The sequence below is a fragment of the Bradyrhizobium sp. 160 genome (genome assembly GCF_023073735.1).
Classification (GTDB): domain Bacteria; phylum Pseudomonadota; class Alphaproteobacteria; order Rhizobiales; family Xanthobacteraceae; genus Bradyrhizobium.
Map to the genome: position 1 here is coordinate 454804 of NZ_JADPKD010000067.1, position 57671 is coordinate 512474.

Below are 57671 nucleotides of genomic sequence, written 5' to 3' on the forward strand. Positions count from 1 at the left end.
CGCCAGGAAGGTGCAGCCGCGCAAGCCGCCCGCTGTCGGCGAGCACAGTGACGAGATTTTGCGCAAGGCGGGATACGACGAGGCGGCGATCAAGCAGCTGCGGGGTTCGGGGGCGGTGGGTTAGGAGCCGCACTCGCACGGCATCGTCATCGCGAGCGCTGCGAAGCAATCCAGAATCCCCCCGCGGATGCATTGCTGGATTGTTTCGCTATGCTCGCAATGACGGCGCGAGACCGTCTCGGTATAATGATCGGCAGCGCATCCCGTCTGCCTGCGAGGTCCCATGCCCAGCTACCGCCTGCACTACTTCCCCGAATCCGGCAACAGCTACAAGCTGGCGCTGATGCTGACGCTTTGCGGCGAGAAATTCGAGCCGGTCTGGACCGATTTCGGCGGCGGCGTCACGCGCACCGCGGAATGGCGCAGGGCGGTGAACCCGATGGGTGAGATCCCCGTGCTCGAAATCAACGGCGTGAAGATGACGCAGACCGCGCCGCTCCTGCTCAAGCTTGCCGATCAGTACGGGCGCTTTGGCGCTGATACGGACGAGGAAAAATTCGAGCTGTTGCGCTGGCTGTTCTGGGACAACCACAAGCTCACCGGCTACATGGCGACCTATCGCTTCATGCGCGCCTTCACCGCCAAAAACGATCCGCAGGTGCTCAAGCATTTTCGCCGACGGCTCGAGGACTTCCTCGGCATCCTCGATGAACACCTCCAGCACAATGAATTCGCGATCGGCGCAAAGCCGACGGTCGCCGATATCTCGATGATGGCCTATCTGCATTATCCGAGTGACGAGCACGGCTTCGACTTCGCGGCGAGCCATCCGGCCATCCACGCCTGGCTCGGCCGCATGGCCGCACTGCCCGGCTGGAAGCCGGCCTATGAACTGCTGCCAGGAAAACGGATGACGAATTACGCCAAGTGAGGGCGCCGACTACCGCACGGCCAGCCAGCCGAGCGTAAACAGGATCCCGCCGATGATGACCACCATCGCGACCGCCCAGGTGCTAACGCGGATGCTGCCGGTGACCTGCTTGGCTTCCTCGTTGTGCGCAATCTCGCGATTGCGCTCCTTGTTGGCTTCGCTCGGATCCGTCATGGGTCATCCAAATCGGTTTAGCGCGTCTTGATGAAGCACATGCCGATGCGGCGCGAGGCCGCAGCAGCCTGACAGGTAAGGCCTTTAGCACAGCTCCATGACGTAAAACTCTTGTCCGTCGTTCCCGATCCCGCATTTTGCAGGGAACAATGCGCGCCCCAGCCGTCCTGATATTCGGTCCCGGCCAGTTCGTGGCCACCGCGGGTCTGTGGCCGGCTGGCAAATCCGCGTGAGAAATCGGGACGTTTGCCCGCGGCGAATGCGGTCAGGATGTCGCGGCGGCGGAGCTGGTCGCCGAAGAAATGCGGCGAGGCCGGCACGTTGGCGGAGTTGGAGGACTTGTCCGCAAGCCAATCCACGCCCGGGAAATGGAAGCCTCCGATGCCGCGGGTCTGGTGGCAGCCGGCACAAGTGACGTCGTTGAGACGGCGCTGAAAGCCCGCGGCCGAGCGGACGTTCTGCAGCTCGATGCCGCGCGCGGCAGCCTGGTTCAAGGCACCGACCACATCGTCATCGCCGAAAACGGGAACGTCGCTGCCCTCCCCTTTTCCTTCTCCTTGCATCATGCCGAACTCTGGCTGCAACACCGAGGCATCGAGCCCGGCAGGTGTCGGCACCACCGCAGATGTCGCCAGGAATTTTTCCGGGATCAGCACCGTGCCGCGATCGAACTCGCGCAGGTTTTCGGGCGCGAGCAGCCAATCCCTGAACTCGCGCCGAAGCGCATCGTCGGCAAGGATTCGGTCGCGGTCGATTTGGTTCTCCAGCGTCGCTTCCTCGAACGTTTTCCTCGCAGCGTCGTACTTGAACACCTTGAGCAGATAGTCGGAGCGAAAATCGTGCAGCGCCGATTTCGGCGCGATGGAGACCTGGATGTTAGTCTCGATGCGGTCGAGCATGGCAGGCGAGGAGCGACTGCCGATCAACTCCTGCCAGTCGCCATTGTCGAGCCAGCGGCGCGCGATCTCGGCGCAGGTGACGCGATTGTTCCCGTCCGTCTGGCGCGCGTCGCGCGCCTTCATCACCAGATTGAGCGTCATCGGCAGGCGCGTTGCGGTGTTGCCGCCCTCCGGCCTGCTCTCGTAACGCGCGAGACGGTAGATCAGCCGGATCTCGCCGCAGGACTCTTCCGAGACATAGGCGCGGTCCATACGGTTGACGATGCCGGCCAGCACGAAACGCGTGTCGGGCGATTTCAGATTGGCTCGGTCGAACAATTGCACGTCAAAGCCCTCGCCGACGCCGATGGTCTCGCCCGGGTATGTCGCCTTGTACCGAGCGATGTAGCGGTCCAATTCCGCATCGATCGCCGGCGGAATCGCTTTGAGCTGCGGCAACGACGAGAACAGCAGGTCCGTCGTGAGCGGAACGTCGGCGTTCCGTTCCGGCTTTAGCAGGCTCACGATCGTGAGAGCATCGCTCTGATCGAGCCGGCGCAACAGATCAGGATCGGTGATCGCCGTGCCGCGCGTCAATTGCGCGCTCTCCGCCGCGGAAAGCGAGACGACACCGCCAAAGAATGCGGCGGCGGCAACGACAATTCGCAAGGCGCGGCTCATGCCCCAAGTAACACCGCGCCGACCAGCCTATTCAAGCAAAAAGGCGTCTCACGCGGTGGTGAAGCGCCTTTTCGAAGGCCGGATATGAGGGCTCAACGCGCGACGATCAGGCCCTTGCTGGTGACGACCACCCAGCGGCCGTCCTGGCGGCGGATCGCATCGACGCGGCCGACGCCGGGGATGGGATCGCCGGGATATACCTCGTAGAGGCCGTCGCGGCCTTCGATCAGCGCGCCGCCATTGGCTGCGTTGCGCAGCCTCCAGCCTTCGATCGTCGGCAGGCGGCCGACCTCGGTCTTGGGCGCGGCGGGTGCCGGCGCAGCTGCGGCGGTCGCAACCTGGGCCGGCGCGATCGAGCCGGTGGTCTCCTTGGCGGGCGCGGCAGCTGCGGCCTGCGCAAGGGCCGCTGGCGGCGCGGCGCGGAGTTTGTCGACGGTCTCCGACAGTTTTGCGATCTTGGCCAACGGCTCGGCCTGCGCCTTCTCGAGCTTGTCGAGGCGGTCGTTGGTCCGGTTGAACTGACTGACGTCGGTCTTGGAGGAGCGCTCGACATTGGCCTTCAGCGCGACGAGGTCGGCATCGATCCGAGCGACGGAAGCGTCCAGCGCGCTGGTATCGGCGACCTGTACCGGCGCCGGGGCCGGGCCGGCAAAGTGCATCATCCCGGCGGTCGCGAGCGCGCCGCTGATCGCGCCGACGCAAGCAGCGATCGCCACCACCGCAGCCATCGCCGACAGGCGGCGCTTGCCGCCGGTTTCGCGCGGCTCCTCCGCCTTCACATGCGGGGCAAAGTCCTCGCGATCCCAGGAGCGTTCCGAAGGTGCCATTACAATCAGCTTGCCGGGCTCGGGCTTGGGTTCAGTCCTGGACTCAGCTTTGGACTGAGCCTTGGGTTCAGTCTTGGATTCGAACTTCGGCACCTCGATCCTTGATGCCTCGATTTTTGGCGGCTCGATCTTGACCGGGTCGGCTTTGGGCGGCGCCTCGTGGTCAGGGGCGATCGAGGGGGCGTCGATCCCGGCGGCCTCGACGGTCTGCGACGCGGTCGCTGCGGCTTCGACGGCGCCATGATCCAGGGCGGCCTGCTCGGGCATTGGTTCGCTCACGGCTCAAATACTCCAGTCTAGGTTGACCTTTTGGTAACTTTCATTGCTTGCGAAATCCTTACCTCGGGACCCGCTTACCGAAGTTTTAGGAACTCGTCCGAGGCCGAATTTGGCCGGGAAAGTGGAACCGGCGTGGCGGCGTGCAACAAATTGTCAGCGGAGGCGGCATTGGGGCGCATTGCGCCCGTAGGATTCATTCGCGAGGCAGGGCGCCTCTCCGACGTGGTCCTGGCCTTGGCCAAGACCAGCGAGATCACATCACCACGGGCGCATCCGGCAGCTCGTTCGAATGCGGTCTTTGCGGCGGGAAATGCCGCGCCAGCTCGCGCGACACGGCCTCAATGCCCGCGATCACGCCGCGTTCGAACTGGCCCGCCCTGAACTCGGTCTCCATCGCGCGGCAGATGCTCTCCCAGCGCTCGGCTCCAACCCTCGCGTCGATGCCGCGGTCGGCGACGATCTCGACGTCGCGGTCGGCGAGCAGGAGGTAGATGAGAACGCCGTTGTTGTGCTCGGTGTCCCAGATGCGCAGATGCGAGAACATGTCGAGCGCGCGCGCGCGCGCCGGCTGGTTGCGGAACAGCGGCGCACCATCGAGCGCGCCTTCAACGACGAAGCGGACCTGGCCGGAATGGGTGGCTTCGCCCCGCTTGATCGCCTGCTCGATGCGGTCGAGCACGGCCTGCGGAAAAATCCGCTTCGCCCGCCAATGATGCTGCACGAGGTGCCTGGTGATGCGCTTGATGCTCATGACCTACCAACTCCCCGAGGCGCCGCCGCCGCCAAAACTGCCCCCGCCGCCGCTGAAGCTATCATCGCTGCTCGACGATCCGCTGCTCCAACCGCCTCCCGATGAGCCGCTCGACCATGAGCCGCCGCGCGAGCGGCCCGTGCCTGGCGTTGCCGCCGAAAACAGATCGGCGATAAACCCGATGATAAAGCCGAGTACGCCGACCGCCGCGGCGAGCGCGGCAGAGCCGAGGATGAGCCAAGTCACCGCGGCAATGATGCCGCCGGTCACCAATGATCCGAGCAGCCGCCCCAGCATCGCGCGGAAGACCCCGCCGATGCCTATGGAAGCGAATAGCGCCACGGCAAATGCCGGCACGAGATCGTCCAGATTGTGGGCGAAGTTGACGCTGCGCGAGGGTGACGGCAACGGCTCGCCATCGATGACCCGCATCATGCGATCGACACCATCCGAGATGCCACCGCTGAAATTGCCGGTCCTGAATTTCGGCGTGATGACTTCATCGATGATCCGCCTCGAAGTGACGTCGGTGAGCACGCCTTCGAGGCCATAGCCGACCTCGATGCGCAAATGCCGGTCGTTCTTGGCGACGATGAGGATGGCGCCGTCGTCAACCTTCTTGCGTCCGATCTTCCAGGCCTCGGCAACGCGGATCGAGAACTGCTCGATCGTCTCCGGCTGTGTGGTCGGCACGATCAGGACGGCGAGCTGGCTGCCCTTCCGATTCTCGAAGTCGCGCAGCTTTTGCGACAGCGTAGCGATCTCGGCGCTCGAGAGCGTGCCGGTCTGGTCAACCACGCGGCCGGTCAGTTGGGGGATGGCGATGTCTGCGTGGGCGGGGAGCGCGAAGGCGAAAAGAAGTGCGACGGCGAGAACAAACGACGAGAAGACCGAAAGGGCCCACCACACCCTCGCTGTCATCGCCCGGCTTGCCGTCTTCGCTGACGCTTCGCCGGCCCAATACCGAGGTGCCCGGCGAAGCCCTTGGCGGAGCCGGGACCGGGCGATCCAGTATTCCAGAGACGCAGGCGAGATACGGAGAGGCCGCGGCGTACTGGATTCCCCGCTTTCGCGGGGAATGAGAGCGGTGATTGAGACTTGGCGCATTCGCGAAACGACGCGCCTACTTCGACGGCGCCGGCGCCGGGTTGAAGTCCACCTTCGGCGCGGTCGAGATCTCTTTCTCGTTCTCGACCGAGAAATTCGGCTTCTCCTTGTAGCCGAATGCCATCGCGGTGAGGTTGGTCGGGAACGATCGGACCGTGACGTTGTACTCCTGCACGGCCTTGATGTAGCGGTTTCGCGCCACAGTGATGCGGTTCTCGGTGCCTTCGAGCTGCGACATCAGATCCTTGAACAGGGCATCCGATTTGAGCTGCGGATAATTCTCGGTGACGACGAGGAGCCGCGACAGCGCGCTGGAGAGCTCGCTTTGGGCGGCCTGGAATTTCTGGAAGGCTGCGGGATCGTTCAGCACCTCCGGCGTTGCCTGGACGCTGCCAACCTTGGCGCGCGCATTGGTGACGCCGAGCAGCACGTCCTTTTCCTGCTGGGCAAACCCCTTCACCGAATTGACCAGATTGGGGACGAGATCGGCGCGGCGCTGATACTGGTTCACGACTTCGGACCAATTGGCCTTGATCTGCTGGTCCTCGCTCTGGATCGCGTTGTAGCCGCAATTGGCCAAGCTCAGCGAGGCCAGCGCTGCCAGCACGGTCAGGATCTTGCGCATCAAATTTCTCCCGGTGGAATCTGGCGCAAGCTACCAGATTGGGCGCGTGAGAAAAGCAGCCGACTGACGCAAGCCTCTTGCCTATCCCTGGACGACATAGTCAACTCGGATAAAACAAGAACGGAAACGGCAAGGGAAAGCGATGAGCTCGTTCGAGACCATCCTCGTGGAGCGGCCGGAGCCGCCGATTGCCCGGATCGTGATGAACCGGCCCGACGCGCGCAACGCGCAAAACCTGCAAATGACCTATGACCTCAACGCCGCCTTCGATGCGGCCGTGCAGGACGACGCGGTCAAGGTGATCATCCTGGCCGGCAACGGTCCGCACTTTTCGTCCGGGCATGATCTGCGTCCCGGGGCTAAAAATGCCGCGGGCGTCGATTTTCCGCCGATCGGAAATTGGGGTGGCTTTGCCGAGCCCAATGCTCACGGCCGCTTCGCGCGCGAGCAGGAGATCTATCTCCAGATCACGCGGCGCTGGCGCAACCTCGCCAAGCCGACCATCGCCGAAGTGCACGGCAAGTGCATCGCCGGCGGGCTGATGCTGGCCTGGGCCTGCGACCTCATTATCGCCAGCGACGATGCGCAGTTCTGCGACCCTGTCGTCACCATGGGCGTCTGCGGCGTCGAATGGTTCGTCCATCCCTGGGAGCTCGGCCCACGCAAGGCCAAGGAGTTCCTGTTCACCGCCGATAGCTGGAGCGCCCAGGAGGCGCATCAGCTCGGTATGATCAATCAGGTCGTCCCACGCGCGGAGCTGTCAGCAAGCGTGCTGGCGTTGGCGCGCCGGATCGCGACGAAACCGTCCTTCGCGCTGAAGCTAACCAAGGAGGCCGTCAACCGCTCGGTGGACGTGATGGGCCAGCCTGCCGCGATCGACCAGGCCTTTGCACTGCATCAGCTCTGCCATGCCCACAATCTCCAGGAGTACGGCATGATCGTCGATCCCTCCGGCCTGCATCCCTCGGTGCGCAAGCCGCCGGCGGCGGAGTAGGCACATGGACCTCAATCTCAGTGACGAGCAGCGCCTGCTGCGCGAGAGCGCGGAACGCTTCGTAGCCGAAAGCTACGATGCCGCTCACCGCCGCACGATGGCAAGCGATCCGCTCGGCTTCAGCCCGGCCATCTGGAGGCAGTTCGCCGAGCTCGGCTGGCTGGCGTTGCCGCTTCCCGAAGAGTTCGGTGGGCTCGGCGGCGGGGCGGTCGATGTCGGCATCCTGATGGAAGCCTTAGGCCGCGGGCTGGTGTCGGAGCCCTATGTCGCAACCGTGGTGCTGGGGGCCGCGCTGATCGCTAGATGCGGCACCACGGCGCAAAAGCAGGCGAGCCTGCCCAAGGTCGGGGACGGATCACTGAAGCTCACCTTGGCACATTCCGAGCGCGCGGCGCGGTTCGATCTCGCCAAGGTCGCAACCAGCGCCAACAAGACGTCGCAGGGCTGGCATCTGGCCGGCAAAAAGATCGCGGTGCTCGACGGGCATGCTGCCGACGAGATCATCGTCTCCGCACTCATGCATGACCATCACGGACCTTCGGAACGGATCGGCCTGTTCGTGGTGCCGGCGACGGCACCGGGCCTCACAATCGCCGACTACGCTCGCCTCGGCGGCGGACGCGCCTGCAACATCGAGCTGTCGGACGTGCAGCTTCCCGAAGGCGCCCTGCTTGGCGACGGCAGCGATGCTCTGCCCGCGATCGAATGGGCCGTCGACCGCGCCATGGCTGCGCTAGGTGCGGAAGCCGTCGGCATCATGCAGACGCTGCTCGACACCACGCTCGAATACACCAAGATCCGAAAGCAGTTCGGCCGTCCGCTCTCGGCCAACCAGGTGATCCGCCACCGCCTGGCCGACATGGCGATGCAGGTCGACGAGGCGCGCTCGATGGCGCTGCGCGCCGCACTGAAAGCCGACGCCGAACCCGTTGAGCGCGCGCGGGCTGCGTCGGGTGCGAAGGCCAAGATCGGCAAGTGTGCGCGCTTCGTCGGCGAGCAATCGATCCAGCTCCATGGTGGCATGGGCGTCACCGAGGAGCTCGAGGTCGGCGCCTATTTCAAGCGGCTGGTCGCCTTCGACACGCTGTTCGGCGGCAGCGCGCACCACTATGCCCGCCACGCCCAGCTTGGCCGTACCAAACTGCCGGCCTGATACGAGGAGCGCTTCATGGACCTGTCGTTCAATGCCGAGGAGCGCGCCTTCCAGGACGAGGTGCGCGGCTTCATTGCGAAAAACCTCACCGAGGAGATGAAGCGCGCAACCGCGCTGACGCCCTCGGTGTTCTCCGATCCTGACATCGGCAAGGCCTGGCAGCGCGCGCTGCACCGGCAGGGCTGGGGCGCGCCGGGCTGGCCGGTCGAATATGGCGGGCCGGACTGGACCCCGGCGCAGCGCTGGATCTTCGAGACCGAATGCGCACGCGCCGGCGTGCCGAACGTCAATGTGATGGGCGTGAAGATGGTCGGCCCCGTCATCATCGGCTTCGGCAGCCCCGAGCAGAAGAATTTTTATCTGCCGCGTATTCTCTCAGGTGACGATTATTGGTGTCAGGGCTATTCCGAGCCAGGCTCGGGCTCCGATCTGTCGTCGCTGAAGACGCGCGCGGTGCGCGACGGCGACGACTACATCATCAACGGCACGAAAATCTGGACCACGCATGCCCACCACGCCAACCGCATGTTCGCACTGGTGCGCACCAGCGACGGGCCGCGGCAGCAGGACGGCATCAGCTTCATCCTGATGGACATGAACACGCCTGGTATCACCACGCGCCCGATCCTCACCATCGGCGGCGACCACGAGGTCAACCAGGTGTTCTTCGACGACGTGCGCGTGCCCGTCGCCAACCGCGTCGGCGAGGAAGGCAAGGGCTGGACCTATGGCAAATATCTGCTCGAGTTCGAGCGCGGCTCCGGCATCGCCTCGGCGAAGCTGCGCGAGGGATTGAGGGCGATCGCGGATCTTGCCGGGTCCGACCTCACGGGCCGCGCGATCGACAGTCCTGACATCGCAACGCGCATCTCCGAGGTCGAGGTCGACATCGACGCGCTTGAAATGACCGAGCTGCGCGTGCTCTCGGCGCTGCAGACCGGACAAAATCCCGGCGCGGTGTCGTCGATCCTGAAGCTGCGCAACAGCGAAATCCGGCAAGCCGTGACGCGATTAGGGGCCGACGTGATCGGTCACGACGCCCTCGCGGTGGAGCCGATGCGGCCGCTCTACAGGCTCAACCACGAGCCGCCGGTCCCGGAGGAGATGCTGACGGTGATCCCGGAATATCTCAACGGGCGAGCATATACGATCTTCGGCGGCACCTCGGAGATCCAGCGCGACATCATCGCGAAGATGATGCTGGGGATTTGAATCTGGCTTCGTAGCCCAGATGGAGCCCCTTGCTCCGTGTGTCGTCCCCGCGGAGGCGGGGATCCATAACCACAGCGAGAGGTGGTTACGGGGACTCGGAGTTACCAGCTTCCCACCAAACCACTCTCTGTGGTTATGGATCCCGGGTTCGCGCTTTGCGCGCCCCGGGATGACGAGCTGAGCTTGACGCAGCAGCTAACGCAACAACGCGCCAGGCCTACCCCGCCTTCGCGTCCCGGATCGCCTGCCAGATCTTCTGCGGCGTCAGCGGCGTATTGAGCTGGGTGATGCCGAGCTCGGCCAGCGCGTCCATCACGCCATTGGTGACGCAGGGCGGGCCACCGATGGCGCCGGACTCGCCGCAGCCCTTGGCCCCGAGCGGATTGGTGCGGCAGGGCGCGGAATCGTCGAGCGTCACCACAATCGGCGGAACGTCGTCGGCGCGCGGGATGCAGTAATCCTGGTAGCTCGCGGTGAGGAGCTGACCGTCGGCATCGTAGGACACGCCCTCATACAACGCCTGACCGATGCCTTGCACAACGCCGCCATGGATCTGCCCGGTGACCAGCATCGGGTTCACGGCAACGCCGACGTCGTCGACGGTGGTGTAGCGCACGACGCGGGAAACGCCGGTCTCGGGATCGATCTCGACCTCGCAGATATGGGTGCCGTTCGGCCAGCTCGGCCCATCCACCTCGCCTTCGGAATTGACGCTGAGCTTGGCGCCGGTCTCCTTCTCGGCGAGATCGAACAGGCTGATGCGGCGGTCGGTGCCGACCACGGTGAGCATGCCGCCCTGATATTCGATGTCCTCGATCGAGGTCTCCAGCACGTTCGCGGCCTTCTCGCGCGCCTTCTGGATGAGGTCGTTGGAGGAGACGGCCACGGCGGTGCCGCCGACGAACAGCGAACGGGAGCCGACGCTGCCAAAGCCCATGGCGAGATCAGTGTCGCCTTGGACGACGTCGATCTTGTCCATGGGAATGCCGAGGGTGTCGGAGATCATCTGGGTGTAGGTGGTCTGCAAGCCCTGCCCCATCGCCATGGTGCCGGAATGCAGGACGACGCGGCCTTGCGAGGTCGCGTGCAGGCTGACCTTCTCGGTATGGGCGCGGCCGCCGGTCCATTCGATGTAGGAGGTGAGACCGCGGCCATAGAGCAGGCCCTTCTTCCTGGCCGCCTTCTTGCGCGCGGCAAAGCCGTCCCAGTCGGCGAGCTTCACGGCGCGGTCGAGCATGTGCGCGAAGGCGCCGGAGTCATAAACCTGGCCCGCGGCATTCGTATAAGGCAGCTGCGCCGGCTTGATGTAGTTGGCCTTGCGGATCGCGCGCGGATCCATGCCGATCTTTCGCGCAGCCGCGTCGAACAGGCGCTCGACGATGAAGACGGCTTCGGGACGGCCCGCACCGCGATAGGCACCGACCGGGGCGGTGTGGGTCATCACCGACTTCACCTCGAAATGCACCAGCGGCAGATCGTAGACGCCGGTCTGCACGAACGGCCCGAGCACCAGCGGGATGATATTGGCCGCACCCGAGGAATAAGCGCCGGTGCAGCCGATCGACTTGACGCGATAGGCCAGCACCTTGCCCTTTTCATCCAGCGCGAAGGAAGCGGTCGAGGTGAGATCGCGGCCATGGGTGCCGCCGACGAACTCGTCGGTGCGGTCGCCGCGCCAGCGGATCTTCTTGTTCAGCTTGGTCGCGGCATAGGCGACGATGCCGTCCTCGGGATAGAGGTTGGTCTTCTGGCCGAAGCCGCCGCCGATGTCGCCGACCAGCACCCGCACGCTGTCCTTGGGACGCTTGAGCACGGCCTCCGCCAGCACGTCACGAGTCGAGGCCGGTGTCTGCGACTGCACGTGCAGCAGGAGCCGTCCCGTCTTCTTGTCGATTTCGGCGATGGTCGAGCGCGGCTCCATTGCGGATGGAACGAGGCGTTGGCTGACGAGATCGAGCTCGACCGTGTGCGCCGCTTTGGCAAAGGCCTCGTCCACCTTGGCTGCATCGCCATAGCTCATCGCGCCGACGATGTTATCGGGCGCGTCCGGCCACACCACGGGCGCACCGGGCTTTACGGCCTCCACCGGGTCGACCACCGCAGGCAGCACGTCGTATTCGACCACGATCGCTTCGGCCGCGCTCTGCGCCTCCACGCGCGAGGCGGCCACGACGGCGGCGACCGCTTCGCCGGCGTAGCGCACGACTTCATGGGCCAGCAGCCGGCGCGGCGGCACCGTCATCGGCTTGCCGTCGGGACGCTTGAAGATGTTCAGCGTCGGAATGCTGCCGATGTCGTCCTTGACGAGGTCGGCGCCGGTATAGATCGCGGTGACGCCAGGCATCGACGCCGCGGCGCTGGTGTCGATCGAGACGATCTTCGCGTGCGCATGCGGCGAGCGCAGCACGTGCAACCACAGCGCGCCGTCCGCCGGTTTGTCGTCAATGAATTGCCCCTTCCCGGTGAGCAGCCGCTGATCTTCCAAACGCTTGACGGGCTGGCCCGCTCCGAAACGCAAATTGCCGGGAAGAATGTTCATTCCGTTATGTCCTTGAAATCCGGAAAACGACCGCGGCGGTTTTAGCCGATTTTGCAGTCGATACAACCGAGCCGCAGCACATCAGCATTGCGTGCCACGCCTCCATTGGCCGCGCAGATTGCGACGTCAGGAACGCTCGATGTCGATGATGCCCACATTCACGTCGCGGGTGTCCGAGCCCCGCTTGACAGTGAGGCGAATGGTCTTCCCGGCGCCGGCCTGCTCCAGCGCATCGGTCAAGTCGGAGAGGCGCCGCACCGGCTTGCCTTCCACCGCGGTGATGATGTCTCCGACCGCGCCAGTCGAAAAGTTGACCCCGCGAATCCCCGCCCGCTCCGCAGGGCTGCCGGGGGCGGTCCGCACCACGATCACCCCTTGGGCGCCAAGCCGCGTGGAAACATCCTCACTGGCGGCCACGATGCCGATACCGGGCGTCGGCACGCGACCGTTGCGGATGAGTTCGGGGACAATCCGGTTCACGACATCGACCGGCACCGCAAAGCCGATGCCGGCGTTCGAGCCGGACGGCGATATGATCGCCGTTGTGACGCCAATCAGGCGGCCTGCGGAATCCAGCAGCGGCCCGCCTGAATTGCCTGGGTTGATCGCGGCATCAGTCTGGATGACGTTGGCAATCTCCCGGCCGCCATGGGTCGGAAGCCTGCGCTTGAGAGCACTGATGATGCCGCTGGTCATGGATTGATCCAGCCCGAAGGGATTGCCAATCGCAAAGGCGGATTGCCCGACCTTCAGATCGTTCGAACTGCCGAGAGCCACCGGCGGAGGGAGTTCGCGCACACTCCGGATTCGCAGGACCGCAAGATCGTAGTTGGGAGCGGTACCGACCAGGTCGACCTGGGCCACCTCTCCGGACGCAAAGCGCACGGCGATCTCGCCGCCATTGGCCACGACGTGATTGTTCGTCACCAGGTGCCCCTCGGCGTCCCAAACGAATCCCGTGCCGGAAGCGCCGCCCTGGCCCTCCTCACCCATGAGAGGACTGGCCGCCGATTTCACCGCTACCTGGACAACCGAAGGCGATACGCGCTCGAAGATGTCGATCGTGGCCTTTTCGGCCTCCGACAGCGGCCCGCGCTGCTCGACGGCTCGCGCGGCGGGCGTGGTCCACGGCGCATGCTGGATTTTCGCGGCAGTGACCACGAGTAGCAGAGCGGCCAGAGCTGCCGCGGCAATTCCGTAGCGACGATTCATGGGTGATCACCGCGGTATACTGAAGACAATGCTCAGATGCTCATCCTAAGGTGGCGGATCTCGCTCACGCAGCAACGTCGCAAGCGCCTGGAAGTTTCCTGATCGAAGCAGATAGGGAATAGTTCGGCTTGCGGCAGCACCTGGGGGCATATTGCCGCGTGACAATCGGCTATGCCAGCTCCCGCAACGCCGCTTCCACCATCCTGCGCTGCTCGGCCGTCAGCGCGGCCTGCGGCGGGACAGGGTCGCTGACGTCGTAGCCCTGGATCGAAAGCCCCGCCTTGATGCAGGCGGCGAGATTAAAGCGGGCAAAGGCCTCGTTGATGCGCCACAGCCGGCGCTGAAGCTTCATGGCCTCCTCCCAGCGACCAGCCTTGCAGAGCTCGTACAGCGCAACGCTCTGGCGCGGGATGATGCAGGCCGGACCTGCCATCCAACCGAGACCGCCGATCAGCATCACCGCGACCGGGATATGGGCGGAGGCCGAGAACACCCGCAAGGCATCGCCGCAGCGGTTCATGATCGAGAGCAGCCGGCCGGTGTTGGTCGAGGCGTCCTTTAGCCGATGCGCGGATGCTCGGCGAGGCGCGCGATGACATCGAGGGTGAGGTCGGAGCGTTGGAATTGCGGATTGGTGTAGATGACGACGGGAATGTCCACGGCATCGGCGATGGCGCGGAAGTAGGATTCGACCTGGGCATCGGCGAGCGAGAAATAGGCCTCCAAAATCGCCAGGATGCCGTCGGCACCGAGCTTCTGGTACGCTTTCGCCTGCGCCAGCGCGTCCGCGATCGAGGTTGAAGCGACGCCCGCGACCACCGGCACGCGGCCCTTGGCCGCCTCGATCGTGGTCTGCACGATCGCCATGCGCTGCGCGGCATTGAGATAGGCGAACTCGCCGGTCGAGCCGAGCGGCGTCAGACCGTGCACGCCGGCGGCGATTAGATCGTCGCAGAGCTTGCCGAGGACTTCGGTGCGCACCGTGCCGTCGGCATCGACGGGCGAGACGAGATAGGGAAAGACACCGTGGAATTCGGACATATCGGGCGTGGACCCCGGTCGATTGGTTTGCGCCTGAGGCGTATTACCAACGCCTGCGCCGGCGATCAAACCCTGAGAAGGCGCACCCGCGTGCCCCAGGGATCGACGGCCTCCAGGCCGCCCGCAAGCGCCCTGACCCGTGCGCCAACCTTGCGCAGGCGCTCCTCCTGGGCTGCGAGGATGTCCTGCTTCTCGGTCACCAGCGAGAACCAGGCAAGACCCGTCATTTGATCGTCGCGCTGGCCGGCACCCTGGCTCTGCCAGACATTCATGCCGAGGTGATGATGATAGCGGCCCGAGGAGAGGAACGCGGCACCGCTGCGGCGGCGGGTCGGGTCGAGGCCGATGCTGGCGTGATAGAAGCTCTCGGCCTGCGCGAGATCGCTGACGCGCAGATGCATGTGGCCGATGCGCAATCCTTCCGGCGCGCCGGCATAGTCGGCCACGCGCGTATTGGTCAGCGACAGCAAGTCGGGGATGTTGAGCTCGTCGGTTGCCATCTTCACGCCGCCCTCGCTCCACTGCCATTGCGAGGGATCGCGGTCGGCATAGACCTCGATGCCGTTGCCTTCGGGGTCGTCGAGATAGACGGATTCGCTGACAAGGTGATCGGCAAATCCCGACAGCGGCACGCGGTGAGCGGCGGCATGCACCAGCCAGCGCGCGAGATCCTTGCGCGTCGGCATCAGGAAGGCGGTGTGATAGAGGCCGGCGGCGTTGCGCGGCTCGATTGCGGCATCGGGACGGGCTTCCAGCACCAGCAGCGCGACGCCGGCCGTGCCGAGCTTCGCGCCAGTCGCCGAGCGCTCCATCACGGTGAGCCCGATCACGTCGCGGTAGTAATCGGCGAGCTTGTCGAGGTTCTTCACCCGGAGCGTCACCATGCCGACCCGCATCGGCGTGCGGCTGGCATAAGTCGGCCCGCCGCCCTGCGCATTGTCCTCGGCGCGCGCCGCGGCAGCGGCCGCCATTGCGAGAGAGGCCGCGCCGGCGAGCTGAAGCAGAGTGCGGCGGGTGAGATCCATGCTCATTCAGTCAGGGCTCGCGGAAATGGTTGAGGCCGTACAGCGCAATGTCGGGCCGATTGCTACACGTTTCCGTGAGCGGGTCCCAATCACATGTTCGTCGGCCGGCGCTGACGCTGCCCTGGCCACGCGGCCAGTTTCCGGACCGCCTGCGATATCCCAGATTGAGGACAGCTTACAGGAGCCTGCCATGACCGACCCAACTCCTCTGTCTTCACTGTCGTCCGCGCTCGCGGACATGGTGGCGCGCACCGCACCGTCCGTCGTCTCCGTCTACTCGCACCGCTCCCGCGCGAGCGGCTTCGTGTGGAAGCCGGGCCTGATCGTCACGGCCGACGAGGCCCTCGCCGACGAGGGCGCGGTCGAGATCGGCCTTCCCGACGGCAACCGAGTGGCCGCCGCTATCGCCGGCCGCGACCATACGACCGATATCGCGCTGCTGCGCACTGAGGCCGCGATTGCCCCGGTCAAGCTGACCACATCAGTCCCTGCGCTAGGCACGCTGTCGATCGTTGTCGCAACCAACCGCGATGCGCCGAGTGCGGCGCTCGGGATGGTATCGGCGTCCGGCAAGAGCTGGCGCTCCTTACGCGGCGGCGACATCGATGCGCGGATCGAGCTCGACGTCCGCCTGCGCGGTAGCCAGCAGGGCGGACTTGCGCTCGATGCGTCGGGTGAAGCCTTCGGCATGGCCGTGCTCGGACCGCGGCGGGTGCTGGTGATCCCGACGGCGACGATCGCGCGCGTCGCGCCGCAGCTCGAGGCGCGCGGCCGCATCGCGCGCGGTTATCTCGGCGTAGGGCTGCAGCCGGTGCGGCTCGACGACGGTATCGGTGCGATGGTGATGAATGTCGACAGGACCGGACCTTCGGCCGCGGCCGGCATCCGGCAAGGCGACGTGATCGTGGCGGTCAACGACCAGAAACTGTCCGGCGTGCGCGCGCTGTCGCGGACGCTGGGACCTTCCAGCGTCGGCGCGGTGGTCGAGGTCGCGGTTCGCCGCGGCGGCGAGCCGGTCAGCTTCAAGGTCACGGTCGGCGAGAGGCCGGAGGCGTGAGCGAGGACAACGCGCCGGAGATCGTGCTGGCCCTAGAGATCGACGACCCAGCCCTCGCCGATCGCCTGGCCAAGCTGCTCGGCAACGTCGCCGGACTTCGCCTCGTCGCGCCTGGCGAAGACGCCGCGGCGACGATTGTTGCCCGCGATCCGCGCATCATGCCCGGCGACATCGCGCTGACCCAGCGCGAGCTCGACGTGCTGGCGCTGATGGCCGAGGGCGCCTCCAACAAGATGATCGCGCGCCAGCTCGGCATCTCCGTGCACACCGTGAAATTCCATGTCGGCTCGCTGCTCGACAAGCTGGATGCCACCGGCCGCACCGACGCGGTCGCGCATGCGGCGCGCCGCGGCGTGATCGATCTGTGACACCACCGCTTCACGTCGCTGATGCCGCCTTGAAGCTGAGCTGGACGGTGAGGCCCGGCGCATTGTCATGCAGCGCGATCTCGGCGCCATGGAGGCGCGCGACTGCGGCGACGAGACTGAGGCCGAGGCCATTGCCCGGCGTATAGCGGCTCTGCTCGAGCCGGTAGAAGCGCTTGAACACGTAATCGCGTTCCTCCGCGGGAATGCCCGGGCCGTCGTCGGCGATCGCGATCACCGCGCCGCCATCGGCGCTACGGCAGGTGACGGTCACCTGCCCGCCTTTGCGGCCGTGCTTGATCGCGTTGTCGACGAGATTGGCGATGGCATCGAACAAGAGGTCGCGGTCGCCGGTCACCGGCACCTCGCGATCGCTGGCGAGACTGAGCTTTGTGGCGACCTGCTCGGCGGCGGCGTCGTAGAGCTCGACGACCTCGCCGGCGATCTCGGCGAGGTCGAGCCCGCGGAAGGCGCCGGTGCGGGCCCGGGTCTCGATCTCCGATATCCGGGTGATGGAAGCGAACATGCCGAGCACGGCGTCGAGATCGGCGATGGTGTCGCCGATCAGCGCCGCATCCGCCTCGCTGTTGCGCGGGGTGTGATAGGCCTTTTCCAGCCGTCCGCGCATGCGCGTCAGCGGGGTGCGCAGATCGTGGGCGACGTTGTCGCTGACCTGTTTGACCTCCCCCATCAGCGTCTCGATGCGGTCGAGCATTTGGTTGAGGTTTTCCGCGACGCGGTCCCATTCGTCGTTGCTGCCGCGCAAGGGAATGCGCTGGTCGAGGCCGGCGAGCATGATGGCGCGGCTGGTGGCGTTGATTTGCTCGATCCGCCCGACCGTGCGCCGCGTCACCAGCACGGCCGCGAGCCCGGCGAGCACCAGCAGCAGCACGGCGACCGCAGCGATCGCGAGCTCGATCATCTGCGCGAAGGCATCGTGATCGCCGGTCTCGCCGAGCCGGCTCTTCACATAGGCGAGCGTGCCGAAATAGACGTAAGCCATGATCGCTGCGACGATCAGCCCGAACGCCGCGATCGCGATCAGCGCCAGGCGGAAGGTCGAGGAGCGGAGCGTCTTAGCCAGGAGCACGGAGGCAATATCCGATGCCGCGGATGGTGTGGATCAGCGGATAGGCCTGGGCATCGTCGACCTTGCGGCGAACGCGCCCGACATAGACGTCGATGATGTTGGTGGAGGGGTCGAAATGCAGGTCCCAGACGTGCTGGAGCAGCATGGCGCGGGAGACGACGCGGCCCTCGTTACGAACGAGATATTCGAGCAGCTGAAATTCGCGCGGTAGCAGCGGGATCTTACGGCCGCGGCGACTGGCGCTGCGTGCGATCATGTCGATGGCGAGATCCCCGACCCGCAGCAGCGTTTCCTTGGCGATGGTTTCGCTGCGGCGGCCAAGCGCCTCCAAGCGTGCGAGTAGCTCGACGAACGAGAACGGCTTGACGAGATAATCGTCGCCGCCGGCGCGCAGGCCGCGCACGCGATCATCCACCTCGCCAAGCGCGGAAATGATCAGGAACGGCGCAGCGATGCCGTCGTCGCGCAATTGGCGCATCACCGTGATGCCGTCGATATCGGGCAGCATGCGGTCGATAGTGATCACGGCATAGTCGCGGGCGCCGCCCTGGTGAAGCGCTTCGCGTCCCGTGCCGGCGAGATCGACCTCGTAGCCGGAGGTCGTCAGTTCCTCGACGAGCTGGCCTGCGGTCTCCGGATCGTCCTCGACGACCAGGATGCGGCGGTGACCTCCGGTCATGACGAACTCCGCGCGACGATCGCCACCAGACTATCCCGTTCCGGGGCTGAGCGGAACTGCCCGGTGGCGACCGCGACAATGGTGCGGTCCGGCGATGCTAGTACCAATAGTCTCCGCACACATTGACCCATCGCCAGCCATAGGGCGTCCAGCTCCTGCGCCAGCAGCCGTCATAGTAACTGGCATAGATGAAAGGCGCGCCAAAGAAGGCGAAGCGGTGGAAGCGATGATGATGGCGGAAGAAGAAAGCATGCCGGCCAATGAAGGGCCTGCCGTGCCAGCCCGTGCCGGCAAACCGCGGGCCGAAGGCGGTGCGGGTCGCGAATGGCGCACCGGCAAAGCGCGGCCCGATGGCGGCGCGGGCGGCCATTGGTGAACCGGCGAAGCGCGCGCCACCGAAATGAGCGCCGCCCATGCCGCCCACTCGCATGCCCCCGCCACCCATGCCGCCACCACCGACATGCATGCCGCCGCCCCCGAAGTGGCCACCGCCGCCAAACCCGCCATGTCCGCCACCGCCGGCGCGGGCAAGAACGGGCGATGCGACCGCCAGCGTTGCGGCAACTGCCGCTGCGGCGAGGCCTGTGAGAAGCCTGTGTTTCATCGGAAAATCCTCCTTACAGTGCGGTGGTCACACAGCCGCACTCGGAGGTTCAGAAGAGGAGAACGCGCCGTCTCCTTCAACTTACAAATGCGCCAGATTCTGACGCGCGTGTTAGGGAGGCGGCCCACCGCTCTCTCCTCGTCAATTGCAAGCAGCTCTTGCGACGAAGCAAATCCAGACTGTCCAGTGGAGGCAGTCTGGATTGCCTCGCTACTATCCTCGCAATGACGAGGCGATAGAACTCGCTATCCGTGGAGCAGATCACCTCTCCCCGCAAAAGGGCGAGGAGAAGTTGAGACTCACACCCGCTTGCCGCCGTTCTTCTCGGCTGCACGCCGCAACGCCTCCGCAAGCGCGCCGCCGCCGGAGGATTCCTGCTTGCGCGGCGCCGACGAGGTCATGCGCGCGCTGTTGCGCGAATTGTTGTCGCGCTGCATGCCGGGCGCGTCCTTCTTGGCGCCGACCTCGTCATCCAGCCGCAGCGTCAGCGAGATGCGCTTGCGCGCGACCTCGAAGTCCAGCACCTTCACTTTGACGATGTCGCCGGGCTTCACCACCTCGCGCGGATCCTTGATGTAGGTCTTGGACATCGCCGAGATGTGCACGAGGCCATCCTGGTGCACGCCGATGTCGACGAAGGCTCCGAAGGCGGCGACGTTGGTCACGGTGCCCTCGAGGATCATGCCCTTCTTGAGATCCTTGATCTCCTCGACGCCTTCCTTGAACACCGCGGCCTTGAACGCCGGGCGCGGGTCGCGGCCGGGCTTTTCGAGCTCGCGCAGAATGTCGGTGACGGTCGGCAGACCGAAAGTCTCGTCGACGAAATCCTTCGGCTTCAGCGTGCGCACGATCTCGCTGCTGCCGATCAGCGCCTTGATGTCGCTCTTGGTCGCCGCGAGAATCCGGCGCACCACCGGATAAGCTTCCGGATGCACGCCAGAGGCGTCGAGCGGATCCTCGCCGCCGACGATGCGCAGAAAGCCCGCACACTGCTCGAATGCCTTCGGCCCGAGCCGCGGCACGTCCTTGAGCGCCTTGCGCGATTTGAACGGGCCGTTGGCGTCACGGTGCGCCACGATGCTCTGCGCAAGGCCTGTGCCGACGCCCGACACGCGGGCCAGCAGCGGTGCGGAGGCAGTGTTGACGTCGACGCCGACGGCGTTCACGCAATCTTCGACCACGGCATCGAGCGATTTGGCGAGCTTGGCCTGGCCGAGGTCGTGTTGATACTGCCCGACACCGATCGCCTTGGGCTCGATCTTGACCAGCTCGGCGAGCGGGTCCTGGAGCCGCCGCGCGATCGAGACCGCGCCCCGCAGCGTGACGTCGAGGCCCGGCAGCTCTTCCGAGGCGAAGGCGGAGGCCGAATAGACCGACGCGCCCGCTTCGGACACCACGATTTTGGTCATCTTCAGTTCGGGCAGGCCTTTGACGAGGTCGGCCGCGAGCTTGTCGGTCTCGCGCGAGGCGGTGCCGTTGCCGATCGCGATCAGCTCGACGCGATGCTTCAGCGCGAGCCTGCCGAGGGTCGCCAGCGACTCGTTCCATTGCCGCTGCGGCTCGTGCGGATAGATTGCGGTGGTGTCGACCACCTTGCCGGTCGCATCGACCACCGCGACCTTGACGCCGGTGCGGTAGCCGGGATCGAGCCCCATGGTGACGCGGGTGCCGGCGGGCGCGGCGAGCAGGAGGTCGCGCAGGTTCGAGGCGAACACGCGAACGGCCTCGGTCTCGGCCGAATTCCACAACCGCATGCGCAGGTCGATGTTGAGATGCACCTGGATCTTGGTGCGCCAAGCCCAGCGGACGGTGTCGATCAGCCAGCGGTCGCCGGGGCGCTTGAGGTCGGCGATGCCGAACCGCTTCATGATCTTCAGCTCATAGGCGCTCGGCACGCCCGGCGGCGGCGCCTCGGCCTCGGCCTGGATCTGGAGGTCGAGGATCTCTTCCTTTTCGCCGCGGAACATCGCCAGGATGCGGTGCGACGGCAGCTTCGTCAGCGGCTCGGAGAAATCGAAATAATCGGCGAACTTCTCCCCCTCAGTCTTCTTGCCGTTGCGCACCTTGGAGGCCATGCGCGCATTGGTCCACATCTCCTCGCGCAGAGCGCCGATCAGATCGGCGTCCTCGTCGAAACGTTCGACCAGGATGGCGCGGGCGCCGTCGAGCGCGGCAGCGGCATCGGCAACGCCCTTCTCGGCGTTGACAAAGGCCTCGGCCACGACCTTGGGATCATTGCCAGGCTCTGCCATCAGCTGATCGGCGAGCGGCTCGAGGCCGGCTTCCTTGGCGATCTCGGCCTTGGTGCGGCGCTTCGGCTTGAACGGCAAATAGATGTCTTCGAGACGCGCCTTGCTGTCGGCGGCAAGAATGCTGGCTTCGAGAGCCGCGTCGAGCTTACCCTGCTCGCGGACCGATTCGAGGATGGCCTTGCGGCGGTCTTCAAGTTCACGCAGGTAAACCAGGCGCTCCTCCAGGGTGCGCAATTGCGCGTCGTCGAGCGCACCGGTCGCTTCCTTGCGGTAGCGGGCGATGAAGGGAACCGTGGCGCCGCCGTCGAGCAGCGTCACCGCTGCCTCGACCTGCTCGGCACGAACCCCAAGCTCCTGCGCAATTTTCTGGTTGATATTTGCCACGCGAGAATTCCTCTATCCTAGCACGCGACACGGCGGCGAAGCACCGGCCACGGGACGCCGCTTATGAACCAACCGGGGTTGATTCATCAAGGTGCAGCGGACGGCCGTCGACAGAGGATTTTTTGTTGAACCGATGCGATCTCGCCACATTCGTGGAGATGGCGAAGACGGCGCACAAATTCCGCTGTCGTCCTGCCGGAGACCAGGACCCACGGCGAATCTGTCGATCACGGCCGGAAGCAATACCGAACGACGAATCTTCGCCAAATTGCTCCCTGGGGGTAATGGGTCCTGGCTTTCGCCAGGACGACGACGGGGATTGACAGGCGCCCGGCTTGGACGACTGTTTTGTCTGCCGGACCACCGAACCCCCAAAGAGAAGTGCAATGCAGACGACATCGGTCGACGCCATCAGGATCGCCACCAAGGGCCCCGGCGACGTGTCCGGCCTCATCAGTATGATCAGCTCAGGCGCGATCGATCCAAGCGAGATCCTCGCAATCCTCGGCAAGACCGAGGGCAATGGCGGCGTCAACGATTTCACGCGGGAATATGCTGTGGCCGCGTTGTGCGCGGCGCTTGCGCCGCGGCTCGGCCTGCCTCCAGAGCAGGTCGAGCAGCGCATCGCGTTCGTGATGTCGGGCGGCACCGAAGGCGTGCTCAGCCCACATATCACGGTGTTTACGCGGCGCGACGTCGAGGGGCGGCCGGCGGGCATGTCCGGCAAGCGCCTGAGCATCGGCATGGCACACACCCGTGATTTCCTCCCCGAGGAGCTCGGCCACTCGGCACAGATTACCGAGACGGCGAAAGCCGTCAAGGCGGCGATGGCGGATGCCGGCATCACTGACTCTGCCGACGTTCATTTCGTGCAGATCAAGTGTCCACTGCTCACCAGCGATCGCGTCGAAGCGGCCAACGCTCGCGGCAACAAGACGGCGACGGCCAGCGCCTATGGCTCGACGGCCTATTCGCGCGGCGCCTCCGCGCTCGGTGTCGCGGTCGCGCTCGGCGAGATCGCGCCTGACGTCCGCGACGAGGACGTGCTGCGGCGCGATGATCTGTTCTCGTCCGTTGCCTCCACTTCGGCCGGAATCGAGTTGATGCACAACGTCGTCATCGTGCTCGGCAACTCCTTGTCTTCAGCAAGCGCGTTCGAGATCGGGCATGCCGTAATGACCGACGCGATCGATGCCCCGGCGGTGGTGTCGGCGCTGAACAGCGTCGGGCTCGGCGTGGCGCCGCAGGCAAAGACGGGTCGCGAGCTGGTCAACATCTTCGCCAAAGCCGAGGCTTCGCCGAACGGCAGCGTGCGCGGCTTTCGCCACACCATGCTGGAAGACACCGACATCAGCGCCACCCGCCACGCCCGCGCTGCGGTTGGCGGCCTGATTGCGGGACTCGCCGGCACCGGCGCCATCTACGTCTCCGGCGGGGCCGAGCATCAGGGACCGCCGGGCGGCGGGCCGGTTGCAGTGATCGCGCGACTGTCGGATTGAGACGATCGGCAGCTCTGCGCCTCCACCTCTCCGCCCCATGCAACCCTGCCCCCCGCGCCGGCTCAGTTGATTCACGAAGGTCCTTGCGAAAGGAAAGATGGCGCCGCATCAAGAGGATTTTGCCGACATGACTTTGCCGATGAGCTGGAATGAATGGGCGCAGCACGACGGCGTGGCGCTGGCCGCGCGCGTCCGCAACGGCGAGCTGACGGCGAAGGAACTGGCGCGGCAGGCCGCGGCGGGCGTCGCCAAGGTCAATCCGGCGCTGTCGGGCGTGGTCGAGCTGTTCGAGGACCTGATCGCCGATCCCGCCAAGGACGGCGCCAACCTCTCCGGCCCGTTCGCAGGCCTGCCTTTCCTGATGAAGGATTTGGGACCGACCATGAAGGGCCGCCTCCAGGAGATGGGTTCGCTCCTGATGCGCGGCAATCGCGCAGCCGCCGACACCTTCCTGACCGGCAAATTCCGCCAGGCTGGCCTCAACCTGATCGGACGTACCACGACGCCGGAATTCGGCGTCTGCAGCTCGGCCGACAATCCCGCCGTCTATGTCACGCGCAATCCCTGGAATACCGACTACACCACTTGCGGATCGTCGGCCGGCAGCGCCGCGATGGTCGCGGCCGGCGTGGTGCCGATCGCGCATGCAACCGACGGCGGCGGCTCGATCCGCATTCCCGCCGGCGTCAACGGCAATATCGGGCTCAAAGTGTCGCGTGGCGTGTTCTCGCTCGCACCGCACATGTCCGATCTCACCGGCCTCGTCTCGATCCAGGGCTGCCAGTCGCGCAGCGTGCGCGACACTGCCGCCTTTGTCGATCATGCAAGGGGACCTGCCCCCGGCGAGTTCATGCCGTTCTGGACCACGGCGCAGCCCTATTCCGAGATGATCAAGCGCGATCCCGGCAAGCTCCGCATCGCGCTATCGCACACCTGGGGCGATTACACTGCAACGTCGCACATCGCCACCGAGCTGGAGAAGACCGGCCGCTTCCTCGAAGGGCTCGGCCATCACGTCGATTATGCGCTGCCCGAACTCGATTTCCGCGCTGCGTTCGCGGCGCAGACCACCTGCTACATCTCGAACTTTGCGGTGGTGATCTCCAACATGCTCGCCGCGCGCGGGCTGGAGAAGCCGCCGGAAGATCTGATCGAGCCCATGAACATCCGCATCTGGGAAGCCGGCCGACACACAAGCTTCGCCGAGCGCGCGAAGATGCAAGGCGTCTTCAACACGACCTCCCGCGGCTTCGGCGCTTTCTTCGAGCAGTGGGACGTGATCCTGACGCCGGTCACCGCGCTGCCGACGCCGAAGGTCGGCACCAAGGAATATCTCACGATCTCCGACAATCCCGACGTGCTCGACTGGTTCGGCAATCTCTGGCGCAATTTCGCCTTCACGCCGCTCGCCAATCTCTGCGGCATCCCGGCGATCTCGCTGCCAATGGCGACCCACGAGCACGGCCTGCCGCTCGGCATCCAGGCCATCGCCAAGCAGGCCAATGACGGGCTCTTGCTGCAACTCGCCGCCCAGATCGAGCGCGCGCTCGACGGCAAGTGGAACGGCGGCAAGAAGCCGAAGGTGCATGTGGGCTGAAGGATCGGCGATCGCATTGAGATGCGATCGCCGATGTTGGAGCACTCTTAGCCAACACCTCGCGCGATCGCTTTGTCGGCGCGCGCGCGCGAGACGCCATGCTCCGCGAGCAGACGTGCCGCGGGACTTCGTGTTTCGGCGAACAAGGCAACAAGCGCATTGGCGCGAGTGACCGCCGCATGGCCCACCTCCTGAGCGTGGAATGCGGCACGCCGGTCGACGCGCTTGAACGCGGCGGTGGGCTCGGCGCTTCCGGCCTCGATCACGGTGTGTTTGAGCTCGTTGTCGAGATATTGCACGAGGCTCTGCCTCAGCTTGCCAAGATCGGCGTAGCAGGCGAGCATCACGGCGGACGCGTTCGCATCTTCGATCAGGGCGAGCAGCAAATGCTCAAGCGTCGCGTATTGATGGCGACGCCGGTCAGCGAGATCGAACGCCAGCCGCTTCGTGGCCGCGTAATTTGCCGAAACCGGACGTTGCGACTGGTCAAGCAGCGCTTCGATGCGCTCAAGCCGCGTCATGGGATCGAGCGTCGCCAACAGCTCGTATTTCTCGCTGACAGGCAGCTTCATCCGCGTGGCGACGGTATCGGCGATCTGTCCGGGATCACGGGTTGAATCAAAGAACAGCCAGATGTCCGGCACGAGAATTCCGTGAACCGCCGTGTAATCCTGGAAGCGCTGATAGATCCTTCGGATCAGATCCCGCGCGTCGCGAGTCGCTCCCTCGCTGATGGCAGTGACTTCGGCCTGATACGCGACCGATTCAACGGCAAAGCCGCGTAGCGCGACACGCCTAAGTCCTCGGGTCAACACCCTGAGCGTGCCGTCGCGGAGTGCTTCAAGCTCAAGCAACTGAGCTAGGATGCCGATCTCGTAGACATCCGCAAGGCCCGGCTCGTCGACCGCCGCCTCACGCTGGATCGCCACCACAACCTCCCGCCCACCTTCGAACGCCTGATTCAAGGCCTGGATCGTTCTCTCGCGTCCCACGAACAGCGGGTAGGTCTCGTTCGGAAACGGAACGAGATCGCGCAACGGAATGGCCGGATAGAACGCCGTTGTCGCCGTGAGCTTCGCAGCCGGCGCAACCGTGTCACGGCGCTCGGCCTGAAGCACCGCCGACAACGTGTTCCAGTCGGCGACGCCCAGCATCCTCGACACCAGTTCGAGGCTCTCGCTGTGACTGATGGTGACGGTCTTGGTGGTCAGGGATTCGCGCAGGGTCTGCGCCATAGCCTTGGCATCGCGAAAATCGCGCATGGGTTCGTCCTCTGCGTGAGCGATCCAGGTGTGTCAGGTGGTTGCGTTGCTGACCCGGTCGCTCGGGCAAAGGGGGCCGATCAGGGCTCGATACATTCACCGTTCCACGGAGGGCGCAACCGGCAGGTTGTATCAACCTGCGCGAAAGGTGGCGCAAAGACAAATTGATGTCAATCGCGATCTCAATTCTTCACCGCCGGAATCTCCTCCTGCGGCTGCTGCTGGCCCTGCTTGTACATCGCCAGCGCCTTGTCGAGCGCTTCGCGCAGGGCAAGCGCCGCGGCCACGCTGCAACGCAGGTGCGCGGTCTGGACCACGTCGACCCTGACTGCGGCGCCGACCGGCATCAGGAGATTCGCGGCAAGCTCGATCTGGATCGCGCCGTTATGATGGCCGAAGCAGGAGGCGCCGTCGAAATAGATGATCGGGGCCCGCTCCGAGCTGGAGGTCGAAATGGTGACGGGCCCCTGGGCGGTCGAGGGTGTTTCGGGGTCGGTCATGAGCGCTCCTTGCGGATAGGTCGAACGAACGAAGCACCCACCATCGTCGCTTCGGCCGCCTCTGTCGAGACCAAACCGGCCTTGCGGGAGCGTGCGAAGGTTACATGCGGGTTTTGCGCGGTGCGCGGCACTGGTCTAGAACGTCGCTATGCCTAGCTCATCGACCGCGCTTCCCTTCGAGGAACTCGCCGAGGCCATCAAGGGCCGGCGCTCCGATTACGGCCATATCAGCGGGCTCCAGCTCGACCGCTTCGCGCCCGGCGAGGCCTGGTCCAGCCTGCCTTACCGTCCCGTCTTCGTCGGCGACACCGAGACCGGCGTTCTGCATGGCGGCGTCGTCACCGCGATGCTGGACGAGAGCTGCGGCATGGCGGTGCAGCTCGCGCTCGACGGCACGCGCGCGATCGCGACCCTCGACCTGCGGATCGACTATCAGAAGCCGGCAACGCCGGGCCTCGATATCAAGGCGCATTCGGTCTGCTACCGCACCACACGCTCGATCGCCTTCGTCCGCTCCACCGCTTACCAGGAGTCCGAAGACGATCCGGTGGCGACCGCGACCGCCTGCTTCATGATCGGCGCCAACCGCACCAACATGCTCGCCGACCGCAGAATGGATTCGCGCAGCATTCCGACGCTCGAGACGCCCGAGGATTCAGATGGTCCGTTCGCGAACAGCCCGTTCGCGCGCTGCCTCGGCATTCGCGTTAACGGAGACGCCACGCTGACGATGCCGTTCTCGCCGAAGATCGTCGGCAATCCGATCCTGCCCGCGATTCATGGCGGCATGACCGGCGCTTTTCTCGAAACCACCGCGATCGTCGGCGTGGCGCGCGAGCTCGGCATTGCGGCGCCACCCAAACCGATCGGCCTCACCGTCAACTATCTGCGCTCGGGCCGGGCGCTCGACACCTTCGCCGACGTATCGATTGTGAAGCAGGGACGGCGCATCGTCGCCTTCGAGGCGCGGGCCTGGCAGGACTATCCGGACAAGCCGATCGCCACGGCCTTCGGTCATTTCATGTTGCGGCCAACGCCCGGAAGTGACGAGGAATAGGCGTATTTCACTTGACGGGCGGGGCGCAGGACACAACGATATCGCGTTCCCGCGGGAGATATTGAGTTGCGGCATCCGCTCGACATCGTCGCCATGTTCGCCGCACTCTGGCTGCTGGCATCGATGGTGCTCGACGCGCTGACGCCGAAGGAGCTGACGGCGGTGATGATCGCCATTGCGATCGGGCCTGCCATCGTCGTCACTGCCGTGTTCTATTATCTGCGCTGCCCACGGACGGATTTCGCGGTGATGTTCGCCGCGCTCTGGCTGATCTCGGACGTTGCCATTGCCTTCATCTCGCCGAAGGCGCTGCCGCATTTCCTGATCGTGCTCGGCTTCGTGCCGGCGCTGCTGATCGGCACCGTGCTGCACTGGCAGCGCTTCCAGCACCGTCACGAGCGGCTACCGGTGCCGTCAGCCAAGCGCAGTTAACGCGGCAGCAGATTCGTCTTGGCAAGGTCCAGCACCTCGTCGCCACGACCGTTCATCACGGCGCGCAGCACCCAGAGGCTGAAGCCCTTGAGCTGCTCGGGCGTGATGGTCGGCGGCATCGACAGCTCCTGCTTGGCGGTGACTACGTCGAGCAGCGCCGGCCCGTTATAAGCCAGCATCTCCTTCATCGCGCCGGGCAGCTCGCCGGGGTCTTCGACGCGTTGGGCAAAGATACCCATCGCGCGCGCCATCGCTGCGAAATCAGGATTCTCCAGATCGACATTGGTGTCGACGAAGCCCGCGGCCTTCATCTCCAGCGCGACGAAGCCGAGCACGCCGTTGTTGAAGACGACCACTTTCACCGGCAGCTTCATCTGCGTCAGCGTGATCAGATCGCCCATCAGCATGGTGAAGCCGCCGTCGCCCGACAGTGAGATCACCTGGCGGCCGGGCTGGGCGGCCTGCGCGCCGATCGCCTGCGGCATGGCGTTGGCCATCGAGCCGTGCACGAAGGAGCCGATCAGCCGACGCCGGCCGTTCATGTCGAGATAGCGCGCGGCCCACACCGTGGGCGTGCCGACATCGGCGGTGAACACGGCATCGTCGGACGCATGGTCGCTGATGACTTTTGCCAGATATTGCGGATGGATCGGCTTGGCTCCCGGCGTGCCCCTGGCGAGTTGGTCGAGACCCTCGCGCGCCTTCTTGTAGTGCGCGATGGCATCGTCGAGATGCCTGCGCTGCGTCTTGGTCTTCAATAGCGGCAGCAGCGCCTCGATGGTCAGCTTGACGTCGCCGACGAGGCCGAGATCGATCTTGCAGCGCCGGCCGAGATTTTCGGGGCGGATGTCGATCTGCGCGACCTGGCAGTCGGTCGGGAAGAACTGCTTGTAGGGGAAGTCGGTGCCGAGCATAACGAGCGCGTCGCAGGCGTGCATGGCCGCGTAGCCCGAGGAAAACCCGATGAAGCCGGTCATTCCGACGTCGTAGGGATTGTCGTATTCGACATGCTCCTTACCACCGAGCGCGTGCACAATCGGGCTCTTGAGCGTTTCGGCAAGCTGCATCAGCGGCGCATGCGCGCCGGCGCAGCCACGGCCGCAGAACAAGGTGACGCGTTCGGCACCGTTCAAGAGATCCGCGAGCGCTTGCAACTCACCCGTCTGTGGCACGACCTTCGGCGCTGCCGGCGTAAGCCCGCGCGTCGTCGACAGCGCGCGCTTCGGCGGACTGCGGAAAGCGACATCGCCGGGCATGGCGACGACGGCGACACCGCGCAGGCCGACCGCCGCACGGATCGCATTCTCCAGCACGTAAGGAAGCTGGCTGGGATCGGAGACCAGCTCGCCATAATGGCTGCATTCGCGGAACAGGTTTTGCGGATGCGTTTCCTGGAAATAGCCGCCGCCGACCTCGGCCGAGGGGATCTGCGCCGCGATTGCCAGCACCGGAACGCGACTGCGATGCGCGTCGAACAGGCCGTTGATCAGATGCAGATTGCCGGGGCCGCAGGAGCCGGCGCACACCGCAAGGCTTCCCGTCATCTCGGCTTCGCCGGCGGCGGCAAACGCCGCGACCTCTTCGTGCCGGACATGGATCCAGTCGATGGTGCCGCGGCGGCGCAGCGCCTCGGTGAGGCCGTTCAGGCTATCGCCGACGATGCCATAGATGCGCTTGACGCCGGCCTGTTCGAGCGTCGCCACGAACAGATCGGCTACGTTGTTGATTGCCATGTCGGTCTCCTGAACTCGCTGGTGCAGCAAGATAGGATAACGCAGGACCGTGACGGCATCACGGCTTGTTTATTGGCGGCTCAGGCTTGCGCAATCGCCCGATCGTACGCCGCGATCGTCAACTTTGCGCGAGCGGCAACGTCCGTCGCCGTCATGCCGGGCTTGTAGAGGCTTGAGCCGAGCCCGAACGCCGTCACGCCGCCCTTGATATATTCGGCAAAATTCTGGTCGGAGACACCACCGACAGCGGCAATCATCACGCCGGCCGGCAGCACGGCGCGGATCGCGGCGATGCCGGATGCGCCGAGCACGCTCGCCGGAAAGAACTTCAGGCTCGAGGCGCCGGAGCGCGCCGCCAGAAGCGCCTCGGTCGGCGAGAACACGCCGGGCATCGTCACCATGCCGTGCTGATGCGCGCGCGCCAGCACCCCGGTATCGACATTCGGCGAGACCATCAGCTTGCCGCCGACTTCGTTGAGACGATCGACGTCTGCGGCCGTCAGCACAGTGCCGGCGCCAATCAACACGCCGGCGGGCGCGAGCTTCACAGCGGTGGCAATCGAGCGGAACGGATCTGGCGAGTTCAGCGGGATCTCGATTGCGGTCACGCCGGCCTCGATCAGCACGCCGACGATCGCCTCGGTCTCCTCCGGCTTGACGCCGCGCAAGATCGCGACCAGCGGACGCTTCATCGGCGGAAAGGCAACGCTCATTTCAAGATTCCTCTCATTTCATCCAGATCGCGGCGGCCGCCATCGAAAGACCGCGGCGAACCGCTTCATCGGCGTCAATCGGCTGCACGGTGACTGCCAACGCCTCGAAGGCGAGCCGGTACAGCATCGCGAGCCGGCCGGAGGCAATCAGCTTGACGCCAGCTTTCGGGACGGCCCCGGAAAGGCCCGCTGCGAGCTCGACGCCAATGAGGGTACCCGATACCGTTTCGCGGGCCGCGGCCGGCGTGCCGCCGAACAAGAGCTGCCGCGAGCGCGCGGTGAACAGAAGATTGGCGGCGAAGGCCGGTGCCTTGAATGCAGCAACCACCGCCGCCTTGAAGCTTGCGACGTCCTCAACGTCATCGGCGCCGGCGACCGCGAGCGACAGGATCGTCTCGCGCGAGACGACACTGAAGAGCTCGCCGGTCATGAAGGTCGAGAAGTGCTCGACAATGCCACCCTTCACGCGGACCCATTTCGAATGCGTGCCGGGCATGCAGACCAGCGCCTCGCCGGCGGCATCGAGGCCGAGCGCGCCGAGCAACTGCGTCTCCTCGCCGCGCATCACGTCCGGCTTGTTTGCATCGCGCTGCGCGATGCCCGGCAGGATGCGGATGTCGCGCAGCTCGCCGGGCACAAGCGCAGCCTGCTTCAGGATGGCGGCAAGTGGCGCCGGCGTGTCGACATAGCCGGCCTCGACCCAGCCCGTCTTGGCACCGGCCATGCCGCAGACGAGAACCGGCAGATGAGCCGGCGCTTCGAGCGTCGCAAGATGCGATTGCAGCACGGCAGGGAAGCCGGTCTTGGCCGCAGCCAGCATGCCCTCGCCGCTGCGGCGTTCCGCCAGCACCTGACCGGCACGATCGATCAGCCAGAGCCGAAAGCTGCTGGTGCCCCAGTCCACCGCGACGTAGGCGGGTTCGGTCATTCGAAACTGTCCTCGTCTTGCGGCTAAGACGTCGTCTCGCGACATGAGACGACATGTTGCAAGTCTGTGCCGAGATACCGGCTATTGCGAGGGCAAACCAGCCCTTTCTCACTGATTTGAGGCCCCACCGCGCTGGCACACCGCTTGCTGAAGCTTCGCCACTCAGCTCCGCCAACGCGCAACAAGACGCGTCAACATCAGATGAGGAAACCCATGGAGATCGGCTATTTCACGATGCCTTCGCATCCGCCGGAGTGCGGCCTGAAGGAAGGGAACGACTGGGACCTGCAGGTCATGCGCTGGCTCGACGAGCTCGGCTATCAGGAGGCCTGGGTCGGCGAGCACCACACCGCTCCCTGGGAACCCAACCCGACGCCGGATCTTCTAATCGCACAGGCGCTGATGCAGACCAAGAAGCTTCGCATCGGCCCGGGCGGCTTCCTGCTGCCCTACCATCACCCGGCCGAGCTCGCCAACCGCGTCGCGATGCTCGATCATCTCTCCGAGGGCCGTCTCAATTTCGGCGTCGCGGCGAGCGGCCTGCCGAGCGACTGGGCGATGTTCAACGTCGACGGCATGAGCGGACAGAACCGCGACATGACCCGCGAGGCGTTGGAAATCATCCTGAAGCTGTGGACCGAGCCGGCGCCCTTCACCCACAAGGGCAAGTTCTGGACGGTGACCAAGCCTGACACGATGTTCGACTTCCTCAAGCCTCACATCAAGCCGTTCCAGGCGCCGCATCCGCCGATCGGCGTCGCCGGGCTTTCCAAGAATTCCGACACGCTAAAACTGGCAGGCGAGCGCGGATTCATTCCGATGAGCCTCAACCTCAACCCGGCCTATGTCTCGAGCCATTGGGATTCGGTCGAGATCGGCGCCGCCAAGACCGGACGCAAACCGAACCGACAGGACTGGCGGCTGGTGCGAGAGGTGTTCGTTGCCGATACCGACGAGGAAGCCTGGAAGCTCTCGACCGGCGACATGATGGGCCGGATGATGAGCGAATACTTCCTGCCGCTGCTCGGCCATTTCGGCTTCAAGGACTACCTCAAGCACGCGCCTGACGTGCCCGACAGCGACGTCACCGTCGAATATTGCGCCAAGCGGAACTGGATCGTCGGCTCGCCGGCGACCGTCGCCGAGAAGATCGAGAAGATCTACGACGAGGTCGGCGGCTTCGGCGTCCTCTTGGTGTTCGGCTTCGACTACAAGCACAAGGCCGAAGCCTGGCACCGTTCGCTGTCGCTGCTGAAGAACGAGGTGATGCCGCGCCTGACGCATCTCGGCTCCGCGCGCAAGGCGGCTTGACCCGGTATGGGTGCGGCGCGATCGTGCCGCACCCACCCAATCTCGGAGATTTCCGCGTGACGGTCGACGCCAAGGATTTCAAGCAGGCGATGCGCCAATGCGCCGGCGCGGTTGCGCTGGTGACGGTCGGCGCCCAGCACGGCAAGCGCACCGGACTGACCGTGACCTCGGCCTGCTCGCTCTCCGACAATCCGCCGTCGCTGATCGTCTGCGTCAACCGTAGCGCCAGCGCACACGGGCGCATTCGCGAGGAAGGCGCATTTGCAATCAACTTCCTGCACGAGGATCACGCCCTGCTGGCGCTGACTTTCAGCGGCCAGAAAGGCGTCAACGGCGACGACCGCTTCGCTTTCGGACAATGGACGCGAGGCAAGACCGGCGCGCCGGTGCTGACGGACGCGGTCGCGGCGTTCGACTGCGTGCTGGCGCAGGAGTTCGAGACGAAGACGCATTCGATCTTCATCGGCGAGGTGCGCGGCGTGTCGCATGCGGATGGCGCCAAGCCGCTGGTCTATCTGCGCGGTAATTTTCACAGGCCGCAGGAGATCCGCGAGGGCGTGACGATCGGCGACCTCGATGCACGGCATCTGAGCTGGACGGATTTTTCGTGACGGCGGCAGAGGCGGCGTGCTCTCTCGCCCCGCTTGCGGGAGCGACTCGTTTTTTCGACGCTACTGCGTCGTCTCGATCTTCAGCAGCTTGATCTTGCGATAAAGCGTCGCGCGGCTGAGCTTCAGCGCGCGTGCTGCCTCGGTGACGCGACCACCCTGCCTGCGCAGCGCCTCGACGATCGTGGCGCGCTCGGCCGCTTCGAGATCCGGCTCCGCCTTTCCGAACCGCGGCAAATCGAGATCGGCATCGGTGATGACACCGTCCTCCGCGGTGCAGCCGGCAAGCCGCAGCACGTGGCGGAGTTGGCGCATATTGCCGGGGAACGGATAGGCCACGAGCTGCGACCAGGCTTCATCCGAGAGTCGGCAGTTCGGCGCCTCCTCGCGTGCAATATGGCGGATGACGTCGTCGCGGTCGGCGCGCTCGCGCAACGCCGGCAATCGCACCTCCATGCCGCGCAGGCGGAAATAGAGGTCGGCGCGGAAGGCGCCCTCCTCGGCCATGCGGCCGAGATCGCGATGGGTGGCGCTGATCAGGCGGATGTCGACGGCGACAGGCTTGAGCGCGCCGAGCGGCCAGACCTCGCGGTTTTCCAGCACGCGCAGCAAGCGGGTTTGGAGCGCGATCGGCATGTCGCCGATCTCGTCCAGGAACAGCGTGCCGCCATCGGCCTGCACGATCAGGCCTTTCGAGCCGTCGCGCCGCGCACCGGTGAAGGCGCCGGCCTCGTAGCCGAACAGCTCGGCGTCGATCAGGCTCTCCGGCATCGCCGCGCAGTTCAGCGCGACATAATTGTTGCGCGCGCGGTTGCTGGCCGCATGAATGGCGCGCGCGAACACGTCCTTGCCGACGCCGGTCTCGCCATGCAGCAGCACCGGCAGATTGTGGTCACTGATGCGCCTGAGCCGTTTTACGCTTCTGATCAGTCCGGGGTCGCTACCGGCGAGCCGGTGCAACGCGTCGAATCGATCGACGGAGCCGTCGCCGCGCGGGGCCGGCCGACGCGCCCTCGCGCGCAACGGGGGCGCGACACGGCCCCGGCCTAACGGACTGCCGTCGGCGCGGCGCAACTCGACGATCTCGTCCGCGCCGCGCGCTGCGTGACGAACGAACCTGACATAGCGTGATAGATCGATGCCGGACGCGATCATGCCGTCGGTTAGGCCCAGCAGCGCACGCGCAGAACGGCAGGCGCCGACGATGCGCCGATCATCGTCATAGGCGAGCAGGCCGCGGCCGCCGTCTCCAGGCACGGTCGCAACCCAGGCGTCGCGGAAATGACCGCGGAAGATCGCGTCCTCCATTCGCCGCGCCGCAGCCATCGTCACCGCGAGCGCAAGCTGATGCGAGGCGCGGCTGAGGTCATCACGACACGACGTGATGTTGACGGCGCCAGCAATGCGACCCGCTTGGTCGAACAAGGGCGTCACCGCGCAGGAGAAAATGCTCCACTGTTCGCGAAAATGCTCGTCCCGATGCACCAGGATCGATTTCTGCTCCGCAAGGCAGGTGCCGAGTCCGTTGGTGCCTTCGAAGGCCTCCGAAAAGTTGGAGCCGGTGTAGACCTTCCAGCGCAGGAAGATGTCGGCGTCGGCCTCGCCCGGCAACCGGCTTAACAGCATGGTCGCGCTCGCGTCCGCGAGATTGACGCAATAGCCAGCCTCGCGCAGCACCGTGGCGAGATCGTCGAGCTCGGGCGTTGCGAGCCTGATCGTCTCCTCCATCGGCTCGGCAACGTGACGGATCTCGGCTTCGGTCAGCGTCTGCGGCGGCCCGCGGCGGGCGGGATCGAGCTTGTGATTGACCAGGCAGCGCCGCCAGGAATTGGCAATCCGCGAAGAGGCATCGACGTCCGCCAAGCGGTCAGTAGCCTGATTGGCGACGGACAAGACACGGGCGACATGGTTCGAGGCCGAAAGGCTGGCCATCGCGGACGTCTCCACCCTGTATTTTGCGCAAAGTCTGGCACCGCGGGCGGGGATGTCAATCGGGAACCGGGAACGCACGCGGCGCAGTCAAAATTGCTGCACCGCGCTCACCACGTATCGATGCACGGCCGCTTCTTGCCCGTCCGCGCGGGCGGCTTTGGCACTGAGCGCAGGCCCGCCATGATCCAGCGCCGCGTCTCGGCGGGGTCGATGACATTGTCGATCTCGAACACGGAGGCAATCGAAACTGCCTTGCCGTTGGCATAGAGCTCGGCGACCTTGTTGCGGTAGTAGGTCTCGCGCTCTTCGGGATCGGCGATCGCCTCCATCTCCTTGCGGAAGCCGAGACGGACATAGCCCTCCAGCCCCATGCCGCCAAACTCGCCGGTCGGCCAAGCCGCGGTGAAGAACGAGGCGTGGAAGCCGCCGCCGATCATCGACTGCGCGCCGAGCCCGTAGCCCTTGCGCAGCACGATGCCGAATAAAGGCACTGTGAGGCTGGCTCCGGTCACGAACATGCGCGAGACGTGGCGCACGATTGCGGTCTTCTCCGCTTCCGGGCCGACCATGAAGCCGGGTGTGTCGCAGAGCGAGACGACGGGCAGATCGAAAGCGTCGCAGAGCTGGAGGAAACGCGCGGCCTTGTCGCCGGCATCGGCATCGATCGCGCCGCCGAGATGGCGCGGATTGTTGGCAATCAGGCCGAACGGCTTGCCTTCGATGCGGATCAGCGCGGTGATCATGCCGACGCCGTAGTCGCGGCGCAGCTCCAGCATGGAGTCCTTGTCCGCGACGAGCTCGGTCACGCGGCGGATGTCGTAGACGCGAAGACGGTTTTCGGGGATGGCGCGGCGGAGCAGGCGCTGGTCGGCGGCTTCCCAATTCGACACCGCGCCCTGGAAATAGGACAGGTATTTCTGCGCAACGCGCGTTGCCTGCTCTTCGTCTTCGACGAGGATGTCGATGACGCCGTTCGGCGCCTGGAACGAGACCGGCCCGACCTCGGCCGGATGATAGACGCCGAGCCCGCCGCCCTCGATCATTGCCGGGCCGCCCATGCCGATCGAGGCGTTCTTGGTCGCGATGATGACGTCGCAGCAGCCGAGCATCGCAGCATTGCCGGCGAAGCAATAGCCGGAGACGACACCGACTACGGGCACGAGGCCGGACAACCTTGCGAACTGCACGAAGGACGGCCCGTCGAGGCCGGTCATGCCGAGCCGGTCAGTGTCGCCGGGCCGGCCCCCGCCGCCTTCGGCGTAGAACACCAGCGGCACGCGCCAATCCTCCGCCAGCGTCAGCATGCGGTCGATCTTCTTGTGGTTCATGTGGCCCTGCGTACCCGCGAGCACGGTGTAGTCATAAGCCACGACGATGCAGCGCCCGCCTTCCGGGCCGAACTTTTCGGCGTTGACGGTGGCAACGCCCATGACGAGGCCGTCGGCCGGCGTGTTCTTGATGAGATCGTCGAGCTTGCGCCGGCGGCGCTGGGCCGCAATCGCCAGGCTGCCATACTCCATGAACGAGCCGGGGTCGACGAGCTGGGCAACGTTCTCGCGCGCGGTGCGCTGGTTGGTGTTGCGGCGGCGTTCGACCGCGGCAGGGCGGTTCTCGTCGAGCGTATTGGCCTGACGCGCGATCAGCTCCGCGAGGTCGGGACGGATGTGATCGAGATCGATGTCGGCTTCCGCCGCCGTGCTATCCGCCGCAACGTCGAGCGGTTCCAGAAAAAGAATCGGCTCGCCATGCATCAGCGTGACGCCGTCGGCGACAACGAGCTTCATGACCCGGCCGCCTTGCTCGGCCATGACGAGGTGCTCCATCTTCATGGATTCGATCACGGCGAGCTGCTGGCCGGGGCGGACGATCTCGCCTTCCTTCACCTGGATAGTGACGATGGTTCCCTGCAAGGGGGCCGCGACCATCACCGCCCCTTCAGGCACGACTTGCGCGACGTTCGCCTCGGCGCCGTGAGCGCTGCTTCGCTCGGCCGCAGCAAAGTACAGCGGCTTTGCAGCACCGTCGGATGCGTCCACGAGCTTGCCGATATTGCGGTCGATGAAATCGGTCGCGATGCGGTTGGTCCTGAAATCGGGATGCGCAAGCACGGCCTGAAGAAAGGCGATGTTGGCGACGACGCCGTCAATTCGGAACTCGCGCAAGGCACGCGAGGCCTTCGCGACCACGTCGTGCCAGGCATCGACCGGCGTATGCACGATGACCTTCGCCAGCAGCGAGTCGAACGCCGCGCTGGTCTTATAGCCGGCATAGCCAAAGCTATCGACGCGAACGCCGGGCCCTGACGGCGGCTCGAACACGGCGAGCACGCCGCCGGTCGGGTGCGTCGCCCCCGTTTCGTCCAGCGTCTCCATGTTGATGCGAAGCTGCATGGCATAGCCGCGCGGCTTCGGAATATCCACTTGCGCAAAGCCGATCGAGGCGAGCGTCGCACCTGCGGTGACCGCGAGCTGAGCGCGGACGAGGTCGAGGCCGAGCACCTCTTCCGTCACGGTGTGCTCGACCTGGAGCCGCGGATTGGCCTCGATGAAGGCAAAGCTGTCGTCGGCGCTGCCATCGACCAGGAACTCGAACGTGCCGAGATTGTCGTAAGAGGCGGCCGCGGCGAGCTGCTTCGCCGCCTCGATGATGCGGCCGCGCAAGCCATCGCTCAGCGAGGGACTCGGCGCGACCTCTATCAGCTTCTGATGCCGGCGCTGGATGGTGCATTCGCGCTCCCACAGGTGAGAGATCGCGCCGAAGCGGTCGCCGATGATCTGCACCTCGATATGGCGCGCCTGCCGGATCAGCCGCTCGGCATAGACGCCGTCGAAGCCGAACGCCGCCTTGGCTTCGGACTGGCAGCGCGCATAGGCTTCCGCGAGATCGGCGGCGTTGTCCACGACGCGCATGCCGCGACCGCCACCGCCGGCCATCGCCTTAATCACGATCGCCGCGTCGCCGCCGAGCGAGGCGAAGAAGGCTGTGATCTCCTCCAGTGACGACGGCCCGCTGGTGCCCGCGATGATCGGCACACCGCAGCGCTTCGCCAATTGCCGTGCCGCAACCTTGTCGCCGAACAGCTCGAGCGCTGCTGGCTTCGGCCCGACGAAAGCGACGCCCGCGTCAGCGCAGGCTGTTGCGAATGCCGCGTTCTCACTGAGGAAGCCGTAGCCGGGATGCACGGCATCGCAACCGGCCGCTTTCGCCGCCGTCACCACCGCGTCGATGTCGAGATAGGCCCGCGCACCACGGCCGGCGATCTCGATCGCTTCGTCGGCAACACGCACATGCAGCGACAGCGCATCGTCAGCGGGGTGGATCGCAACCGTCATAATGCCGGCATCGGCCGCGGCGCGCGCGATGCGGATGGCGATCTCGCCGCGGTTGGCGATCAGGAGCTTCTTGAACGACATGCAACGGTCTCCTTGCCCGCGAGGCCAGGCGCGGGTCGGCAGGTTCGAAGATCCTGCTTCTTCACTTTAACCGCAGCCGTCAAGAGCGAGAAGGACGGCCGCAATGACCGCTCCCGCAGGCCGGAATTTCGATCTAGTCGCATGCGCCGTGACGAGGCCAATAGTCCACGTCACGGCAGACGGATCGGCGACGATCAGGCCGCCCGCACGCCCGCAACGAAGACGCTGACCTCGTTCTCCAGCGATTGCAGCTTCTGCGTCAGTCGGCCGCTCGATTGCAGCACGAGACCGGCGGCTTGGCCTGTCGCCGCCGTGGCATCGGTGACGCCGGCGATGTTTTGCGAGACCTGGTCGGTACCGGCGGCCGCCTCCTGCACGCTGTGGGCGATCGCCTGGGTCGCAGCGCCCTGCTCCTCGACCGCGGCTGCGATCGACGAGGAGATCTCGTTGACTTCCATGATGGTTTTGCGAATGCTCTCGATGTTGCCGACCACCTGGTTGGTCTCGGCCTGGATCGCGGTGATCTGCGCTCCGATCTCGTCGGTCGCCTTCGCGGTCTGGCTCGCCAGCGATTTCACTTCGCTCGCGACCACCGCAAAGCCCTTGCCGGCTTCGCCGGCCCGCGCTGCCTCGATGGTGGCGTTGAGCGCGAGCAGATTGGTCTGCGAGGCGATCTGATTGATGAGGTCGATGACCTCGCCGATCTTGTGCGCGGCAGCGGCCAGTCCCTGCACGGTGTCGTTGGTGCGCTGACCATCGGCGGCGGCCTTGTCGGCCACGCTGGCGGCCTGCGCGACGCGCTGGCTGATTTCGGCGATCGAGGACGACAGTTCGCCGGCGGCCGAGGCCACCGTCTGCACGTTGCTCGAGGCCTGCTGGCAGGCGGTGGCGACGAAGCTCGCGCGGTCGGTCGCCTTGTTCGCGGTCTCCGACATGCCCTGCGCAGCCTGCTGCATCGCGCGCGCCTCGTTGAAGACATCGCGCACGACGGCCTGAACGCTTGCCTCGAACTTGCCGGCAAGATCGGCCATCGCCCTGCGCTTCTCGTCGTCGGCCTTCTGCTTCAACTCTTCCTGCTCGGCATGCATCCGGCTGACCGCCGACGCATTGTCCTTGAATATGGCGAGCGCCTTGGCGAGCCCGCCAACCTCGTCGCGGCGATCGGTGTAGGGCACATCGAATGAGCTATCGCCGGCGGCGAGCCGCTCGGTCAGCCCGGTGATCCTGGCCAGCGGCCGGGTGACGCTTCGCCCGATCAGGAAGGAGGCGCCGAGGACCAGGACCAGCACGGCGAGACATAAATAGCCGAAGGTCATCGCATTCTGGCGGAAGACGGCGTCGACATCGTCGAGATAGATGCCGGTCCCGATGATCCAGCCCCAGGGCGCAAAGCCCTTCACATAGGAGATTTTCCCGACCGGCTGGTCGAACCCGGGCTTCGGCCAGAGATAGCCGTAGAAGCCCGCGCCCTGCTTGTTGACGACGTCGACGAAGCCCATGAACAGGGCGTTGCCCGCGGGATCCTTCATCCCGGAGAGGTCCTTGCCGTCGAGCTCGGGCTTGATCGGGTGCATGACCATCTTGGGGGCCATGTCGTTGATCCAGAAATACTCGACCTTGTCGTAGCGCAGGCTCTTGATTTCAGCCATTGCCCCGGCCTGGGCCTGCTCGCGCGAGAGTTTTCCTTCGCTCTCGAGCTTCTGGTAATGCGCCAGGATGCCGTAGCCGACATCCACCATGTGCTGCGTCTTGGCCTGGCGGTCGGCGATCATCTGCGCGCGCAGGGTGGATAGCGCGAGCGGCACCAGCGCGACCATGCCGAGGAGGCTGATGCCGACAATCAGGACCAGCTTGAAACTGATGCGGGAGAAAATCATCGGTGCTCGCAGGAATTGGAAGGGCAGATATGCCAGTTTATCCTGCGCTCCTTAGCAAAGCTTTAAGCATTGGTTTCCCAAGTCCCCGCAAAATTGCGTAGGGACGAGTGCAGGTGCACCGCCCGGCTTCGCGGGCCTGCAAAGCTGGCTGCATCCGAGATTGAAGCTTCTCAAATCTAGAAGACCTCGATATCGCCCCTGCGAACGTTGACTTGCAGAGGGCTCTGGCAGAACCATCGGCGCAGATGATCAACGCCAGCCATGGCGTGAGCACAGCCGAAGGCCGGAGTCTCAATGCATCAATCGACATATACCGGGTCCCTCAACCTTCCCGCGCTGAGCGCGGCGGAGCGGCTCTTCATCTGGGGATTTCGGGCGAAAGCACGCAGCGGAAGCGCCGTCCCGACTGCGGCCGAGATCAAGCAGGTGTACGACCATTTTCGCGTCGGCGATGCGGTGCCCTCACTGGAATCCATCATCGAGATCTTTGCGTGCATGGCGCATACGGCGATCGAAGTGCATTGCCCCACCTGCCCGCGCATGTCCGATAGTGAGCACGGAATCCTGCGGGCGATTGCCGCGACCCAGCAGGAGCGCATCGACGTCGCGCGCGAGCAGTTCGAGTGCTGGCTGCCGCCGGAGGGAGCCGATTGGGCGCTGGCGCCGGTGCGCGGGCTTGCAACGATCTTCCGCATGGCAGGTCTCATCCTGCCCGACCGGCACGTCCGCTCATTCGCGCATGATCGGACGATGGCTATGAAAAGCTGGTTTGTGGGCAGTCCGACGCTGCACTGACGTTGTGCTGACATTTTGACGGCTTCTAGTCGCATCCGGAGCGGCCTTGCGCTATCAACGTCGCCATGGAGAGGCGGAGCTCGACGCCTTCCATAAAACCTCCAGACGATCCCGGCGCGACCACCGCTGGGATCGTCGTTTGTCGCATATCCACCTAGCCACACTTCTTACCCAGCACGAGGTCGATTGTGTGGGCGGCGATCTTGCGCAATTGCGGCTCGTCGCCGAATGCACGTTCGAGCACGGCGAGACCGCGCGTCACCGTAACGATGTGCAGGGCTGCGGCGGCGGGGTTGCCGCTGAACTCGCCACGTTCGGCGCCCGCTGACAGCGTATCCTGGACCAGAGCAGTGATGCGCGAGACGAGGCTTGCAAAAGCCTGACGCGCCTCCTCATCCAGCCCTTCGCCTTCGGCCGCGCCGAGCTCCATCAAGCCACGCGTGGTCGGACATCCCCGCGGGGGAGAGCCCGAGCGGAAGTTGCTGATGGTCAAGTCGAAGAACGCGGCGAGGCGTTTGCGCAATGAGCCCGCGCCGAGCGCCTTTTGCAGGACGAGGAGATAATCGCCTGCGTAGCGTTCATAGGCTTGCAAGAACAGCGCCTCCTTGCTGCCGAACGCATTGTAGAGGCTGCCGCGCTGGACGCCGGCATCACGCGCGATGTCCGACAGCGATGTGCCGCGCACACCCTTGCGCCAGAACTGCTCGAACGCGATGCGCAGGACGTCGTCGTGGTCGAACTCGCGCGGTCTCAATGGCGATCCTCTTTCACTGCCGGTCCTGACTTGGCCGATAGTATTTGACAAGGTGTCAAGAACGTGATTTTTTGACACTACGTCAAAAACAAATTGATCGCCAGCTTCGTCTATGCGCGGCCCGCTAGCAGGCGGTCGCGCCGAAACCAAAAAGGGAATCCCCATGCCTCTGCTCCACATCTCGATGCGCGCCGGCAAGCCGGAAGCCTATCGGCAGGCGATCCTCGACGGCCTCTACCGCGCGATGCGCGAGACGCTGAACGTGCCCGAGGGCGACCAATTCATGACCATCAGCGAGCTCGCGCCCGCGAATTTCCGCTGCGGCAACGCCTACGGCGTCCAGCGCAGCGATGAAGCCGTGCTGATCCAGATCACGGTGTTCGCCTCGCGCACCGCAGAGCAGAAGACGGCGCTGTATCGCCGCATCGCGGACCTGCTCGGAGAAAGCCCGGGCATCCGGCCCGCGGACGTGTTCGTGAACGTGCTCGATGCGCCCAAGGAGAATTGGTCGGTCGGAAACGGCATCGCGCAATTCGCCTGATGTGGTACGAGCTGCAGCTTCAGCCTGCAACGCACGCCTCCATGATTCCATCCAGCTCCGCCTTCGTGAGCACCCCGAGCTCGGCGATGAAAACGATCCGTGCTCGCGGCGCGCCTGGTGCCGGCGCTTCACCCGGCGCCAGCGTGGCGCGGCCGGCGGCGAATTGAAACACCATCAGGCGGCCGGGCTGCTCGATGGTCTCGAACAGACCTTTGGCGCGCGCCAGCTTTGGCGCAAGGCGGCTGATGGCCTGCTGCAAACGCGGCAGCGAGATGGGCTGCTCCGAGGTCCAGCTCAGCGTCTCGAAGCGCTCCTCGGCGGGACGTTTCGGCCCTGGCTCGCGCAGCGCAGGCGCGCGATCTACGTTCGCGGGGAACAGCAGCGCGGCAGGAATCTCGCCATGGTTCGCATCGACCACCGCGGCAGGGACGCGCTGTGCCCGGATGGCCTCGCGCATGCGCAGCCCTGCGCCGGCATCCGCCAGATCCAGCTTGCTCAGCGCCACGATATCGGCAACGCGCAACTGCGACCGCTGGAGCGCATCCTCCAGGGCGGCCGGCGGCGCCGTCGCATCCAGCACGCAGAGCACCGTCTCCAGCGGCGCCTCGCGCAGGATCACCGGATCCATCAGATTGCGCACAATGTCGGCGGGATCGGCGACGCCGCTGGTCTCGATGACGATATATTCGGGCTTAGGATCGCGCCGCAGCAACGTCGACAGCGTGCGCAAGAGATCTCCTTCGAGCGAGCAGCAGATGCAGCCGTTGGCGAGGCTGACCACGCCGTCGCTCGCACCGGCGATCAACTCCGCATCGATGTTGATCGCGCCGAAATCGTTGATAACGGCGGCGATGCGTCGCCCGTCCGCATGCGCCAGCAGATGGTTGACGACCGTGGTCTTGCCCGCCCCCAGAAAGCCCGTCACCAGGAGGATGGGGACCGGCATGAATCAGCTCCCGATGGCGGGCCGGCGCACGGGGCGGCCAGGCCGCGCCGCCACGTCCAGCACGCCATCACTGATCAGCGGCTCGCCGCTGACGATCAGATGCCGCACGCCCTCGGAGGGGCGGTTCATCGCCGTGAAGGTCGCGCGGTCCGAGAGCTTCTCGTAGTCGAACACGACGATGTCGGCATCCGCGCCCCTATCGAGCCGGCCCTTGGCGCGCATCGCCGGCGTGCTCTGCGACAATATCTCCGCGGGGATCAGCGCGCATTTGCGCACGCCTTCGAGCAGCGACACCGTCTTGCGCTCACGCACCCATTCGCGGATGAATTTCGTGAAGCAGCCGGCCGAGCGTGGATGCGAGGTGGCATCATCCGGCAGGGGCCAGGCATCGCCGGTGTAGGTCGAGCCGTCAGGCAGCGTCCACGGCATCGCGTCGGAGGCGATCGCGCCGCCGGGATACAGCACCGAGAGGTCGAGCAGGTCGCGGTGATGCGCATTGTTCTCGGTGTCGAGGATGTGCCAGAGCACCAGCGAGGACGGCTCTTCGGCCTGCGCCTTGAGCAACTCCTCGCGGTCGCGAAAGCGATGGCCATCAGTCACCCGCTGTACCGAATCATAGCCGGTGCCGTTGCGCTCGACGAACTCGGGATCGCTGAAGAAGGCGGCGGCGAGCACGGTCGAGCCGGTGCCGTAAGGATAGGCCTCAACCGTGATCGGCAGGCCCTGCACCTGCGCCTTCTCGACCAGCACGCGGCAGCGCTCGATGTCGGTCTTGCTCGATGAATTAAAATGGCAGATGTGCATGTGCGCGCCGGTGGCGCCGGCATAGCCGATCAGGCGGATATAGGCTTCCGCCGCGCTCTCAGGATCGATGCGCGACATAAAGGCGACGTGGGTGAAGGTCGGCACGTCCTTTGCAGCCGCGAGCTGGCAGACCGCAGTGAGCTCCTGCACCCCGGCGCCGGGCGCATAAGCGTTCAAGATGCCGATGCCGATGCCGCCCTCGTTGAGGCCGCGCGAAAGGCGATCGAGGATGCCGGCGACCTCCGCATCGGTCGCGACGTTGTCGATCCAGCGGCGGTCGCGCATGGCATTGCCGAAAGCCTCCAGCGAACTCTCCGCATTAGAGCCCGTCATCGCGCCGATGCGCGCAAATGCCCAGTTAGCGGCGGCGCCGTAATTCAGCACGCGCCCCTTCCTGGCCTGGCGTTCATACCAGGATGCGACCGGCAGCACGCCCGCCTCGAGATCGAGCGTCGTCGTCACGCCGTCGAAGGCCTGCATGCGGTCGGCCGGGACCGACTGGCCATGCGCGTGCAGATCGATGAAGCCGGGCGCGACCACGAGGCCGGTCGCGTCGATCACCCGCTCGGCGCTGCCGAGCGAGGCGCCGACCGCGGCGATCCTGCCGTCCACCACCGCAACGTCGCCGATGGCGTCCATTCCGCTGGCGGGATCCACCACCCGACCGCCAGAGATCACCAAGCCGCTCATGTCGAAACTCCTCCGCGCTGATATCGCATCAAGGCAGATTCCGCGGGCAACGACCACCTCCACCGAGGCCGACGCATCATGCTTCCACGGAAGGTCGTTGACAGGAGATCACGGACGCGCGCTTGCAGCCCCGCGGCATGTTGTGCCCGAGCTGTGCTCTCCTCTTCAACCCTCTCGGAGGAAAGGGCGCAGGGAAGACCGGGCGCCGGCTGGCACCCATAAGACCCCTGCGCTGAACGAATGCACACGCAATGCACAGGGGAGACACAGGGCAGCCGAAACCAGGCCTTCCCTGCGCGATGGTTTGACGGCCTATGCCGCGCTCTCCCGGGAGCCGAATTCGTTCTGGCCTCCCTCGCCCTCGCAGAAGTCACGGACACCGCGCCGGTTGACGCCAACGCCGCATCCGCAAGAGCTTGACCGTAGCAACGACGGCCAGGACCACACGGTTTCGCCGTACGCGAGCCATCCGGCTCCGCCAAAAGGCCTCGCCGGACATGGGCGCCGTCCGTCTTCGCAGGACGTGCCATGCTCACGAGGTTCATCTCGCCCTGCACGCACAAGCCCGCCTTTAACGCCGCCCGCGTCCACCGCAACTCCAGCCCGCGTTCGTGACGACGTACGACCGCCCCTTGGTGGGCTGGAATGGGCGACACATACGACAAATCCGAATTTCGGTAAAGTGGAATATTTTTGCAAGGAAGGCTTGACGCCAATTTCGCTGTTTTGCCCGACGTCAGTGGGTCCCATCCGAGCCGCCGCCGATACCGCGCGACGGCCCGGCAATTTTTACGACCGGCGCTAGGTTGCTATGCCGCAAGGGTGTCGGCCGGTCATCATTGAAACGACGCCAGCCGGTTCCAGAACTTCACGGGACGGCTCGCACGTCCTGCGGCGGCGGACGCGAACGCCATGATCATACAGCCAATCGCGAAGCGGCTCCGCCGTCTTCTCGCCTCCATTGTCATTCAGGGAGCTAGCCGGGGCGGCGTTACGGTGGGCAAAGTTCCCAAAGGTTCCTGTGATCATCCGACGTCTCCTGCAACGCGACTCGCATCATGCTGTTTCCCGCCGCGCTCTGCTCGGCGGATTTGTGTCGGCAGGGAGTGCCCTCGCGCTCGGCGGATGCGCCGGCTTGGGTGCGACCGGCGCGCGCTTCGACGCCTCGTCCCTTTCTATCGACCCCACATTGCTTGTTACCACCACGCGCAAGCCCGTGAGCGGCGGTCGCACGAAACCCTGGTTCGGGCCGGAGCGCGCGACCAGCATGACGGTCGCGCGGGCGAAGCTGGTGGCGCCGGACGAAAGCCGTCTTTCTCTTGCCTCTGTTGGACTTGGCGATTGGCGCGTGGATCGGGTCGAGCCGGTGTCGGCCGACCTTGCCGATCTCGTTGCGCAGGCCGGCGGAGGAGACGTGCTGATCTATGTGCACGGCTTCAAGCAGACATTCGAGACGGCGGTGCTGGACGGCGCCCATCTCTCCGATGGGATCAAGTTCCGCGGCCGGACCATGGTGTTCTCCTGGCCCTCCAAGGCAGGATTGTTCGACTATGCCTATGACCGCGACAGCGCGATGTGGTCTCGCGACGATTTCGAACGCGTGCTCTCTGCGCTGGTGTCGGCTCCAAGCGCCGGTCGAGTGCACATCGTTGCGCACAGCATGGGAACCATGCTGACGCTCGAAAGCCTGCGTCAGCTCTATGCCCGCTACGGCGACACCGTTGCGAGCAAGATCGGCTCGGTCGTGTTTGCCGCACCTGATATCGACATGGACGTATTCTCGTCGGCGATCCAGCGCATCGGCCCGCTCGCCGGCAAGATCACCGTGATTGCTGCGACGAACGATCGCGCATTGGCGCTGTCGGGACAAATCGCAGGTGGAATGACGAGGGTCGGCGCCGCCGAAAAGGCCGCCATCGCGCGGCTTGGTGTGCGCGTGATCGATGCCTCCCAGGAAGGCTGGGGCATCGTCAACCACGACCTGTTTCTATCGAATGCGGAAGTGCAGCGGGTGATCCGCCGCTCGATCGACGGCACGACCGCGTAAGGGCGCGCCGTGCCAAGCCACATGAAGAGCTTGCTCAAGCGCTCGTTGCGGCTTCGAGCCGTAAAAACGGCCGATTTTGGAGTGCCCAGCTCGTAGGCAAATGGCGCTCCCTAGGGGAATCGAACCCCTGTTTCAGCCTTGAGAGGGCCGCGTCCTAACCGCTAGACGAAGGGAGCGTGAGGGTTAGCCAATAACCTCGAAATTTGTCCGCCGCAAGGACCCAGCAGCCGTTTTAGGGCTCATTGGCAAATTTCAACATTCCGGCCGGTTTCAAGGTGTGGGCATCGAAGGTGCGGAGCTCGGTGACGCCGCCGATGTCCAGTGTGACAACGAGGCGATCGCCCGCCACGCCGGTCGAGACGATCCTGGCGCCTTTCGGCAGGGTAGCGATGACGTCGCCGGCCACCTCGACCGCCCTTCCCTCCGACTTGAAAAGACGGTAGCCCACCGCGATCAGGACGGCGCAGATCGCCAGCGCCGTGGTCAACCCCGCGATCAGCATCATCCGCCGCACCCGCGCGAACAGCGCGGCCTGCTCGGGGGTCGGTTCGGGAACAGCGGTTTCGGTCGTCATGGAAAGCTCGGGCTCTGCGCAAAGGTTGGAGGTTGTCGTCGCCGGCGACGAGGGCTCGGCCCGGCTCGACCGCGTGCTGGCGGCGCACCTTACCGAACTGTCGCGATCGAGGCTGAAAGCCCTGATCCTGGCGGGCGCAGTACACCTGAAGGCCTCCGCGGTCCGCGACCCCGCTTATCACGTCAGTCCCGGCGATACGATCACAATCGACGTGCCGGAGGCGGCGCCGGCGGAGCCGAAAGGCGAGGATATCGCCCTCGATATCGTGTTCGAGGACGACGACATCATCGTCATCAACAAGCCGAAGGGCCTGGTCGTGCACCCCGCGGCCGGGCACGAGACCGGCACGCTGGTGAACGCACTGATCGCCCATTGCGGCGCCTCCCTATCCGGCATCGGCGGGGTGCGCAGGCCCGGCATCGTGCACCGGCTCGACAAGGACACGACAGGGCTGATGGTGGTCGCCAAGAACGACCTCGCCCATGCCTCGCTGTCCGCGCAATTCGCCGACCACGGCCGCACCGGCGAGATGCGGCGCGGCTACATGGCCTTCGCCTGGGGCGTGCCGAACCGGCATCGCGGCACGGTGGACGCGCCGATCGACCGCCATCCGCATGCACGCGAAAAGATGGCGGTGCGCCAGGGCGGCCGCGAGGCAGTGACGCATTGGGAAATCCTGGAGAGCTTTGCCGGCCGCGATGGCAAACCCGTCGCTGCCCTGCTCGCCTGCGAGCTCGAGACCGGACGCACCCACCAGATCCGCGTCCACCTCGCCCATATCGGCCATCCCCTGCTGGGCGACGCGGTCTATGGTCCGCATTTCAAGACCAAGGCGAACCAGCTCGGGCCTGAGTCGCAGGCGGCCTTGACGGCGCTGGGGCGACAGGCCTTACACGCTTACCTGCTCGTATTTGAGCACCCAAGAACCGGAGAATTACTGCACTGGGAGGCACCGCTGCCGGAGGATTTGCTTCTCCTTCAAAGCTGCCTCAAAGCGGCGCTATGACGCAGGCCCCTTCAGAAAGCCTTTACATTACAAAAAGTTATAGCTGCCACACGGGGACGTGACGTCAGCAATCCTTCCCTTTTCGAGCCCCGATAGGCTATATTGCGCCTGCGTTGAAATTGACCCAACGCGGAACATCGCAGCTACGGCCGGCTTTAACACAGCGGTCGTCTGCCTGGCCCGCCGCTATCGGGGGCCTGAACCTTTTGGAGGGCGCACTATGGCCCGTACCGCTGCTTTGCCGGTCCTCAATGGAGAATCCGGCCTTTCTCGCTACCTCGCCGAGATCCGCAAGTTTCCGATGCTGGAACCCCAGCAGGAATACATGCTCGCCAAGCGTTGGCGCGAGCATGACGATCGCGACGCGGCGCACCAACTCGTCACCAGCCATCTCCGCCTCGTGGCCAAGATTGCCATGGGCTATCGCGGCTACGGCCTGCCGATCTCCGAGGTCGTCTCGGAAGGCAATGTCGGCCTGATGCAGGCGGTGAAGCGATTCGAACCCGAGAAGGGGTTCCGTCTCGCCACCTACGCGATGTGGTGGATCAAGGCGTCGATTCAAGAGTACATCCTGCGTTCCTGGTCACTCGTGAAGATGGGCACCACCGCGAACCAGAAGAAGCTGTTCTTCAACCTGCGCAAGGCGAAGAGCAAGATCAACGCGCTGGACGAAGGCGATCTCCGCCCCGACCAGGTCGCGACCATTGCCAAGCGGCTGGGCGTGACGGATCAGGACGTGATCGACATGAACCGCCGTCTCGGCGGCGACGCCTCGCTCAACGCGCCGATCCGCGACGACGGCGAAGCCGGCGAATGGCAGGACTGGCTGGTCGACAATACGCCCAACCAGGAAGCCATGATGGCGGAGCACGAGGAGTATGATCACCGCCGTGACGCGCTGAACGGCGCCATGGGCGTGCTCAACCCGCGCGAACGCCGCATCTTCGAGGCCCGCCGCCTCGCCGATGAGCCGATGACGCTGGAAGACCTTGCCGCCGAGTTCGGCGTGTCGCGCGAGCGCGTCCGCCAGATCGAGGTCCGCGCCTTCGAGAAGGTGCAGTCCGCGGTCAAGGGCACGATCGCAAGACAGGAACAGGCTGCGCTGGAAGCCGCGCATTAAGCGGGCTTTGTCGGCGCCAGGAATTGGCGGGTCGAAGAGAGACAAAAGCCGGCGGCAACGCCGGCTTTTTTGTTTGGGGCGGTGCCTTGTTGAGCGGTGCGAAGTGCAGCATCACGCGCGCTGTCATGCGCCGCGCTTGCTGGCGGCAGACGGGCCGGCGGAAGTGCCGCAGCGAGCGGGATTGATGCACGATCGGGCGCTCACTCCCCCCAAACCCTCGCCAGCGTCGCGAGCCAGCAGCCTTCGCAATAGCGGGCGTCCTTGTAGTCGATCCAATTGTGCGCGTAGACGCGATCGGCCGGGATGCCGTAGCGCGTGCGCAGCACCCTAACCAGGATCTTCCAGGCTGCGACCTGTGCCTCGGTCGGCCCGGCCGCAACGTCAGGATAATTGCCGGCGAACTCGACGCCGATCGAATTGTCGCGCACGATCTGGCGATAGGTCGACCTGTTATCGATGTATTTGTTGTCGTTGCGGTTGGCGCCGTCGCCATGGGTCGGCACCAAATTCTCCGCCACCGCCCAATAGACCGTGCCGTCGGTCTCGACCCACACCGTGACCCCGCGCCGGGTCGGGTTCTTCGCCTGCGCCAGCGCGCCGCCCCGCGCCGAACCGGCGGGCCCCTCGGTCTGGTGCACGATGATGTTGCGCCAACGGTTTGCGCTGTCGACGTCGCGCCATGGCGCAAGCCACACGATCTTCAGGCCGGGAATCTCGGGCGTGCCGGAGGCGCGCGCGAGTTTTTCCAGCTCGGCATTCTCAGCGGCGGCGGGGACGGTCAGGTACAGGGCGGCAAGAACGACCGCGAGCAGGCGGGACATCGTGATGCGGGTCCAATGCGACCCCTGATGTAGCACGCCCTTACGCGAAGTGGTGCGCGGCCTCACCGGGACCGATCGGCTCGGGCGAGAGCGGCGGGGCCGGATCGTAGACGGCAAGATCGTTCTTGCCGTTCTTCTTGGCAGCGTAGAGGGCGTGGTCGGCATGCGCGATCAGGCGGTCCGGGAATTGACCGACGCCGCGGTCCCACTGTGCAACCCCAATCGAGATCGCGATCGGAATGTCGCGGCCGGTGCAGGCCGCGGCGTCCTGACGGCAGACCTCGAGCACGCGGCGAGCGATCGCGGCAGCCTCGCGCAGCGACGACGACGGCAGCACGATGCAGAACTCGTCGCCGCCGGTACGAGCCAGCATGTCGCCGGGCCTTAGGCGCGTCTGCGCCATCAGCGTGAAGTGCTTCAGGCAGGCGTCGCCCGCGGCATGGCCATGCGTGTCGTTGATGGTCTTGAAGCCGTCGAGATCGATCACCAGCAGCGAGAACGGCGCGCCGCCGCGCTCCGAGCGGGCGCATTCCTCGGTCAGGCGCTGCAGCAGATGCCGCCTGTTGGCGACGCCGGTGAGATCGTCGAGCAGCGCGAGGTCGGCAACCTCGTTGCGCAAGCTGTCCATTGCCAGCAGCAGGAAACCGAAATTCAGCGTCATCGACAGGAACAGCAGCCCCAGCACCATGACGGCATGGGTCTGGCCGCCGGCCCGCGCCGAGAGATCGTGGCCGAGCAGATTGCCCACCATACGGGCGAACAGGATCGCGATGATGCCGAGGATGACGATGCCGGACAGCCGCGCGCCGGGGCTGACACGCCCCTCCGGCGACAGCAGGAGGCGCAGCGCCAGCACCAGCGGCAAGGCCTGGCCGAGCGTGTAGCTGAGCATGCGCAGCTGCATGTGCTCGAAGCTGACTGTAAAGACCATGACGCCGGTGAGGCTCAAGCCTCCCGTTGCGGTCATGAGACGCCACGAGACCGGCCGGTCATAGAAGCGCTGAATGCCCATGGCGGCGAGGCAGCTCGCGGCAATGACGCCGGCTGCGCCGAGCAGAAGCGGCAGGGGCGAGGCGACGAACAGACGGATCAGGGCCGTCATCGCGCCGGCGGCGCCGACGAAGGACGAGGCCATCCAGAATCGCGCGGCTGCGAATTTCGGATAGGAGCGCGTCACGTAGGCCCAGATCACACCGAGCGCCAGGAAGTTGACGACGAAGACCGTCCACAATGTCGGTACGTTCAGCATGGCGCGTGCGGCACGCGCAGCGTCGCGCCCCCCGTCCCTGGCAGCCGTCCGTCCATCACCCATCCCCGTTTTCTTCCGGCGACAATGCGCGAGTTGCGCTTAATGGAGTCTCACTGCGACTCTTGAAAACGCGCCTTTGGTTTTGGATTCATGAACGGCGCCTGGCTGTTGTCGGATCGTTAAGCCTGTCGCAAGCGACGGTGCGCCGACGCGGCGATGCGGATTCGCGCAGCAAAATCACCTGAAAATGCATCTGAGCTGTGGATAACACGATGACACAGATGTGACGGCACGGGGCAGAGGAGCGCGAATCTGCTGAGTTTGTCGTCGAGGATGTTGCGAGGCTGGCCCTCCGCCGAGCATCCCTCGTGTCGCGTTCCCACCATTAAACCCTAAGAGGATACTATGGCTAAGAAAGCGAAGAAGGCGGCGAAGAAGAAGGCGAAGAAGGCCAAGAAGGCGAAGAAGAAGTAACGCAGCTTCTTTTTCTTTGCCCGGGTGGAGCCTCGCTCCGCCCGGGCGTCGGGCAAGATCGAGAGTTTGAAGGTGGCGGGCGCAAGGCCCGCTTTTTTATTGGGAGAAAGAAAGACTACCGCTCCGCGAACGCCAGCTTGGCGCCGAGTGCGGCAAAGCCGGCGGCGAAGCTGCGGCGCAGCCAGGCCATGACGCGGGGCCGGGAGATGACGCGCTCGCGCACCGAGGCGGCGCAGAGGCCATAGACGACGAACACCGCAAAGGTCATCGCCATGAAGGCGCCGCTCAATTCCAGCATCCGCGCCAGCACATGGGCCTCGTCGAGCGCGATGAACTGCGGCAGGAAGGCGAGGAAGAAGATCGACAGTTTGGGATTGAGGATGTTGATCAGGAAGCCGGTGACGATGACGCGGCCGCTCGACCGCTCCTTGATTTTGCCCTCGACCGCGAGCGCACCTCGCTCGCGCAGCGCCTGCCAGGACATGTAGAGCAGATAGGCGACGCCACACCATTTCAGCGCGGCGAAGGCAAGCGCGCTGGTGTGGAGCACCGCGGCAAGGCCGAGCATCGCCGCCATCATGTGCGGCACAATCCCCAGCGTGCAGCCGAAGGCCGCGGCGATGCTGGCGCGCGAGCCGCGGGTGAGCGCCGCCGCCAGCGTGTAGAGCACGCCGGTGCCGGGCGAGGCGACCACCATGAGCGAGGTGAGCAGGAACGACCAGGTCATGATTGGACCTTATCACCGCGCCTTACGTCGGAAAAGCGATGGTCGGCGACCGCCCTCAGGACAGCTGCGCGATCTCGGCCTCGCGCAACACGTCGAGCGGCGCCCACGGCTTGGCCCAGAACTTGGCACCGTCAGGCAGCGGCTGCATCAGGGGCCGCCCGGAGGTGACGACGACGTCGAGCTTCGGATTATGGCCCTTGGCGAGATGAGCGAGTTCGACCCCGTTCATGCGGCCAGCGAGCTGAACGTCCGTCAGCATCAGGCAGAGTGCGCCCGCATTCTTCTCCAGCACGCGTTCGGCCGCCTCCGCACTCTCGCACTGGATCACGTCGTACCCACTTTCCTCGAGGAGAACGCAAAGCATCTCCCGCTGCATGTGGTCGTCTTCGACAATCAGCGCTGTTGCACGAAATGGCTGTGCCTGTCCCATGGAGCGGCTCCCAATGCTTGCTTCGTATCGTATGTTAAAAGCCCAAATCGGCCGTGGTTCAGTTCCATTCTGAAAAAATGTAAATCATAGTTCCCGCTTTCCGGACTGACGGGGAGATCCATGTCTGCGATTCGCGGCGCCGCCGCCATGACCCGAGAACGCGGCGAAGACCACGCCGAAGGATGCCGCCCTGCGCATGAGCCGAGGCATCGAGAGGAACGAGCCCCGCATCCTGATCGGCAACGACGCCCGCTTCATGGATCTGCTCCAGCGCTTCCGCCCGGGCGCGGCGCGACAGCAGCGCGACGCCCCCCGTCACTTGCGAGCGTTAGCCGTGCGCCCCCTCACTGCCCCATCAGCCGATCCGCGAAATACCCGATCGTCTTGCGATAGACCACCGCCCTGTTCCACTCGCGCATTGCCTCGAAATTCGGCGTGCCTTCACCGTAGGGCTGGCCCATCTTGAAGCCGCTGGTGTGGAGCAGGTTCGCAGTCGAGGCGAGCACGTCGGGGACGCTGTGGCGGAGGTCGACGTGGCCGTCGCCGTCGAAATCGACGCCGTATTTGATGTAGGACGACGGCAGGAACTGGGTCTGGCCGATCTCGCCGGCATAGGCGCCGATGAGATCGCGCAGCGGCAGGTCGCCGCGCTGCACGATCTTGAGCGCGGCGAGCAGTTCGCCCTGGAACAGATCGGTACGGCGGCAGTCATGCGCCAGGGTCGCCAGCGTGCGGATCACCGGCAGCTTGCCGGTATCGCCCTTGCCGAAATCGCTCTCCAGCCCCCAGATCGCGACCAGGATGTAGCGGGGCACGCCGAACTTCTGCTCGATCCGCGAGAGCAGCGCGGCATGGCGCTGGAGCAGCGCCCGCCCGCCATTGATGCGGCCGGGGCCGACGCGGGTCGAGACGTACTGTTCGAAGCTCTTATTGAAGGTGTGGCGCTGGCGCCGATCGAAGGCAAGCACGGCGCCATCCTGGGTCACACCGCTGAGCGCCGCATTGGTCACGCTCGCCGAGACGCCGGAGGCTTGCGCCTCCGCGGCCATGCTGGCGACGAAAGCGTTGAAGTCGCCGCCGCAGCGCGCGGCCTGCGCCGACCCACCGGCCAGACAGACGATGGAGGCGGTGGCCAAAGCGTGTCTCAACATACCGGAGAATCCTCTAATCCTCTGAAGAATGAGCGCGGAAAGCAGCGCGCGATCATGCCCGGGAACCGAATTCGCGTCAAAGCAGCAAAGCCTCGCCGTGAAGGCGCGCGAGCTTGATCCGCCTCGACATCGTATCCAAGCGACGCGAGATGGACGATTCCGACACTCTCCTCTCGTCTTCCGGGCGGCGTTTAACGAGACGCGCGCAGCGGCCCGGTGACCGCATGATTTATCGCGATAGTGGACCTCGATTCGGCGCTCGCGATCACACATTGCAGGCAGGCGGGAAGACATACAGCCTGGCGCGCCTCGCTGCGAGCCAGTCGCGCTGCATTGCGACGGCCCGAACAATGAACAAAGTGATTTGGTGATCCAAACGATTGTTGCGACGCGCATCAAGTCGGCATGCCGCGGCCAACGCATATCTGATCCGCCCGCTGCGACCTCAACGCCGCCACGATTTGCCTTGCCATCGCATGGCGCCTTCGATAGTCTTCTATTTTAGGTTGTCACCCCGCCAGCCCCGGGCGACACCGAAGACCAAAGATAACTGAAGACTAAAGATCAACGGCGGGCTTCGCGGCCCGCCGTTGATTGGGAGTTCACATCACGCCTGGCACTCCGAGGCAACGACATCTGATCCGGCAGCCGCGGCGGGCACCCTCGCCTTCAATGCATCGCCAACGTCGATAACCGCCGAAGTCATTTGACTGCGGCGCCCTGATCGACGACAAGCCGCCATGGCCAAGAAACCCGGAACCAATCCCAAAGGCGAGTTCGCCTTCTTCAACGTCGTCTATGAGGACGATACCCAGCGCTCCAACCGCCGCGTGCCCACCGAGCTGCTCGGCGGCCTCGACGGCGACGAGCCCGCGCGCGGCTTCATCATGGAGCAGGACCGCGAGATCGCCGAAAAGAGCGGTCGGCCACCGCTCGAGATCAAGCGGATTGAGCGGGTCGGGGTGAAGAAGAAATAGGCAAACATCGCCAGCGCCCCATCTTGCAGACAAGCAGCTGACAGAAGCAGATGACGCTTCTTGGCTGAACGCTGCTGGCAGACAGGCACGAACAAAAACGGCGGGCTTGCGCCCGCCGTTTCGTTCGGATAGATGCCCGGGTCAGGCTGGGGCATGACGATCAGAATTAATTATCCAAGAAGCTCCGCAGCTTCCTCGACCGCGACGGATGCTTCAGCTTGCGCAGCGCCTTCGCCTCGATCTGACGAATGCGTTCGCGCGTCACGCTGAACTGCTGGCCGACTTCTTCCAGCGTGTGGTCGGTGTTCATGCCGATGCCGAAGCGCATGCGCAGGACGCGCTCTTCGCGCGGCGTCAGAGATGCCAGCACGCGCGTGGTGGTCTCGCGCAGGTTGGACTGGATCGCGGCATCGATGGGGAGGATCGCATTCTTGTCCTCGATGAAATCGCCGAGGTGCGAATCCTCTTCGTCACCGACCGGCGTCTCCAACGACAGCGGCTCCTTGGCGATCTTGAGGACCTTGCGGACCTTTTCGAGCGGCATGCCGAGCTTCTCGGCGAGTTCTTCCGGCGTCGGCTCGCGTCCGATCTCGTTGAGCATCTGGCGCGAGGTGCGCACGATCTTGTTGATCGTCTCGATCATGTGCACGGGGATGCGGATGGTGCGCGCCTGGTCGGCGATCGAGCGGGTGATCGCCTGCCGGATCCACCACGTGGCGTAGGTCGAGAACTTGTAGCCGCGGCGATACTCGAACTTGTCGACCGCCTTCATCAGGCCGATGTTGCCTTCCTGGATCAGGTCGAGGAATTGCAGGCCGCGGTTGGTGTACTTCTTGGCGATCGAGATCACCAGACGGAGATTGGCTTCCACCATCTCCTTCTTGGCCTGGCGTGCCTCGCGCTCGCCCTTCTGCACGGAGTGCACGATCTTGCGGAACTCGACGATCTCGAGGCCGGTGAGGGCGGCGAGCTGATGCACTTCGTGACGAAGGTCCTTGATGCGGTCCTTCTCGTGATGAACGAAATTCTTCCAGCCCTTGGCCGAGAGTTTCGAGACGCGGTTGAGCCAACGCGGATCGAGCTCCGAGCCGGTGTAGTTGCGTAAAAAGTCCTCGCGCGCGACGCCGTGGCTGTCGGCAAGACGCATCAGGCGGCCCTCGTAGGAGACGAGGCGCTTGTTGATGTCGTAGAGCTGCTCGACCAGCGAGTCGATACGGGCCTGGTTGAGGCGGAGCGACTTCACCTCGACGATGATCTCGTCCTTCAGCTTCTTGTACTTGCGCTCCTGGTGCGGCGAGAGCGACTCGTTCTGGAGCTGGTTCTGGATGTCCTGCTCCTGAAGCTTGCGCAGCTTCTTATAGCTGTCGGCGATCTTGTCGAAGATCTCGACCACCTTCGGCTTGAGCTCGGCCTCGATTGCCGCGAGCGACATCTGGTTCTCGAACTCGTCGTCGTCCATGTCGGACTCGGCGGCGGACTCGGCTGGATCCTTGTCCTCGCCGGCCTCAGTGGCACCGGGCGCAGACGCGGCGCGGAACGGGGTGGGCGACGGCGGCGCGGCGGGCGGCGCGACATGCGCGGGGGCAGCGGCGGACGCGGTGGCTTCGCCACCCTCGGCCGACGCTTCGCCGTTCGGGCCGGCGATCATCGCGGTGTTCATGCCGCCCTTGGCGTCGGGGCCGGCATAGGTCGCTTCGAGATCGATGATGTCGCGGAGGAAGATCTTGCCTTCGTTGAGCTCGTCCCGCCAGATGATGATGGCCTGGAATGTCAGCGGGCTTTCGCACAGACCCGCGATCATCGCCTCGCGGCCGGCCTCGATGCGCTTTGCGATGGCGATTTC

Annotated in this window: 50 protein-coding genes, 1 tRNA gene and 2 pseudogenes (2 of these 53 only partly in view); 20 read left to right on the top strand and 33 right to left on the bottom strand. The window is 65.1% G+C overall.

All coding sequences use genetic code 11. From position 1 onward, the window contains the following. Positions 1-124, top strand: the end of a protein-coding gene (locus tag IVA98_RS29675; protein WP_247307302.1) for a CaiB/BaiF CoA transferase family protein. 1082 nt of this gene lie to the left of the window's left edge; 124 of the gene's 1206 nt are visible here — the last part of the coding sequence; its start codon lies beyond the left edge, outside the window; its stop codon occupies positions 122-124. Positions 125-283: 159 nt separating this feature from the next. Continuing rightward, positions 284-931: a glutathione S-transferase family protein gene (locus tag IVA98_RS29680; RefSeq protein ID WP_247307304.1), complete on the top strand. Its 648-nt coding sequence runs from the start codon at positions 284-286 to the stop codon at positions 929-931. Between the two features lie 9 nt (positions 932-940). Here IVA98_RS29680 and IVA98_RS29685 read toward each other — a convergent pair whose 3' ends face one another. From IVA98_RS29685 to IVA98_RS29710, 6 genes are all read right to left on the bottom strand, one after another. Continuing rightward, entirely contained in the window at positions 941-1105 is a 165-nt protein-coding gene (locus tag IVA98_RS29685; protein ID WP_247307306.1) for a hypothetical protein, read from the bottom strand. 17 nt (positions 1106-1122) lie between these two features. Further along, positions 1123-2664 carry a hypothetical protein gene (locus IVA98_RS29690; protein WP_247307309.1) on the bottom strand — a complete coding sequence of 514 codons (1542 nt, stop codon included), beginning with the start codon at positions 2662-2664 and terminating at the stop codon, positions 1123-1125. Positions 2665-2756: 92 nt separating this feature from the next. Further along, complete coding sequence (locus IVA98_RS29695; protein WP_247332896.1) at positions 2757-3758, bottom strand: hypothetical protein; 1002 nt, start codon at positions 3756-3758, stop codon at positions 2757-2759. A gap of 265 nt (positions 3759-4023) precedes the next feature. Next, a complete protein-coding gene (locus IVA98_RS29700; RefSeq protein ID WP_247307312.1) occupies positions 4024-4521 on the bottom strand; it encodes a TPM domain-containing protein in 498 nt (165 codons plus the stop codon). A 3-nt stretch (positions 4522-4524) separates the two neighbouring features. Then, positions 4525-5442: a TPM domain-containing protein gene (locus tag IVA98_RS29705; RefSeq protein ID WP_247307314.1), complete on the bottom strand. Its 918-nt coding sequence runs from the start codon at positions 5440-5442 to the stop codon at positions 4525-4527. A 202-nt stretch (positions 5443-5644) separates the two neighbouring features. Next, the gene (locus tag IVA98_RS29710; RefSeq protein WP_247307317.1) at positions 5645-6253 is read right to left on the bottom strand and encodes a LemA family protein; all 609 of its coding nucleotides are present in this window, start codon (positions 6251-6253) and stop codon (positions 5645-5647) included. Between the two features lie 142 nt (positions 6254-6395). On the opposite strand from IVA98_RS29710, the gene IVA98_RS29715 reads away from it, so the two are divergent. From IVA98_RS29715 to IVA98_RS29725, 3 genes are read left to right on the top strand one after another with little or no spacing between them, the layout of a single operon-like run. Continuing rightward, positions 6396-7247, top strand: coding sequence for an enoyl-CoA hydratase (locus IVA98_RS29715; protein ID WP_247307321.1), 852 nt, complete (start codon positions 6396-6398; stop codon positions 7245-7247). A 4-nt stretch (positions 7248-7251) separates the two neighbouring features. Beyond that, positions 7252-8400: an acyl-CoA dehydrogenase family protein gene (locus IVA98_RS29720; RefSeq protein ID WP_247307324.1), complete on the top strand. Its 1149-nt coding sequence runs from the start codon at positions 7252-7254 to the stop codon at positions 8398-8400. Between the two features lie 15 nt (positions 8401-8415). Continuing rightward, entirely contained in the window at positions 8416-9612 is a 1197-nt protein-coding gene (locus IVA98_RS29725) for an acyl-CoA dehydrogenase family protein (RefSeq protein WP_247307327.1), read from the top strand. 217 nt (positions 9613-9829) lie between these two features. On the opposite strand, the gene IVA98_RS29730 is transcribed toward IVA98_RS29725, so the two are convergent. The 4 genes and pseudogenes from IVA98_RS29730 to IVA98_RS29745 all read right to left on the bottom strand — a co-directional run bounded on the left by IVA98_RS29730 (position 9830) and on the right by IVA98_RS29745 (position 15435). Continuing rightward, the gene (locus IVA98_RS29730; protein ID WP_247307330.1) at positions 9830-12151 is read right to left on the bottom strand and encodes a xanthine dehydrogenase family protein molybdopterin-binding subunit; all 2322 of its coding nucleotides are present in this window, start codon (positions 12149-12151) and stop codon (positions 9830-9832) included. A 126-nt stretch (positions 12152-12277) separates the two neighbouring features. Next, positions 12278-13363: a S1C family serine protease gene (locus IVA98_RS29735; RefSeq protein ID WP_247307333.1), complete on the bottom strand. Its 1086-nt coding sequence runs from the start codon at positions 13361-13363 to the stop codon at positions 12278-12280. 169 nt (positions 13364-13532) lie between these two features. Then, positions 13533-14404 (bottom strand): annotated as a pseudogene (locus IVA98_RS29740) (dihydrodipicolinate synthase family protein). A 65-nt stretch (positions 14405-14469) separates the two neighbouring features. Then, complete coding sequence (locus IVA98_RS29745; RefSeq protein WP_247307335.1) at positions 14470-15435, bottom strand: VOC family protein; 966 nt, start codon at positions 15433-15435, stop codon at positions 14470-14472. Positions 15436-15619: 184 nt separating this feature from the next. Between IVA98_RS29745 and IVA98_RS29750 the strand changes: the two genes are divergently transcribed. Both IVA98_RS29750 and IVA98_RS29755 read left to right on the top strand, forming a co-directional pair. Continuing rightward, positions 15620-16486, top strand: coding sequence for a S1C family serine protease (locus IVA98_RS29750; RefSeq protein ID WP_247307338.1), 867 nt, complete (start codon positions 15620-15622; stop codon positions 16484-16486). After that, positions 16483-16854 carry a response regulator transcription factor gene (locus tag IVA98_RS29755; RefSeq protein WP_247307342.1) on the top strand — a complete coding sequence of 124 codons (372 nt, stop codon included), beginning with the start codon at positions 16483-16485 and terminating at the stop codon, positions 16852-16854. Before IVA98_RS29750 ends, IVA98_RS29755 begins: the two co-directional genes overlap by 4 nt. Positions 16855-16864: 10 nt before the next feature. Here the strand turns inward: IVA98_RS29755 and IVA98_RS29760 are convergent, their stop codons facing one another. The 4 genes from IVA98_RS29760 to IVA98_RS29775 form a co-directional block, all read right to left on the bottom strand. Beyond that, positions 16865-17941, bottom strand: coding sequence for a sensor histidine kinase (locus tag IVA98_RS29760; RefSeq protein WP_247307344.1), 1077 nt, complete (start codon positions 17939-17941; stop codon positions 16865-16867). After that, on the bottom strand, positions 17928-18620 hold the full coding sequence (locus tag IVA98_RS29765; protein WP_247307347.1) for a winged helix-turn-helix domain-containing protein: 693 nt from the start codon (positions 18618-18620) through the stop codon (positions 17928-17930). The genes IVA98_RS29760 and IVA98_RS29765 overlap by 14 nt, the downstream gene beginning before the upstream one ends. 97 nt (positions 18621-18717) lie before the next feature. After that, the gene (locus IVA98_RS29770) at positions 18718-19224 is read right to left on the bottom strand and encodes a hypothetical protein (protein ID WP_247307349.1); all 507 of its coding nucleotides are present in this window, start codon (positions 19222-19224) and stop codon (positions 18718-18720) included. Between the two features lie 299 nt (positions 19225-19523). After that, positions 19524-21860, bottom strand: coding sequence for a Tex family protein (locus tag IVA98_RS29775; RefSeq protein ID WP_247307351.1), 2337 nt, complete (start codon positions 21858-21860; stop codon positions 19524-19526). Positions 21861-22246: 386 nt separating this feature from the next. Here IVA98_RS29775 and atzD point away from each other — a divergent pair, with 386 nt between their 5' ends. Together atzD and IVA98_RS29785 are read left to right on the top strand one after the other, a co-directional pair. After that, positions 22247-23359 (top strand): cyanuric acid amidohydrolase, encoded by a 1113-nt coding sequence (gene atzD / locus IVA98_RS29780; protein ID WP_247356069.1) that lies wholly within the window; start codon positions 22247-22249, stop codon positions 23357-23359. Between the two features lie 127 nt (positions 23360-23486). Next, positions 23487-24956, top strand: a complete 1470-nt coding sequence (locus IVA98_RS29785; protein WP_247307591.1) for an amidase — start codon at positions 23487-23489, stop codon at positions 24954-24956. 47 nt (positions 24957-25003) lie between these two features. On the opposite strand, the gene IVA98_RS29790 is transcribed toward IVA98_RS29785, so the two are convergent. After that, on the bottom strand, positions 25004-26218 hold the full coding sequence (locus IVA98_RS29790; protein ID WP_247307355.1) for an LON peptidase substrate-binding domain-containing protein: 1215 nt from the start codon (positions 26216-26218) through the stop codon (positions 25004-25006). Positions 26219-26400: 182 nt separating this feature from the next. Next, positions 26401-26718 carry a hypothetical protein gene (locus IVA98_RS29795; protein WP_247307357.1) on the bottom strand — a complete coding sequence of 106 codons (318 nt, stop codon included), beginning with the start codon at positions 26716-26718 and terminating at the stop codon, positions 26401-26403. 148 nt (positions 26719-26866) lie between these two features. Between IVA98_RS29795 and IVA98_RS29800 the strand changes: the two genes are divergently transcribed. Together IVA98_RS29800 and IVA98_RS29805 are read left to right on the top strand one after the other, a co-directional pair. Next, complete coding sequence (locus tag IVA98_RS29800; protein ID WP_247307360.1) at positions 26867-27775, top strand: PaaI family thioesterase; 909 nt, start codon at positions 26867-26869, stop codon at positions 27773-27775. A 66-nt stretch (positions 27776-27841) separates the two neighbouring features. Beyond that, positions 27842-28207: a hypothetical protein gene (locus tag IVA98_RS29805; RefSeq protein WP_247307363.1), complete on the top strand. Its 366-nt coding sequence runs from the start codon at positions 27842-27844 to the stop codon at positions 28205-28207. Here IVA98_RS29805 and poxB read toward each other — a convergent pair. The 3 genes from poxB to IVA98_RS29820 form a co-directional block, all read right to left on the bottom strand. Beyond that, complete coding sequence (gene poxB / locus IVA98_RS29810; RefSeq protein WP_247307366.1) at positions 28204-29940, bottom strand: ubiquinone-dependent pyruvate dehydrogenase; 1737 nt, start codon at positions 29938-29940, stop codon at positions 28204-28206. The genes IVA98_RS29805 and poxB overlap by 4 nt on opposite strands. 80 nt (positions 29941-30020) lie before the next feature. Further along, positions 30021-30653 carry a 2-dehydro-3-deoxy-6-phosphogalactonate aldolase gene (locus tag IVA98_RS29815; RefSeq protein ID WP_247307371.1) on the bottom strand — a complete coding sequence of 211 codons (633 nt, stop codon included), beginning with the start codon at positions 30651-30653 and terminating at the stop codon, positions 30021-30023. 13 nt (positions 30654-30666) lie between these two features. Beyond that, positions 30667-31581 carry a 2-dehydro-3-deoxygalactonokinase gene (locus IVA98_RS29820; RefSeq protein ID WP_247332850.1) on the bottom strand — a complete coding sequence of 305 codons (915 nt, stop codon included), beginning with the start codon at positions 31579-31581 and terminating at the stop codon, positions 30667-30669. Positions 31582-31794: 213 nt separating this feature from the next. Here IVA98_RS29820 and IVA98_RS29825 point away from each other — a divergent pair, with 213 nt between their 5' ends. Both IVA98_RS29825 and IVA98_RS29830 read left to right on the top strand, forming a co-directional pair. Next, the gene (locus IVA98_RS29825) at positions 31795-32892 is read left to right on the top strand and encodes an LLM class flavin-dependent oxidoreductase (RefSeq protein ID WP_247307375.1); all 1098 of its coding nucleotides are present in this window, start codon (positions 31795-31797) and stop codon (positions 32890-32892) included. Positions 32893-32948: 56 nt separating this feature from the next. After that, the gene (locus IVA98_RS29830) at positions 32949-33503 is read left to right on the top strand and encodes a flavin reductase family protein (protein ID WP_247307377.1); all 555 of its coding nucleotides are present in this window, start codon (positions 32949-32951) and stop codon (positions 33501-33503) included. 60 nt (positions 33504-33563) lie between these two features. Here the strand turns inward: IVA98_RS29830 and IVA98_RS29835 are convergent, their stop codons facing one another. The 3 genes from IVA98_RS29835 to IVA98_RS29845 form a co-directional block, all read right to left on the bottom strand. Continuing rightward, a complete protein-coding gene (locus IVA98_RS29835; protein WP_247307379.1) occupies positions 33564-35432 on the bottom strand; it encodes a sigma-54-dependent Fis family transcriptional regulator in 1869 nt (622 codons plus the stop codon). A gap of 107 nt (positions 35433-35539) precedes the next feature. Beyond that, a complete protein-coding gene (locus IVA98_RS29840) occupies positions 35540-38845 on the bottom strand; it encodes an acetyl-CoA carboxylase family protein (protein WP_247332846.1) in 3306 nt (1101 codons plus the stop codon). A gap of 194 nt (positions 38846-39039) precedes the next feature. Next, complete coding sequence (locus IVA98_RS29845) at positions 39040-40722, bottom strand: methyl-accepting chemotaxis protein (RefSeq protein ID WP_247307383.1); 1683 nt, start codon at positions 40720-40722, stop codon at positions 39040-39042. A gap of 294 nt (positions 40723-41016) precedes the next feature. Here IVA98_RS29845 and IVA98_RS29850 point away from each other — a divergent pair, with 294 nt between their 5' ends. Next, positions 41017-41517, top strand: coding sequence for a hypothetical protein (locus IVA98_RS29850; RefSeq protein ID WP_247307387.1), 501 nt, complete (start codon positions 41017-41019; stop codon positions 41515-41517). A gap of 154 nt (positions 41518-41671) precedes the next feature. Here the strand turns inward: IVA98_RS29850 and IVA98_RS29855 are convergent, their stop codons facing one another. Continuing rightward, entirely contained in the window at positions 41672-42271 is a 600-nt protein-coding gene (locus tag IVA98_RS29855; protein WP_247307391.1) for a TetR/AcrR family transcriptional regulator, read from the bottom strand. Positions 42272-42434: 163 nt separating this feature from the next. Here IVA98_RS29855 and IVA98_RS29860 point away from each other — a divergent pair, with 163 nt between their 5' ends. Continuing rightward, on the top strand, positions 42435-42812 hold the full coding sequence (locus IVA98_RS29860; protein ID WP_247356070.1) for a tautomerase family protein: 378 nt from the start codon (positions 42435-42437) through the stop codon (positions 42810-42812). Between the two features lie 19 nt (positions 42813-42831). Here IVA98_RS29860 and IVA98_RS29865 read toward each other — a convergent pair whose 3' ends face one another. Next, positions 42832-43758 (bottom strand): CobW family GTP-binding protein, encoded by a 927-nt coding sequence (locus IVA98_RS29865; RefSeq protein ID WP_247307397.1) that lies wholly within the window; start codon positions 43756-43758, stop codon positions 42832-42834. 3 nt (positions 43759-43761) lie between these two features. Continuing rightward, entirely contained in the window at positions 43762-45252 is a 1491-nt protein-coding gene (locus IVA98_RS29870) for an amidohydrolase family protein (protein ID WP_247307400.1), read from the bottom strand. A 1021-nt stretch (positions 45253-46273) separates the two neighbouring features. Here IVA98_RS29870 and IVA98_RS29875 point away from each other — a divergent pair. Beyond that, positions 46274-47299 (top strand): alpha/beta hydrolase, encoded by a 1026-nt coding sequence (locus IVA98_RS29875; RefSeq protein WP_247307403.1) that lies wholly within the window; start codon positions 46274-46276, stop codon positions 47297-47299. Between the two features lie 101 nt (positions 47300-47400). Here IVA98_RS29875 and IVA98_RS29880 read toward each other — a convergent pair. Further along, positions 47401-47475, bottom strand: a tRNA-Glu gene (locus tag IVA98_RS29880). Positions 47476-47531: 56 nt separating this feature from the next. Next, on the bottom strand, positions 47532-47873 hold the full coding sequence (locus IVA98_RS29885; protein WP_247307406.1) for a hypothetical protein: 342 nt from the start codon (positions 47871-47873) through the stop codon (positions 47532-47534). On the opposite strand from IVA98_RS29885, the gene IVA98_RS29890 reads away from it, so the two are divergent. Continuing rightward, on the top strand, positions 47872-48879 hold the full coding sequence (locus tag IVA98_RS29890; RefSeq protein ID WP_247307410.1) for an RluA family pseudouridine synthase: 1008 nt from the start codon (positions 47872-47874) through the stop codon (positions 48877-48879). The two genes, IVA98_RS29885 and IVA98_RS29890, sit on opposite strands and share 2 nt — an antisense overlap. A gap of 220 nt (positions 48880-49099) precedes the next feature. Then, positions 49100-49999, top strand: coding sequence for an RNA polymerase sigma factor RpoH (rpoH, locus tag IVA98_RS29895; RefSeq protein WP_157328162.1), 900 nt, complete (start codon positions 49100-49102; stop codon positions 49997-49999). A 200-nt stretch (positions 50000-50199) separates the two neighbouring features. On the opposite strand, the gene IVA98_RS29900 is transcribed toward rpoH, so the two are convergent. The 4 genes from IVA98_RS29900 to IVA98_RS29915 all read right to left on the bottom strand — a co-directional run bounded on the left by IVA98_RS29900 (position 50200) and on the right by IVA98_RS29915 (position 53700). Beyond that, on the bottom strand, positions 50200-50826 hold the full coding sequence (locus IVA98_RS29900) for a peptidoglycan recognition protein family protein (protein WP_524536435.1): 627 nt from the start codon (positions 50824-50826) through the stop codon (positions 50200-50202). A gap of 34 nt (positions 50827-50860) precedes the next feature. Next, positions 50861-52069: a GGDEF domain-containing protein gene (locus IVA98_RS29905; protein WP_247307595.1), complete on the bottom strand. Its 1209-nt coding sequence runs from the start codon at positions 52067-52069 to the stop codon at positions 50861-50863. Between the two features lie 589 nt (positions 52070-52658). Beyond that, complete coding sequence (locus IVA98_RS29910) at positions 52659-53270, bottom strand: LysE family translocator (RefSeq protein WP_247307415.1); 612 nt, start codon at positions 53268-53270, stop codon at positions 52659-52661. A gap of 55 nt (positions 53271-53325) precedes the next feature. After that, a complete protein-coding gene (locus IVA98_RS29915; RefSeq protein WP_247356071.1) occupies positions 53326-53700 on the bottom strand; it encodes a response regulator in 375 nt (124 codons plus the stop codon). A gap of 154 nt (positions 53701-53854) precedes the next feature. On the opposite strand from IVA98_RS29915, the pseudogene IVA98_RS29920 reads away from it, so the two are divergent. Next, positions 53855-53986, top strand: a pseudogene (locus tag IVA98_RS29920) (acetoin dehydrogenase); the annotation flags it as partial. A 58-nt stretch (positions 53987-54044) separates the two neighbouring features. Here IVA98_RS29920 and IVA98_RS29925 read toward each other — a convergent pair. Then, on the bottom strand, positions 54045-54851 hold the full coding sequence (locus tag IVA98_RS29925; RefSeq protein ID WP_247307420.1) for a lytic murein transglycosylase: 807 nt from the start codon (positions 54849-54851) through the stop codon (positions 54045-54047). A 740-nt stretch (positions 54852-55591) separates the two neighbouring features. Here IVA98_RS29925 and IVA98_RS29930 point away from each other — a divergent pair. Further along, on the top strand, positions 55592-55828 hold the full coding sequence (locus IVA98_RS29930; RefSeq protein WP_247277465.1) for a hypothetical protein: 237 nt from the start codon (positions 55592-55594) through the stop codon (positions 55826-55828). Between the two features lie 166 nt (positions 55829-55994). On the opposite strand, the gene rpoD is transcribed toward IVA98_RS29930, so the two are convergent. After that, positions 55995-57671, bottom strand: the 3' portion of a protein-coding gene (gene rpoD / locus IVA98_RS29935; RefSeq protein ID WP_247356072.1) for an RNA polymerase sigma factor RpoD. The gene runs 456 nt beyond the window's last position; only the last 1677 of its 2133 coding nucleotides appear in the window; the start codon falls outside the window, past its right edge; its stop codon occupies positions 55995-55997.

Coding starts and splice junctions, on each gene's coding strand:
- IVA98_RS29680 (WP_247307304.1), top strand. CDS start 284: ATGCCCAGCTACCGCCTGCACTACTTCCCCGAATCCGGCAACAGCTAC.
- IVA98_RS29685 (WP_247307306.1), bottom strand. CDS start 1,105: ATGACGGATCCGAGCGAAGCCAACAAGGAGCGCAATCGCGAGATTGCG.
- IVA98_RS29690 (WP_247307309.1), bottom strand. CDS start 2,664: ATGAGCCGCGCCTTGCGAATTGTCGTTGCCGCCGCCGCATTCTTTGGC.
- IVA98_RS29695 (WP_247332896.1), bottom strand. CDS start 3,758: ATGCCCGAGCAGGCCGCCCTGGATCATGGCGCCGTCGAAGCCGCAGCG.
- IVA98_RS29700 (WP_247307312.1), bottom strand. CDS start 4,521: ATGAGCATCAAGCGCATCACCAGGCACCTCGTGCAGCATCATTGGCGG.
- IVA98_RS29705 (WP_247307314.1), bottom strand. CDS start 5,442: ATGACAGCGAGGGTGTGGTGGGCCCTTTCGGTCTTCTCGTCGTTTGTT.
- IVA98_RS29710 (WP_247307317.1), bottom strand. CDS start 6,253: ATGCGCAAGATCCTGACCGTGCTGGCAGCGCTGGCCTCGCTGAGCTTG.
- IVA98_RS29715 (WP_247307321.1), top strand. CDS start 6,396: ATGAGCTCGTTCGAGACCATCCTCGTGGAGCGGCCGGAGCCGCCGATT.
- IVA98_RS29720 (WP_247307324.1), top strand. CDS start 7,252: ATGGACCTCAATCTCAGTGACGAGCAGCGCCTGCTGCGCGAGAGCGCG.
- IVA98_RS29725 (WP_247307327.1), top strand. CDS start 8,416: ATGGACCTGTCGTTCAATGCCGAGGAGCGCGCCTTCCAGGACGAGGTG.
- IVA98_RS29730 (WP_247307330.1), bottom strand. CDS start 12,151: ATGAACATTCTTCCCGGCAATTTGCGTTTCGGAGCGGGCCAGCCCGTC.
- IVA98_RS29735 (WP_247307333.1), bottom strand. CDS start 13,363: ATGAATCGTCGCTACGGAATTGCCGCGGCAGCTCTGGCCGCTCTGCTA.
- IVA98_RS29745 (WP_247307335.1), bottom strand. CDS start 15,435: ATGAGCATGGATCTCACCCGCCGCACTCTGCTTCAGCTCGCCGGCGCG.
- IVA98_RS29750 (WP_247307338.1), top strand. CDS start 15,620: ATGACCGACCCAACTCCTCTGTCTTCACTGTCGTCCGCGCTCGCGGAC.
- IVA98_RS29765 (WP_247307347.1), bottom strand. CDS start 18,620: ATGACCGGAGGTCACCGCCGCATCCTGGTCGTCGAGGACGATCCGGAG.
- IVA98_RS29770 (WP_247307349.1), bottom strand. CDS start 19,224: ATGAAACACAGGCTTCTCACAGGCCTCGCCGCAGCGGCAGTTGCCGCA.
- atzD (WP_247356069.1), top strand. CDS start 22,247: ATGCAGACGACATCGGTCGACGCCATCAGGATCGCCACCAAGGGCCCC.
- IVA98_RS29785 (WP_247307591.1), top strand. CDS start 23,487: ATGACTTTGCCGATGAGCTGGAATGAATGGGCGCAGCACGACGGCGTG.
- IVA98_RS29790 (WP_247307355.1), bottom strand. CDS start 26,218: ATGCGCGATTTTCGCGATGCCAAGGCTATGGCGCAGACCCTGCGCGAA.
- IVA98_RS29795 (WP_247307357.1), bottom strand. CDS start 26,718: ATGACCGACCCCGAAACACCCTCGACCGCCCAGGGGCCCGTCACCATT.
- IVA98_RS29800 (WP_247307360.1), top strand. CDS start 26,867: ATGCCTAGCTCATCGACCGCGCTTCCCTTCGAGGAACTCGCCGAGGCC.
- poxB (WP_247307366.1), bottom strand. CDS start 29,940: ATGGCAATCAACAACGTAGCCGATCTGTTCGTGGCGACGCTCGAACAG.
- IVA98_RS29815 (WP_247307371.1), bottom strand. CDS start 30,653: ATGAGCGTTGCCTTTCCGCCGATGAAGCGTCCGCTGGTCGCGATCTTG.
- IVA98_RS29820 (WP_247332850.1), bottom strand. CDS start 31,581: ATGACCGAACCCGCCTACGTCGCGGTGGACTGGGGCACCAGCAGCTTT.
- IVA98_RS29825 (WP_247307375.1), top strand. CDS start 31,795: ATGGAGATCGGCTATTTCACGATGCCTTCGCATCCGCCGGAGTGCGGC.
- IVA98_RS29835 (WP_247307379.1), bottom strand. CDS start 35,432: ATGGCCAGCCTTTCGGCCTCGAACCATGTCGCCCGTGTCTTGTCCGTC.
- IVA98_RS29840 (WP_247332846.1), bottom strand. CDS start 38,845: ATGTCGTTCAAGAAGCTCCTGATCGCCAACCGCGGCGAGATCGCCATC.
- IVA98_RS29845 (WP_247307383.1), bottom strand. CDS start 40,722: ATGATTTTCTCCCGCATCAGTTTCAAGCTGGTCCTGATTGTCGGCATC.
- IVA98_RS29850 (WP_247307387.1), top strand. CDS start 41,017: ATGCATCAATCGACATATACCGGGTCCCTCAACCTTCCCGCGCTGAGC.
- IVA98_RS29860 (WP_247356070.1), top strand. CDS start 42,435: ATGCCTCTGCTCCACATCTCGATGCGCGCCGGCAAGCCGGAAGCCTAT.
- IVA98_RS29865 (WP_247307397.1), bottom strand. CDS start 43,758: ATGCCGGTCCCCATCCTCCTGGTGACGGGCTTTCTGGGGGCGGGCAAG.
- IVA98_RS29870 (WP_247307400.1), bottom strand. CDS start 45,252: ATGAGCGGCTTGGTGATCTCTGGCGGTCGGGTGGTGGATCCCGCCAGC.
- IVA98_RS29890 (WP_247307410.1), top strand. CDS start 47,872: ATGGAAAGCTCGGGCTCTGCGCAAAGGTTGGAGGTTGTCGTCGCCGGC.
- IVA98_RS29885 (WP_247307406.1), bottom strand. CDS start 47,873: ATGACGACCGAAACCGCTGTTCCCGAACCGACCCCCGAGCAGGCCGCG.
- rpoH (WP_157328162.1), top strand. CDS start 49,100: ATGGCCCGTACCGCTGCTTTGCCGGTCCTCAATGGAGAATCCGGCCTT.
- IVA98_RS29905 (WP_247307595.1), bottom strand. CDS start 52,069: ATGCTGAACGTACCGACATTGTGGACGGTCTTCGTCGTCAACTTCCTG.
- IVA98_RS29910 (WP_247307415.1), bottom strand. CDS start 53,270: ATGACCTGGTCGTTCCTGCTCACCTCGCTCATGGTGGTCGCCTCGCCC.
- IVA98_RS29915 (WP_247356071.1), bottom strand. CDS start 53,700: ATGGGACAGGCACAGCCATTTCGTGCAACAGCGCTGATTGTCGAAGAC.
- IVA98_RS29925 (WP_247307420.1), bottom strand. CDS start 54,851: ATGTTGAGACACGCTTTGGCCACCGCCTCCATCGTCTGTCTGGCCGGT.
- IVA98_RS29930 (WP_247277465.1), top strand. CDS start 55,592: ATGGCCAAGAAACCCGGAACCAATCCCAAAGGCGAGTTCGCCTTCTTC.